The 57,671-nt window shown below is 55.7% G+C and carries 47 protein-coding genes and 6 tRNA genes (2 of these 53 cut by a window edge); 26 read left to right on the top strand and 27 right to left on the bottom strand.

Annotation, left to right across the window (positions count from 1 at the left end):
- The 3 genes from PGR91_RS01085 to PGR91_RS01075 form a co-directional block, all read right to left on the bottom strand.
- Positions 1-1,834, bottom strand: partial view of a peptidylprolyl isomerase gene (locus PGR91_RS01085; protein ID WP_118655386.1) — the 5' portion only. 227 nt of this gene lie to the left of the window's left edge; the window shows 1,834 of its 2,061 coding nt (coding positions 1-1,834); it begins with the start codon at positions 1,832-1,834; its stop codon lies beyond the left edge, outside the window.
- Between the two features lie 147 nt (positions 1,835-1,981).
- Positions 1,982-3,241: a hemolysin family protein gene (locus PGR91_RS01080; RefSeq protein WP_055203495.1), complete on the bottom strand. Its 1,260-nt coding sequence runs from the start codon at positions 3,239-3,241 to the stop codon at positions 1,982-1,984.
- 215 nt (positions 3,242-3,456) lie between these two features.
- Entirely contained in the window at positions 3,457-4,095 is a 639-nt protein-coding gene (locus PGR91_RS01075; protein ID WP_055202434.1) for an MBL fold metallo-hydrolase, read from the bottom strand.
- An 86-nt stretch (positions 4,096-4,181) separates the two neighbouring features.
- Here PGR91_RS01075 and PGR91_RS01070 point away from each other — a divergent pair, with 86 nt between their 5' ends.
- On the top strand, positions 4,182-4,550 hold the full coding sequence (locus tag PGR91_RS01070) for a DMT family protein (RefSeq protein ID WP_101571698.1): 369 nt from the start codon (positions 4,182-4,184) through the stop codon (positions 4,548-4,550).
- Between the two features lie 202 nt (positions 4,551-4,752).
- On the opposite strand, the gene PGR91_RS01065 is transcribed toward PGR91_RS01070, so the two are convergent.
- Genes PGR91_RS01065 through PGR91_RS01055 form a run of 3 tightly spaced genes read right to left on the bottom strand, consistent with a single transcriptional unit; the run spans position 4,753 to position 7,936 of the window.
- Positions 4,753-6,000: a glutamate-5-semialdehyde dehydrogenase gene (locus PGR91_RS01065; protein ID WP_118655384.1), complete on the bottom strand. Its 1,248-nt coding sequence runs from the start codon at positions 5,998-6,000 to the stop codon at positions 4,753-4,755.
- A gap of 33 nt (positions 6,001-6,033) precedes the next feature.
- The gene (proB, locus tag PGR91_RS01060) at positions 6,034-7,125 is read right to left on the bottom strand and encodes a glutamate 5-kinase (protein WP_118655382.1); all 1,092 of its coding nucleotides are present in this window, start codon (positions 7,123-7,125) and stop codon (positions 6,034-6,036) included.
- 19 nt (positions 7,126-7,144) lie between these two features.
- Positions 7,145-7,936: a pyrroline-5-carboxylate reductase family protein gene (locus PGR91_RS01055; protein WP_101571691.1), complete on the bottom strand. Its 792-nt coding sequence runs from the start codon at positions 7,934-7,936 to the stop codon at positions 7,145-7,147.
- Between the two features lie 573 nt (positions 7,937-8,509).
- Between PGR91_RS01055 and PGR91_RS01050 the strand changes: the two genes are divergently transcribed.
- The 4 genes from PGR91_RS01050 to PGR91_RS01035 all read left to right on the top strand — a co-directional run bounded on the left by PGR91_RS01050 (position 8,510) and on the right by PGR91_RS01035 (position 12,615).
- Positions 8,510-10,432 carry an NAD(+) synthase gene (locus PGR91_RS01050; protein WP_101571689.1) on the top strand — a complete coding sequence of 641 codons (1,923 nt, stop codon included), beginning with the start codon at positions 8,510-8,512 and terminating at the stop codon, positions 10,430-10,432.
- 160 nt (positions 10,433-10,592) lie between these two features.
- Positions 10,593-11,252: a hypothetical protein gene (locus PGR91_RS01045; RefSeq protein ID WP_101571687.1), complete on the top strand. Its 660-nt coding sequence runs from the start codon at positions 10,593-10,595 to the stop codon at positions 11,250-11,252.
- A 134-nt stretch (positions 11,253-11,386) separates the two neighbouring features.
- Positions 11,387-12,124, top strand: a complete 738-nt coding sequence (locus PGR91_RS01040) for a TylF/MycF/NovP-related O-methyltransferase (RefSeq protein WP_118655380.1) — start codon at positions 11,387-11,389, stop codon at positions 12,122-12,124.
- Positions 12,125-12,180: 56 nt separating this feature from the next.
- Positions 12,181-12,615 (top strand): energy transducer TonB, encoded by a 435-nt coding sequence (locus tag PGR91_RS01035; protein WP_118655378.1) that lies wholly within the window; start codon positions 12,181-12,183, stop codon positions 12,613-12,615.
- Between the two features lie 83 nt (positions 12,616-12,698).
- On the opposite strand, the gene leuS is transcribed toward PGR91_RS01035, so the two are convergent.
- Positions 12,699-15,461: a leucine--tRNA ligase gene (gene leuS / locus PGR91_RS01030; RefSeq protein ID WP_055205210.1), complete on the bottom strand. Its 2,763-nt coding sequence runs from the start codon at positions 15,459-15,461 to the stop codon at positions 12,699-12,701.
- A 6-nt stretch (positions 15,462-15,467) separates the two neighbouring features.
- On the bottom strand, positions 15,468-17,351 hold the full coding sequence (gene dxs / locus PGR91_RS01025; protein WP_055205209.1) for a 1-deoxy-D-xylulose-5-phosphate synthase: 1,884 nt from the start codon (positions 17,349-17,351) through the stop codon (positions 15,468-15,470).
- 178 nt (positions 17,352-17,529) lie between these two features.
- Here dxs and PGR91_RS01020 point away from each other — a divergent pair, with 178 nt between their 5' ends.
- From PGR91_RS01020 to PGR91_RS01005, 4 genes are all read left to right on the top strand, one after another.
- Positions 17,530-18,381 carry an OmpA/MotB family protein gene (locus PGR91_RS01020; RefSeq protein ID WP_228385751.1) on the top strand — a complete coding sequence of 284 codons (852 nt, stop codon included), beginning with the start codon at positions 17,530-17,532 and terminating at the stop codon, positions 18,379-18,381.
- A gap of 10 nt (positions 18,382-18,391) precedes the next feature.
- The gene (gene pyrH / locus PGR91_RS01015; RefSeq protein ID WP_270399104.1) at positions 18,392-19,105 is read left to right on the top strand and encodes a UMP kinase; all 714 of its coding nucleotides are present in this window, start codon (positions 18,392-18,394) and stop codon (positions 19,103-19,105) included.
- Positions 19,106-19,185: 80 nt separating this feature from the next.
- Positions 19,186-19,746, top strand: coding sequence for a ribosome recycling factor (gene frr, locus PGR91_RS01010; protein ID WP_153497806.1), 561 nt, complete (start codon positions 19,186-19,188; stop codon positions 19,744-19,746).
- Positions 19,747-19,854: 108 nt separating this feature from the next.
- On the top strand, positions 19,855-21,183 hold the full coding sequence (locus PGR91_RS01005; protein ID WP_101571679.1) for a trehalase family glycosidase: 1,329 nt from the start codon (positions 19,855-19,857) through the stop codon (positions 21,181-21,183).
- Positions 21,184-21,404: 221 nt separating this feature from the next.
- Here PGR91_RS01005 and PGR91_RS01000 read toward each other — a convergent pair whose 3' ends face one another.
- Complete coding sequence (locus PGR91_RS01000; RefSeq protein ID WP_101571677.1) at positions 21,405-22,085, bottom strand: recombinase family protein; 681 nt, start codon at positions 22,083-22,085, stop codon at positions 21,405-21,407.
- Between the two features lie 573 nt (positions 22,086-22,658).
- Between PGR91_RS01000 and PGR91_RS00995 the strand changes: the two genes are divergently transcribed.
- Positions 22,659-24,227 carry a hypothetical protein gene (locus PGR91_RS00995; RefSeq protein ID WP_270399103.1) on the top strand — a complete coding sequence of 523 codons (1,569 nt, stop codon included), beginning with the start codon at positions 22,659-22,661 and terminating at the stop codon, positions 24,225-24,227.
- 294 nt (positions 24,228-24,521) lie between these two features.
- Positions 24,522-24,986, top strand: coding sequence for a TspO/MBR family protein (locus PGR91_RS00990; protein ID WP_118655376.1), 465 nt, complete (start codon positions 24,522-24,524; stop codon positions 24,984-24,986).
- Positions 24,987-25,054: 68 nt separating this feature from the next.
- Here the strand turns inward: PGR91_RS00990 and PGR91_RS00985 are convergent, their stop codons facing one another.
- The 3 genes from PGR91_RS00985 to PGR91_RS00975 are packed head-to-tail and all read right to left on the bottom strand — an operon-like array spanning position 25,055 to position 27,045.
- A complete protein-coding gene (locus tag PGR91_RS00985; protein ID WP_101571673.1) occupies positions 25,055-26,038 on the bottom strand; it encodes a fimbrillin family protein in 984 nt (327 codons plus the stop codon).
- A gap of 12 nt (positions 26,039-26,050) precedes the next feature.
- Positions 26,051-26,833 (bottom strand): fimbrillin family protein, encoded by a 783-nt coding sequence (locus tag PGR91_RS00980; protein WP_182424189.1) that lies wholly within the window; start codon positions 26,831-26,833, stop codon positions 26,051-26,053.
- 14 nt (positions 26,834-26,847) lie between these two features.
- On the bottom strand, positions 26,848-27,045 hold the full coding sequence (locus PGR91_RS00975) for a hypothetical protein (protein ID WP_147387349.1): 198 nt from the start codon (positions 27,043-27,045) through the stop codon (positions 26,848-26,850).
- 157 nt (positions 27,046-27,202) lie between these two features.
- Between PGR91_RS00975 and PGR91_RS00970 the strand changes: the two genes are divergently transcribed.
- Positions 27,203-28,429 (top strand): isocitrate dehydrogenase (NADP(+)), encoded by a 1,227-nt coding sequence (locus PGR91_RS00970; RefSeq protein ID WP_055205202.1) that lies wholly within the window; start codon positions 27,203-27,205, stop codon positions 28,427-28,429.
- A gap of 106 nt (positions 28,430-28,535) precedes the next feature.
- Here PGR91_RS00970 and PGR91_RS00965 read toward each other — a convergent pair whose 3' ends face one another.
- The gene (locus tag PGR91_RS00965; RefSeq protein WP_101571667.1) at positions 28,536-28,976 is read right to left on the bottom strand and encodes a hypothetical protein; all 441 of its coding nucleotides are present in this window, start codon (positions 28,974-28,976) and stop codon (positions 28,536-28,538) included.
- Between the two features lie 256 nt (positions 28,977-29,232).
- Here PGR91_RS00965 and PGR91_RS00960 point away from each other — a divergent pair.
- Positions 29,233-29,308: transfer RNA gene (locus PGR91_RS00960), tRNA-His, on the top strand.
- Between the two features lie 222 nt (positions 29,309-29,530).
- On the opposite strand, the gene PGR91_RS00955 is transcribed toward PGR91_RS00960, so the two are convergent.
- Entirely contained in the window at positions 29,531-30,127 is a 597-nt protein-coding gene (locus PGR91_RS00955) for a hypothetical protein (RefSeq protein ID WP_118655370.1), read from the bottom strand.
- A 491-nt stretch (positions 30,128-30,618) separates the two neighbouring features.
- Between PGR91_RS00955 and PGR91_RS00950 the strand changes: the two genes are divergently transcribed.
- Positions 30,619-31,509 (top strand): HEPN domain-containing protein, encoded by an 891-nt coding sequence (locus PGR91_RS00950; RefSeq protein ID WP_118655368.1) that lies wholly within the window; start codon positions 30,619-30,621, stop codon positions 31,507-31,509.
- Between the two features lie 81 nt (positions 31,510-31,590).
- Here the strand turns inward: PGR91_RS00950 and PGR91_RS00945 are convergent, their stop codons facing one another.
- Complete coding sequence (locus PGR91_RS00945) at positions 31,591-32,775, bottom strand: MalY/PatB family protein (RefSeq protein WP_118655366.1); 1,185 nt, start codon at positions 32,773-32,775, stop codon at positions 31,591-31,593.
- Between the two features lie 136 nt (positions 32,776-32,911).
- On the opposite strand from PGR91_RS00945, the gene PGR91_RS00940 reads away from it, so the two are divergent.
- The 4 genes from PGR91_RS00940 (at position 32,912) to PGR91_RS00925 (ending at position 37,344) form a co-directional block, all read left to right on the top strand.
- Positions 32,912-34,390, top strand: a complete 1,479-nt coding sequence (locus PGR91_RS00940; protein WP_118655364.1) for a pseudouridine synthase — start codon at positions 32,912-32,914, stop codon at positions 34,388-34,390.
- A gap of 262 nt (positions 34,391-34,652) precedes the next feature.
- Positions 34,653-34,725, top strand: a tRNA-Lys gene (locus tag PGR91_RS00935).
- Between the two features lie 355 nt (positions 34,726-35,080).
- Entirely contained in the window at positions 35,081-35,662 is a 582-nt protein-coding gene (locus tag PGR91_RS00930; RefSeq protein ID WP_055203493.1) for a helix-turn-helix domain-containing protein, read from the top strand.
- A 20-nt stretch (positions 35,663-35,682) separates the two neighbouring features.
- Complete coding sequence (locus PGR91_RS00925) at positions 35,683-37,344, top strand: AMP-binding protein (protein ID WP_216645965.1); 1,662 nt, start codon at positions 35,683-35,685, stop codon at positions 37,342-37,344.
- Positions 37,345-37,470: 126 nt separating this feature from the next.
- Here the strand turns inward: PGR91_RS00925 and PGR91_RS00920 are convergent, their stop codons facing one another.
- The 11 genes from PGR91_RS00920 to PGR91_RS00870 form a co-directional block, all read right to left on the bottom strand.
- Positions 37,471-38,202, bottom strand: a complete 732-nt coding sequence (locus tag PGR91_RS00920) for a shikimate dehydrogenase family protein (RefSeq protein ID WP_118655362.1) — start codon at positions 38,200-38,202, stop codon at positions 37,471-37,473.
- A 1-nt stretch (position 38,203) separates the two neighbouring features.
- Complete coding sequence (locus tag PGR91_RS00915; protein WP_055202421.1) at positions 38,204-38,818, bottom strand: YqaA family protein; 615 nt, start codon at positions 38,816-38,818, stop codon at positions 38,204-38,206.
- A gap of 130 nt (positions 38,819-38,948) precedes the next feature.
- The gene (locus PGR91_RS00910) at positions 38,949-39,977 is read right to left on the bottom strand and encodes an MnmA/TRMU family protein (RefSeq protein WP_118655360.1); all 1,029 of its coding nucleotides are present in this window, start codon (positions 39,975-39,977) and stop codon (positions 38,949-38,951) included.
- A gap of 58 nt (positions 39,978-40,035) precedes the next feature.
- Positions 40,036-40,386, bottom strand: coding sequence for a DUF3276 family protein (locus PGR91_RS00905; RefSeq protein WP_055202417.1), 351 nt, complete (start codon positions 40,384-40,386; stop codon positions 40,036-40,038).
- A gap of 152 nt (positions 40,387-40,538) precedes the next feature.
- Positions 40,539-42,134 (bottom strand): S41 family peptidase, encoded by a 1,596-nt coding sequence (locus tag PGR91_RS00900; protein WP_259336690.1) that lies wholly within the window; start codon positions 42,132-42,134, stop codon positions 40,539-40,541.
- Between the two features lie 45 nt (positions 42,135-42,179).
- Positions 42,180-43,547, bottom strand: coding sequence for a histidine--tRNA ligase (hisS, locus tag PGR91_RS00895; RefSeq protein ID WP_101571546.1), 1,368 nt, complete (start codon positions 43,545-43,547; stop codon positions 42,180-42,182).
- A gap of 21 nt (positions 43,548-43,568) precedes the next feature.
- On the bottom strand, positions 43,569-44,465 hold the full coding sequence (locus PGR91_RS00890; protein WP_055202411.1) for a HEPN domain-containing protein: 897 nt from the start codon (positions 44,463-44,465) through the stop codon (positions 43,569-43,571).
- Between the two features lie 13 nt (positions 44,466-44,478).
- Positions 44,479-46,155, bottom strand: a complete 1,677-nt coding sequence (ettA, locus tag PGR91_RS00885; protein ID WP_055202410.1) for an energy-dependent translational throttle protein EttA — start codon at positions 46,153-46,155, stop codon at positions 44,479-44,481.
- Between the two features lie 92 nt (positions 46,156-46,247).
- On the bottom strand, positions 46,248-47,060 hold the full coding sequence (nagB, locus tag PGR91_RS00880; protein ID WP_118655356.1) for a glucosamine-6-phosphate deaminase: 813 nt from the start codon (positions 47,058-47,060) through the stop codon (positions 46,248-46,250).
- A gap of 106 nt (positions 47,061-47,166) precedes the next feature.
- Complete coding sequence (locus PGR91_RS00875; RefSeq protein WP_118655354.1) at positions 47,167-47,706, bottom strand: hypothetical protein; 540 nt, start codon at positions 47,704-47,706, stop codon at positions 47,167-47,169.
- A gap of 30 nt (positions 47,707-47,736) precedes the next feature.
- Positions 47,737-49,683, bottom strand: a complete 1,947-nt coding sequence (locus PGR91_RS00870; protein ID WP_101571542.1) for a PIG-L family deacetylase — start codon at positions 49,681-49,683, stop codon at positions 47,737-47,739.
- 239 nt (positions 49,684-49,922) lie between these two features.
- Here PGR91_RS00870 and PGR91_RS00865 point away from each other — a divergent pair, with 239 nt between their 5' ends.
- Positions 49,923-51,815 carry a biotin/lipoyl-containing protein gene (locus tag PGR91_RS00865; RefSeq protein WP_055202402.1) on the top strand — a complete coding sequence of 631 codons (1,893 nt, stop codon included), beginning with the start codon at positions 49,923-49,925 and terminating at the stop codon, positions 51,813-51,815.
- Between the two features lie 80 nt (positions 51,816-51,895).
- The gene (locus PGR91_RS00860; RefSeq protein WP_118655352.1) at positions 51,896-52,966 is read left to right on the top strand and encodes a hypothetical protein; all 1,071 of its coding nucleotides are present in this window, start codon (positions 51,896-51,898) and stop codon (positions 52,964-52,966) included.
- Positions 52,967-53,026: 60 nt separating this feature from the next.
- On the opposite strand, the gene PGR91_RS00855 is transcribed toward PGR91_RS00860, so the two are convergent.
- Positions 53,027-55,528 (bottom strand): beta-L-arabinofuranosidase domain-containing protein, encoded by a 2,502-nt coding sequence (locus PGR91_RS00855; RefSeq protein WP_118655350.1) that lies wholly within the window; start codon positions 55,526-55,528, stop codon positions 53,027-53,029.
- A 32-nt stretch (positions 55,529-55,560) separates the two neighbouring features.
- Between PGR91_RS00855 and PGR91_RS00850 the strand changes: the two genes are divergently transcribed.
- The 6 genes from PGR91_RS00850 to PGR91_RS00825 form a co-directional block, all read left to right on the top strand.
- Positions 55,561-55,917 carry a hypothetical protein gene (locus PGR91_RS00850; protein WP_145996512.1) on the top strand — a complete coding sequence of 119 codons (357 nt, stop codon included), beginning with the start codon at positions 55,561-55,563 and terminating at the stop codon, positions 55,915-55,917.
- Positions 55,918-55,930: 13 nt separating this feature from the next.
- Positions 55,931-56,004: transfer RNA gene (locus PGR91_RS00845), tRNA-Thr, on the top strand.
- Between the two features lie 117 nt (positions 56,005-56,121).
- A tRNA-Tyr gene (locus tag PGR91_RS00840) sits at positions 56,122-56,204 on the top strand.
- Positions 56,205-56,246: 42 nt separating this feature from the next.
- Positions 56,247-56,319 (top strand) — tRNA-Gly (locus tag PGR91_RS00835).
- Positions 56,320-56,381: 62 nt separating this feature from the next.
- Complete coding sequence (gene tuf / locus PGR91_RS00830) at positions 56,382-57,569, top strand: elongation factor Tu (protein ID WP_101571534.1); 1,188 nt, start codon at positions 56,382-56,384, stop codon at positions 57,567-57,569.
- Between the two features lie 46 nt (positions 57,570-57,615).
- Positions 57,616-57,671 (top strand) — tRNA-Trp (locus tag PGR91_RS00825); it runs 15 nt beyond the window's last position.

The following is a 57,671-nucleotide window of genomic DNA, read 5'->3' as shown; positions in this document are numbered from 1 at the left end:
TCAACTTCGGTTCTACGCCGACGCTTTCGATGTAGAACGAGTTGAAGTCGATGTTAGCCGCTTCTTTGACTTCCAGGTTCAGTTTGGATGCCACTTCGGCCAGCGAGCTTCCGGTCATCTCCTGAGCCAGGATTTCGCCTTTTTTCTGTTCGCGCAGGATCGAAACGATCTGCGGAGATACGGTTTCGAGCGGTGCGATTCCGTCTTCCGAAACGCCGGTGATGGCGGCGATTACGTAATTGCCGTCCACTTCCATGATGGCGGATACGTCGCCTTTGTTTCCGTTATAGGCCCAGCGGACGATTTCACGCGAATTGTTGATGCCGCTGACGTTGCGGTCGGTATTTTTGATCCGTACGACCCGTTTCGACAGCGAATTGTCCGTAGCCGCTTTTTCGAAGTTTTCGTACGATCCGGCCGCTTCGCTGATGAATTTGCTGGCGTTGGCGTAGATGGTTTGCTGGGTCGTTTCGCTCGGTTCGATTTTATAGGTGATCGTGGCCAACTGCACTTTTTTCTTCGGTTCGCTCTTGTAGGTTACCTGTCCGACATGGATACCGAACTGCGTCTGGACGGTGAAATAGTCGCCCTTGTGCGTTTCCAGGACGGCTTCGCTGAATTCCGGAACCATCTGTTCGGGCTGGAAGACGCCCAGGTCGCCGTCTTTCGCTTTCGCTCCGGGGTCCTGCGAATAGGTCGCCGAAAGTTCTGCGAAGGAGGCGCCGCCTTTCAGCGCGTTCAGAATGCTGTCCGCAGTGGCCTTCTGGTCGGCTCCGATCAGGATGTGACGCGCTCCGACCGAGTCCGGCAGCATTTTGGAATCGGCCACGCGGGCCATCGTGTACATGTCTCCTTCTTTGGTCGGGCCGTACATTCCGTTGCTGTTCGCTCCGAAGGCGAACGCGGCCAGTTCGGCGGGCAACTGATCTTCCGTGAAATACCGTTTTTCGGTCGGGTTCTGGGAGTTCAGCGTGGCGTATTGCAGCGGGGTTTCGCTGACGGCGAATTCCGCGGCGATCTCGTTGATGTGCTTTTCGGCATCGACGTAATCGCTGTCCGAAGGTAATACGTCGAACAATACGTATTCGATGTCGCGCGAGGCCGTCTGACGGAAAATATTCTTATGAGCGTCGTAATATTTTTTGACTTCGGCTTGCGAGATGTCGATCGTCGAATCGGCGACCTGCGAATAGTCCTTGACGATGTACGAAATGGCGCTGGTTATGTCGGAATTGGCGACGCCCTGTTCCACTTCGAGATCCGTAACGTACATTCCCTTGGCGACCAGCGTGATGTATTTGGACAGGTAACGCTGCTGAATCATCTGGTCTTTGATGAAGTTCCAAACCAGCGCCGCGGTGGGATCTTTGTCTATCTGGGTCACGAAATTGCGCACGATCGCCGGGTCGAAGGTTCCTGTGTTGGGATTCGTGAAAGTGGTGCGGATCACCGGCGAGATGAACGAACCGTCCACCATGTCGATCTGCTCGTTCTCGCTGACCTGAAGTCCCGATTGTTCGAAGCCGGGCTCCCAGGCGTACTGCATGATCAGCGCCTGCCATACTTGGTTTTTCACATTCTCCTGCTGCTCGGCCGAAAGGCTCTGCGATCCGTACATGGTCTCCAGGGCTTTCGTATAAACGTCGACCTTATCGGCGAATTCGGCGTAACCGATTTTCTCGCCGTTGATCGTGCCGACTTTCATTTTGCGATCGTTCATCAGCTTGGCTCCCGTGTTCCCGAAATCGCCCAACAGAAAAGAGAGCAGAGCGATTCCGATCACCACGGACACGATAATTCCGCCCCGGGTCCTTAATGTGTTTAATGTTGCCATATTAGAGATTTAGTTTTTGTTTACTGCGTTTGAAACATATAACAGGTTCCAAAGGTAATAAAATTCTTTTTTGTAATAACAAAACGGAGTTAAGATTCTCCATTTTTCTCCCCGCTGCGTCCGGTTCGGGCCCGTTTTGCGGTCTTTTCAGAGGATCGTGACGCGTACCAGTTCGATTTTAGAGGCGTTTACGCGCAGGATTTTGAGCCGTTTGTTGTCTGCCAGGATGGTTTCGCCGACTCCGGGTATGCCCTGGTACTTCGAAATTACATAGCCTGCCAGCGTGTCGTAGTCGTCGCTTTCGGGGAAGTCGAGCCGGTATTTTTCGTTGATGGCTTCGATCTCGAGCCGGCCCGAAAACAGGAACTCCGTGTCGCTCATCTTTTTCTCCACCAGATCCTGCGAGTCGTGTTCGTCTTCGATCTCTCCGAAGATCTCTTCGAGGATATCCTCGCTGGTCACCATGCCGGCCGTCCCTCCGAACTCGTCGATCACCACCGCCACCGAATGGTGTTTCTTGATAAAGGTGGCCAGCAGTTTCCGGGTCGGCATACTTTCCGGCACGTAATCCACCTTGTTAATGATTTCCAGGATGCTTCCGGGTTGCTGGAACAGGTTTTTGGTATGGATGAAACCGATGATGTTGTCGATACTCCCGTCGTAGACCAGCAATCGCGAAAACTGCGTTTCGACGAAACGTCTGGTCGCTTCTTCGACCGGACAGTTCTGTTCGACCGCTTCGATGTCGACGCGGGGAACCATGCAGTCGCGCACCAGCCGGTCGGAAAAGTCGAGCGCGTTTTGGAACAGGCGGATGTCTTTTTCGTTTTGCTGCTGTTCGGGGCTGTCCGAGACTTCGTCCAGCAGGTGGGCCAGATCCACTTTGTTGAACGTGTTGATCCGCTGTTCGCGGTTCAGCGACAACCCGAAGATTTTGAAGATACCCACCGCGATCAGAGTCGTCAGTTTAGCGACCGGATAGAACAGCAGGTAGAAAAAGTAGACCGGGACTGCAAAGTTTTTATAGTAGAAATTCGGGTTCAGGTGTACGACCGCCTTCGGGATGAATTCGGCCGTGAAGATGATGATCAGCGTCGATACCAGCGTTTCGATCACGTAGGACGCGCCGTTGCCGAGGATCAGTCCGCTCCGGACGAGCAACAGTTGGATCAATACGCTCATCTGCAATGAGTAGATGACCAATGCCAGGTTGTTGCCCACCAGAATCGTCGTGATGTACTGTCCCGGATATTTCGAGAACAGGCCGGCCACGTAGCCGAACGCCCGGCTTTGTTTCTTTTCGATTTCGAGTTTCAGTTTGTTCGACGACAGGAACGCGATCTCCATACCCGAAAAAAATGCGGATAGAGCCAGCGAAACGACGACGGTAATGATGACGGCAAGCATGCTGTTCGGTTGCGTTTTTCGGGAAGCGGGTAGACGATTCCGCTTTCCCGTCGCAAAGATATGAATTTTCCGGATTGATTCGTCCGGTCGGGTACGCTATTGAACGGCGGTCGGCTCCGGTTTTTACGTAAGAGCGGTTGCCGTCCGCGAAAACCGGAAAATAGGGTGGGCGTTCGGAACGGTCGGCCCCGTGCCGTTGCGGTTTACGAAACGTCTTAACGGATCCGAATGGCCGGCAACGCTTTTTGCAGCGTTTCCCGGTCGACCTCGAAATAGTGGTAGGGGTACAGGTAGGTCGGACGGATCAGCCGGGCCGTTTCGACGAACATCTGGTCGCTCATCGTGTAGGGCAGGTTTTTCGGCAGGAAGGCGATATCGACCGGACCCAGCTTTTCCATCTCCGGGATCAGTTCGGTGTCTCCAGCGATATAGATCCGCAGGTTCGCCACTTCGAGCAGATAGCCGTTTCCTTCGCCTTTAATATGGAACGGAACCCCCGGCGAACGCATGGCGATCCGGTTGTAGGCGGCTGTGGCGCGTATGCGGAATTCGTTCCAGGCGGTTTCTTCTCCGTTTTTCAGCGCTTGGCCGCGTCCGAGTTCGCGGATCGCCAACGGGCTGCCGATGATCTGCGTCGAGGGCTTCTCGATATCGGCGATCGCGAAGGAGTCCAGGTGGTCGCCGTGATGGTGGGTGATCAGGATCAGGTCGGCTTTCGGAAGCCCGCTGTAATCGGCTATGTCGCCGTAAGGATCGACGTGGATGATTTCGTCCCCGTAGCGAAACATTACCGAAGCGTGACCGATGTAGGTCACTTCGAGCGTTTTGTCGGTAGTCGGATATGTATCGGTCATAATCGTTCTTTTTGAAATTTTGTTTGACAAGCGTAAATTTACGAATAGTTTGTAATTTTGTCGCGCAAAAATTGATTTGATCCATAATGAAACCTTATCTTACAATCGGGATGCTCGTTATCTCCAATATTTTCATGACTTTCGCATGGTACGGACAGCTGCATCTGCGGGGGCAGCGTTGGTTCGACACGCTGCCCCAGTTGCTGGTGATCGTGTTCTGCTGGAGCATCGCGTTTTTCGAATACATTTTCCTGGTGCCGGCCAACCGGATCGGGTTTCAGGGGAACGGAGGGCCCTTCACGCTTTTCCAATTGAAAATTATTCAGGAGGTGGTTTCTCTCACCGTGTTCACCGTATTCGCCCTGACTTTTTTCAAAACCGAGACGTTCCGCTGGAACCATCTGATGGCTTTCGTGTGCATGGTGATGGCGGTCTATTTTATTTTTAAAAAGTAATTGCCGGAAAAGTTTTTTCTCGGAGAAAATTCGAAACCGGACGGAGCCGGGTACGGATCGGCGCTCGTATCCGGTGACAGTGAATCGTTTTGTCTTGAATCCGGTAACGAAGCGGCCCGAAATATTTCGGGCCGCTTCGTTTGTTTTTTATTTCCTCCGACCGTTCCGGCGGGAGGTCGGTGTCCGCTTCCGGACGGTACTGTCAGGCGCGGGTTTGTCCGTCTCCTTCGACGATGTATTTGTAAGAGGTCAGCTCCTGAAGCGCCATAGGGCCTCGGGCATGCAGCTTCTGCGTGCTGATCCCGATTTCGGCTCCGAGGCCGAACTGGGCGCCGTCCGTAAAGGCGGTCGATACGTTGGCGTATACGCAGGCGGCGTCGACCCGCTGTAAGAACAGTCGGATCGTCTCCGGGTTTTCCGATACGATGGCTTCGCTGTGCCGCGACGAGTAGCGCGCGATGTGTCGGATCGCCTCGTCGACCGAGTCGACCGTTTTCACCGACATGCGGTAGGAGAGGAACTCCGTCCCGAAGCTGTGTTCGTCGGCCGGTTGCAGCAGTTCCGCCGGATAGTGCCCGTTCAGGGCTTTCCATGCCTCTCCGTCGGCAAGGATAACGACGTTTTTGCCGGCCAGCGGCGCGCATAAGGCGGCCAGGTCGGCGAGCCTGTCCCGATGGAAAACGAGGCAGTCGAGCGCGTTGCATACGCTTACGCGGCGCGTTTTGGCGTTCAGTACGATGGCGGTTCCCTTTTTCAGGTCTCCGTCGCGGTCGAAATAGGTGTGGCAAATGCCCGCTCCCGTTTCGATGACCGGGACGTGCGCGTTCTGCCGGACGAAGTCGATCAGCCCTTTGCTGCCGCGCGGAATGATCAGGTCGACGTAACCCACGGCGTTTAGCAGTTCGGCGGTCGCCGCTCGGTCGGCCGGCATCAGCGTTACGCAGTTTTCGTCCAATCCCTGTTCGCGCAACACCTCCCGGATGACCCGAACGATCGCCTCGTTCGAATACCGGGCATCGCTGCCTCCTTTCAGGATGCAGGCGTTGCCGGATTTCAGGCACAGCGAGAAAACGTCGAATCCGACGTTCGGCCGCGCTTCGTAAATCACGCCGATCACGCCGAACGGTACGCTTACTTTCGTGATCTTCATTCCGTTCGGACGGACTGTTTCGCTCAGTATTTTTCCCAGCGGCGACGGCAGCGACGCGACATTGCGGATGTCGGCGGCGATGCCCGCGATGCGTTCGCGGTTCAGCAGCAGGCGGTCGTACATCGGGTCGGACGGCTCCATCCGCGCCAGGTCCTCCCGGTTGGCTTCGAGGATTTCGTCCGTGTGCTTTTCGGCGGCGTCGGCCAGTGCGGTCAGCGTCCGGTCGATTTTCGATGCGGAAACGCAGTTCAATTCCCGCGACGCTTCGAGCGCTTTTTCAAAACAGTCTTTCAGTTGCATGGCTTTCTGTATCGTTTGTTAATCGTTTTCCTGTCAGTCGAGGTATAGGTAGTCGTAATGGACGACCGGCCTTCCTCCTTTTTGTCCCATCGTTTGGCGCGCCCTGGCGCTGCTACAGGCGACGCGCCCGACCCCGATCGGTTCGCCGTTCGGGGCGACGATGCGGACGATGTCGTCCTTCTCGAACTCCCCTTCCACACGGTTTACGCCGATCGGCAGCAGGCTCGTCGCCGACGGGCCCGTCAGAGCCGTATAAGCGCATTCGTTGATGTGCAGCTCGCCTTTGGCGAATCCTTCCGAATGGGCGATCCATTTTTTGACCTGCGAGATCGTTCGCGGGGCCGGAACGAAGCGCGTCGAGACGACTTCGGATTGTTCGGCCAACAGTTGCGGCAGGATGTTGTCTCGTTTGCCGTTCGCCACGATTACCTCGATCCCTTCGTCGGCCACCTTCATCGCGATTCGGCATTTGGTCAGCATACCTCCGCGGCCGAACTGCGATTTCCCGGTGCAGATGTACTGCGCCAGGTCGTCGCGCTGCGAGCCGATCTCCCGCAGTACGCTCGATGCGGGGTCTGCCGGGTTGCCGTTGTAGATGCCGTCGATGTTGCTGAGGATAATCAGCGCCTCGACGTCCATCATCGCGGCGATCAGGCCCGACAGCTCGTCGTTGTCGGTGAACATCAGTTCCGTCAGCGAGATCGTGTCGTTCTCGTTGACGATCGGGATCACGCCGTTTTCGAGCATCACCGACATGCAGTGCTGCTGGTTCAGGTAGTGGCGCCGCGTCGAAAAGTTCTCTTTGGTCGTCAGCACCTGTCCGCAGGTGATGCCGTATTCGCGGAACAACTCGTAGTAGTGGTTGATCAGCTTCACCTGTCCGACGGCCGAAAAGAGCTGGCGGGCCGAAACGGAATCCAGTTTCCGTTGCGTCTTCAGCTCGTTGCGTCCCGATGCGACGGCCCCCGACGACACGAGAATCACCTCGACGCCTGCGCGGTGCAGCGCGGCGAGCTGGTCGGTCAGCGCCGACATCCGCGTCGTGTCGAGCGTCCCGTCCGGGCGGGTCAGCACGTTGCTGCCTACCTTTACGACAATCCGTTTGAATCTGTATGAGTTGTTCATAATCTTTGCTGTACGGTCGTTAACGGCTTTTGAGCAATCCGGCGCGGACGGCTTCGCTGAAACCGCCTTCGGCCATCGCGTCGAGTCCTTTCAGCGTCAGTCCGCCGGGCGTGGTCACCTTGTCGATCTCGGTTTGCGGCATCGTGCCGTTGGCTTGCAGCAGGGCGAGCGCGCCGCGCATCGTCTGCATGACGATCTCGCGCGACTGGGTTTCGTCGAAGCCCAGTTCGACGCCTCCTTTGATCGAGTCGCCGAGGTATTTCAGCGCGAAAGCGATTCCGCACGACGCCAGCGAAGTGCCGGCCGCCATCATCGCTTCCGATACCACTACGGTCTGTCCGAGTTCTTTGAACAGCGTGACCACGGCATTCAGCTGGCTTTCCGAAGCGCCGTCCGATGCGATGAACGTGACGCTCTCGCGCAGCGAGATCGCCGTATTCGGGATCAGCCGCAGCAACGCCGGGCGGACGTCTTTCCCGTTGTCGAGCATGGTTTTCAGTTTTTCGAAGCTGACGCCCGCCACGACCGATGCGAGGCATTGCCGGTCGAAGTTGAGTTTATCCCGGAACGTGGCGGATACCTCTTCGGCCAGCCACGGTTTGACGGCCAGGATGATCAGGTCGGCTCCTTCTACGGCCGCGGCGTTATCCTGAGACGTCCGGATCGCGGAGTTCAGGCCCTTGATTCGTTCGAGCGCGGCGGCTGAAGGATCCGCTACGGTCAGATCCGATGCTTTCATCAATGTGCTGGCCGCCAGTCCTCCGGCGATGGCGCCGCCGATGTTGCCCCCTCCGATAATCGTGATTTTCATGGTTTCGATGTTTTATTTTTTTATTGAAACGTATGCTATTAACTTACAAAATTACGAAAAATCTCTGGAAAAGACGAGCAGAAAGGGAGAAAGGTACGCGAAATAATTATAAATAAAGTGTTTGCGAAAATAAAAGAGGACAAGGGGAAAAACGGGGTAACGCAAAGGAAGGCGGATTTATGAAGTAGTACGGTTTTCAAATCGTTACCCGCTGAAAGATGCTTTCTCAGTAAAACAACCTCTATTTGTGACAGCGGTGCCATAGACGAGTTCCGTTACTGTTTTGATGGCGACGGCAAGTTTCCTGTCGCTATTGTCCTTGGTTCTGACGGCATAGATGATTCTTTCGACACAGAGGAAAATCAAGTAAATTTCTACGTCCAGACTTTGGAATCCATAGTCAAAAATGGCATTGATACTGAAAAAACAACATTTTTATTTTTAAGCTTCGGCAGCAAAGACACGCCCCGCCCTTCTCAAAAAAGACGCGGCGGGAAACGGAAAATCGACGTATGTCCGAAAACTCCCCGAATTTTTTCGTTAATTTTGTACCGGACAAATTGCTCGAATCGTATGGACTTCGGATTTTTGAAAATCGCAGCCGCCACACCGGGCGTGAAGGCGGGGGATTGCAGCCACAACATCGCCCGAATCGCCGGATTGATTCGGGAAGCCGACCGGCAAGGCGTCTCCGTCGCGGCATTTCCGGAGCTCTGCATCACCGGATACACCTGCGGCGACCTGTTCGGCCAGCCTTTCCTGATCGAACAAGCCGAACGGGCTCTCGCACGGCTGCTCGCCGACACGGCCTCCTGCCGGACGGTCTGTATCGCCGGTATGCCGCTGGCTGTCGACAACCGGCTCTACAATACGGCCGTCGTATTCGGCTCCGGCATCATTTTCGGAGTCGTGCCGAAGACTTACCTGCCGAATTACGACGAATTTTACGAAGCGCGCTGGTTCGCCTCCGGCGCGGAACCCCACCGCGAAACGGTCGAACTGTGCGGACAGCAAGTTCCGTTCTCGACCGACCTGCTTTTCGAAGACGGGAAAGTCTGTTTCGGTGTCGAAATCTGCGAAGATCTGTGGGTTCCGCACCCGCCGTCCTCCCGCCTCGCAGTGGCCGGGGCCACCCTGCTGGTCAATCTGTCGGCAAGCGACGAAATGGTCGGCAAGCACGCTTATCTCCGTTCGCTGATCGCCCAGCAGTCGGCCCGCACGCTGTCGGCTTACCTGTACAGCTCGGCCGGATTCGGCGAATCTTCGACCGACGTGGTTTTCGCCGGCAACGGCCTGATCGCCGAAAACGGAATCTTTCTGAACGAATCGGAACGCTTCTCGCTCGAAGAACAACTGACCGTAGCGGAAACGGACATCGAACGGCTGCTGACCCTGCGGCGCAAAACCAATACCTTTGCATCCTACGGCAGCGGCACGCTCTGCAAACGCATCCCGGTCGCCCTGCGCGCCGACCGCGAACAGTTTCCGGTCGAACGCGGTTTCAATCCGAGCCCGTTCATCCCGGACGATCCGCAGCAAATGCAGCAGCGCTGCGAAGAAATCTTCAGCATCCAGGTCGGCGGACTGGCGCAGCGCATCCGGCATACCGGCACGCATTCGGCCGTCGTCGGTATCTCCGGCGGGCTCGATTCGACGCTCGCCCTGCTGGTAGCCGTCCGCACGTTCGACAAGTTGGGACTCCCGCGCCGCAACATTCTCGGCGTCACGATGCCCGGTTTCGGAACGACCGACCGCACCCATACCAACGCCCTGCGACTGATGGAATCGCTCGGGGTCGGCATCCGCGAAATCAGCATCCGCGAAGCCTGCGCCGTCCATTTCCGCGACATCGGGATGGACGACGCCGACCGCAGCGTCGCCTACGAAAACGCCCAGGCCCGCGAACGCACGCAGATCCTAATGGATCTGGCCAACCGCACGGGCGGACTGGTGATCGGCACCGGCGACCTTTCCGAACTGGCGCTGGGCTGGGCTACTTACAACGGCGACCACATGTCGATGTACGGAGTCAATTGCGGGGTTCCGAAAACCCTCGTTCGCCACCTGGTGCGCTGGGTGGCCGCGCATCCCGACTACGAAGTCGCCCGGGGGTGGTTGCTCGACATCGTCGACACCCCTATCAGTCCGGAGCTGCTGCCTGCCGACGAAAAGGGCGAAATCGTACAAAAGACCGAAGACCTGGTCGGCCCTTACGAACTGCACGACTTTTTTCTGTACCATTTCGTCCGGTTCGGCTGCCGCCCGGCCAAACTCCATTTCATGGCCTGCCGGGCGTTCGCCGGAAAATACGACGCGAAAACCGTCAAAAAGTGGCTGACCGTATTCTTACGGCGTTTCTTCTCGCAACAGTTCAAACGATCGGCATTGCCCGACGGGCCGAAAGTGGGATCGGTCAGTCTGTCGCCCCGCGGGGACTGGCGTATGCCGAGCGACGCTTCGCCCGCCATGTGGATCCGCGAAGCGGAAAGCCTGTAAATAATGGACCAAAAAATAGCGAAAAATCATTTTTTTTATTTTCCTTTGTAACGAACGGCGCGTATAAAGCATCTTATAAAACATAACGGATCGCCATGCTCCGCAAGGAAAACGCGATCCGGGCCATGAAACCAATAACCGTAAAACGAAATACGCTATTATGAAAAAACTCATCTCGTTTTCAGCGTTGTGCCTGACGATTGTGCTGTCGGTTCAATCCGTATCGGCACAGGGAACGACTACCCTGATCATGAAGGACGGCACACAGCAAGAAGGCTACCTCCGCTCGCCGTTCTATTCGACGATCCAGTACGTTGATCTGAGCCAGAGTCCCACCGCCAAGCCCCGCCGCTATCCGATCGGAGAGATCGACCGCATCGTCATGGTCGGGCTTGACGGCGATACCGTCAATTATGTCCGGGAGATTCGCTACCGAATGTTCAAATCGAACTCTCCGGACACTAAAAAAGAGAAAGGCCGTTACCGGATGCCCGTCCTGTTTCGCGAAGATTACCGGGGCAAGGACGGCATCGCGCTGCTGACCGAATTCCGCGAAACGGAACAGACGACCGGCCTGCGCACCGCTCTGCAGAAAGAACGCTGGTGCTACGTAAAACTCAAAGACGAACCCGCCGCGCGGGTACTGTCGGTCAGCACCGCGGGAGAGAACCCCGAAAGCACGCAGAAAAACTTCGTCCGGTTCGCCAAACAGACTTTCGCCAACTATCCGGATCTGGTGCAACGAATCGAGAGCAACGAATTTTCGGTCAAGGACCCGCTCAAATTGGTAAAGGCCTACGAGGCGATCGTGACATACTGACAAGGCCTTCCTCCCTCCCGCTCCCAAACGGACGAAGAAAAGATAAGACGAAGGAATCCGTTCGGCGTTTGTAAAAATTGGCCATCTGTATAAAAACCTATCGGAAAGACGTTTCCGATAAATGCGATCATTTCATGAAACCATTGATTAAACTTACCGGCTTTGTCAAAAGTTGTCTGTTATTGTTGCCGATAACATTCCTATTTTATCCTTTCACAAAATTGATGTTATTTCTATCCTACCTAAACAAGCTGTTGGTATGGATATACGGGAATAAAAAGAAATTCGAATACCGCGAACCCGTCGCTTTCAACCGGAATTACAACAACAGATACAATCTATACAAATACATATCGGACAATTATTTAAAGGACAATTCCGAAATCGTTTATCTCGAGTTCGGAGTCGCCGGAGGCACCTCGTTCAAATGGTGGTTGAATGAGAATAAAAACGATTCTTCCCGTTTTTACGGATTCGATACTTTCGAAGGTCTTCCTGAGAATTGGGGCATGTTTTTTCGAAAAGGAGACATGCAGCATCAAGAATCACAGGTACAAGATAATCGCGTAAAGTTTGTCAAAGGATTGTTCCAGGATACTTTGGTTCCGTTTATCCAAGAAAATAGGGGTGACTTAAAATCCGCTGTCCGGAAGATCGTACATATGGACGCAGACCTTTATTCTTCCACGATTTTTGTCTTAACTCAGCTTTATCCGTATCTGCAACCGGGCGATATCATTCTATTCGACGAATTTAACGTGCCTTTGCACGAATTCAAAGCCTTTAATGAGTTTATAAAGGCATTTTATATCGAACTGAAACCTTTAGGCGCGGTCAACAATTACCTCCAGGTTGCTTTTGTGGTTAAATAAAAATGCATTCGTAATTCCCAAATCTTTTGAAACGCCCACAAATAAAACTACCCGTCATGAAAAGTCTAAACGTCGCCGTACTGTCCCTGCTGTTGTTCGCAGGCGCCGCAGCGAACGGCCGGCCGACTGCCGGCGATCCGGCCGCCCCGGTAAAAACGGAAACAGGCAAAGACTCCGTTACCGCAAAAGCCGACGTATTACCCTCTTTCCGCGGAGGACCGGAACGCCTTGCCGAATATCTCAGGGTCAACCTGCGTTACCCGAAAGAAGAGGTGGCCGCCGGAACGGAAGGCAGGGTTGTCGTCCGCATGATTATTTCCAAAACGGGCGAAGTCCGGGAGCCGGAGATCGTTCAGTCGTTGTCTCCCGCCTGCGATGCCGAAGTAATACGCATCGTCCGTGCAATGCCGCGCTGGAAACCGGGTAAATCCGGCGGCCAACCGGTAAACGTCTATTTCACGCTGCCCGTCACTTTCAGGCTGCCGAAATAATCCGGAAAAGCAAAGTAAAAACACGAGGGCGCTGTCCGTTGACAGCGCCCTCGTGTTTTTACATCTACCCCTTGGATCGGCAATCAGCAAACGACATTGACGATCTTACCGGGAACGACCACCACCTTTTTCGGGGTTTTCCCTTCCAGGTACTTCCCGGCGGCGGGATCGGCCAGCACGGCCGCTTCGACCTCTTTCGGAGACAACGACAGCGACAGTTCCTTTTTAAACCGCATCTTTCCGTTAAACGATACCGGATATTCGAAACTGTCTTCCACGAGGTATTTTTCGTCGTACTCCGGGAAACGAGCATCGAAAACGGAAGTTCCGTGCCCCAATTGTTCCCAGACCTCTTCGGCAAGGTGCGGAGCGAACGGCGCGATCAGCACGACCAGCGGTTCGAGCACCGCGCGTTTCGCGCACTTCTGGTTGCTCAGTTCGTTCAGGCAGATCATAAAAGCGCTGACCGACGTATTGAACGAGAAATTTTCGATGTCTTCGGTCACTTTCCGAATCGTTTTATGCAGCGTCTTCAGCTCCCCGGCCGTCGGTTTTTCGTCGGTCAGAATCAACTTCCCGTCGCGGTCGAAGAACAGCCGCCAGAACCGGCGCAGGAACTTATGCACGCCGTCGATGCCGTTCGTATCCCACGGCTTGCTTTGTTCGAGCGGGCCGAGGAACATCTCGTACATCCGCAGCGTATCGGCCCCGTAATCGCGGACGATGTGGTCGGGATTGACGACATTGTACATCGATTTCGACATCTTCTCGATGGCCCAACCGCAAACGTATTTCCCGTCTTCGAGCACGAATTCGGCGTCGGCGTACTCGGGCATCCATTTGCGGAACGCGTCCAGATCGAGCACGTCGTTGCGCACGATGTTGACGTCCACGTGGATCTCCTGCGTATCGTACCCGTCCTTCAGTCCTGCGGAGACATATTTATTGGTTCCCTTGATCCGGTAGACGAAGTTCGAACGCCCCTGGATCATCCCCTGATTGATCAGCTTTTTGAAAGGTTCCGGCTCGCAGACGCAGCCTATGTCGTACAAAAACATATTCCAGAAACGCGAATACATCAAGTGTCCGGTCGCATGCTCGATGCCGCCGACGTACAGGTCCACGTTGCGCCAGTACTCGTCCGCCTCTTTCGAGACGAGTTCCTTGTCGTTATGCGGGTCCATGTAGCGCAGGTAGTAGGCCGACGATCCGGCGAAACCGGGCATCGTGCTCAGTTCGTACGGATACCCTTCGTCCGTATGCCAATCCTTCGCCCGCGCCAGCGGCGGTTCGCCGTCGGCCGTCGGGCCGAAATCCCGCATCGGAGGCAACTGCAACGGCAGCCGGTCTTCCGACAGCGGACAGGCGACGTCGTCCTTATAATAGATGGGAAACGGCTCTCCCCAGTAACGCTGTCGGCTGAAAATCGCGTCGCGCAGCCGATAGTTGACCCTACGACTGCCGAATCCGCGCTTCTCTATCTCGTCGATCATCGCAGGAATCGCTTCCCTGACATCCATACCGGTCAGGAATTCGGAGTTGATCATTGTTCCGGACTTGGCGTCGTACGACCCGACCGACAGGTCGCCGCCCTCGACCACCGGAACGATCGGCAGACCGAAGTGCTTTGCAAAGGCGTAATCGCGGCTATCGTGCGCAGGCACGGCCATGATCGCGCCCGTCCCGTAACCGGACAGCACGTAATCGCTGACATAAATAGGAATCTCCTTGCCGTTGAACGGATTGATCGCGTAGCCGCCGGTGAACTGGCCGCTCACGCGCTTGGTGTCGGCCATACGTTCCCTTTCGGAACGTTTTTTAGCTTCTTCCAGATAATTTTCGACGGCGTCCTTGTATTCCGGCGCGGTCAGTTTGCCGACCAGCTCGTGTTCCGGAGCCAGCACCATGAACGTAACCCCGAAAATGGTATCCGCCCGCGTCGTAAAGATTTCGAGTTGCTCGTCAAGCCCTTTCAATCCGAAAAACACCTGTGCCCCTTCGCTGCGGCCGATCCAGTTGCGCTGGATCTCTTTCAGTGAATCGCTCCACTCGAGCCGGTCGAGCCCGTCGAGCATCCGCTGCGCATAAGCCGTCACGCGCAGCAACCACTGTTTCATCCGCTTTTGCTCCACCGGGAAACCGCCGCGCACCGACAGCCCGTCCTTCACCTCGTCGTTAGCCAGCACCGTACCGAGCCCCGGACACCAGTTCACCATCGTATCGGCGCGGAACGCCAGCCGGTAATTCTGCAAGACATTCTCTTTTTCGGCCTCGCTCATGACTTTCCACTGAGCTGCCGTAAACGACATCTCCCGGGTGCAGGCTGCGTTCAGCCCCTCGGTTCCCGCCCGCTCGAACGCTTCGACCAGCTTCGAAATCGGCAGCGCCTTGTTCTCGTCATAGCAGTAAAAACTGTCGAACATTTTGAGGAAGGCCCATTGCGTCCAGTGGTAATACCCCGGATCGCAGGTACGCACTTCTCGATCCCAATCGAAACTGAACCCGATCTTATCCAACTGTTCGCGGTAACGGTCGATGTTTTTCTCGGTCGTAACGGCCGGATGCTGCCCGGTCTGGATCGCATACTGTTCGGCCGGCAGTCCGAACGCGTCGTATCCCATCGGATGCAGCACGTTGAATCCTTTCAGCCGCTTGTAACGCGTATAAATGTCCGACGCGATATACCCCAGCGGGTGTCCGACATGCAGCCCCGCCCCCGACGGGTACGGAAACATATCCAGCACGTAGAACTTCGGCCGCGACGGATCGGCTTCGACCTTGTAGGTTTTACGTTCGATCCAGCGTTTCTGCCACTTCTGTTCGATTTCCGCGAAATTGTACTCCATAAGCCCTTATTTTTTGCTTTTCATAATTGTCCGGTAGATGCCTTCGAGGTCGAAACCGCAGATACGGCGCAACTGTTCCTGCGTGCCCTGCCCGATGAAACGGTCGGGAATCCCGAGCAATTCCGCCTGCGGTCTGTAACCGTACGCATTCATAAATTCCAGCACGGCCGATCCGACTCCCCCCGTAACGGTTCCGTCTTCGACGACGACGATCCGCCCGAAACGCCTGCCTACCTCGTGCAAACAGGTCGCATCCAGCGGTTTGGCGAAACGCAGATCGATGTGGGCGGCCGAAACGCCATCGGCCGAGGCCCGTTCCACCGCTTCGGCTACCGTATTCCCCACATGCCCCAACGACAGCACCGCCACATCCGTCCCGTCGCGCAGCCAGCGACCGCGTCCCACCGGGATCTCGCGGAAAGGCTGCCGCCAGTCGGATCTCACGCCCGCCCCCCGCGGATAGCGGATCACGAACGGGCCGCGCCCGAGCGAAGCCGTATACATCAAGTTCCGCAGTTCGACCTCGTCCATCGGCGCCGCGACGGTAATGTCCGGAATCGAACGCATATAGGCGATATCGAACGCTCCCTGGTGCGTGGCGCCGTCCTCGCCGACTAGTCCGGCGCGGTCGAGGCACATCACCACGTTTAACCCCTGCAGCGCCACGTCGTGAATCACGTTATCGTAAGCCCGCTGCATAAACGACGAATAGATGTTACAGAACGGCACCATGCCGGCCGCAGCCAGACCCGCCGAGAAAGTCACGGCATGTCCTTCGGCGATCCCGACGTCGAAACAGCGCTCCGGCATCTCGCGCATCAGGATATTCAACCCGCAGCCGGTCGGCATCGCGGGGGTGATCCCCACGATCCGGTCGTTCGTCCGGGCCAATTCGAGGATCGTCTCCCCGAACACCTTTTGATAAAGAGGCGGCTCGTCGCCGTTGCCGCCGTGGGTCGCACGTTCTCCGGTTTCCGGATTGAAAACTCCCGGCGCATGCCATATTTTCTGATCCCGTTCCGCTGGACTGTATCCTTTTCCTTTGACGGTCAGCACGTGCAGTAATTTGGGACCTTTTATCTCCTTCAGATCCTGCAGCACACGGGTCAGTTGCCCTACGTCGTGTCCGTCCACCGGCCCGAAATAGCGGAAGCGCAAACTCTCGAACAGGTTGCTCTGCTGCAGGAAGCCCTGTTTCAGCGCATTACCCACTTTTTGGATCAGCCGTCTCAGCCGCGGAGTCCGCTCCATATGCGCCCACGCGCGGTTTTTCACGGCATTGTACCGTTTCGAAGTCGAAATGCTCAGCAGGTATTCTTTCAACGCGCCTACGTTCGGGTCGATCGCCATCCGGTTGTCGTTCAAGATCACCAGCAGATCGGTATTGGCCGCCCCGGCGTTGTTCAATCCTTCGAAAGCCAGCCCCCCGGTCAACGCTCCGTCGCCGATCACAGCCACCGCATGCCGCCGCTCGCCGCGCAAGGCCGCCGCCGTCGCGATGCCCAACGCCGCCGAAATGGAGGTCGAGGCATGCCCTCCCCCGAACGCGTCGTAAGCGCTCTCCTCCATCTTCGGGAATCCGCTCAGCCCGTTCAGCTTGCGGTTCATCCGGAAACTGTCGCGGCGGCCGGTGATGATCTTGTGGGCATAGGCCTGATGGCCCACGTCCCAGATCAGCTTGTCGTACGGCGTATCGAACACGTAATGCAACGCGGCGGTCAGCTCGACGACGCCGAGACTCGATCCCAGATGGCCGGGATTCAGCGCGAGCTGCTCGATGATGAACCGACGCAGCTCGTCGCAGTAGCCGACCAGTTCCTGCTGCGAAAGTTTCCGCAGATCGGCCGGAGAATCGATCCGGTAGAGGTATTTGTAGGATGATTCGGTCATTGGGGACCCTAAAAAACAATTTAGACGCAAAGGTAATAAATTACCGGCAAATATCGGCCCGCGGATAGTTTTTGTACATTCTAAATTGTTTTGTATCTTCGTGGCAGATATGCCGGCGGCGGATCGTTCCCGGTTCCGCCACGGACGGCGAAGCCGGCCGCCCAAAAACTTTGGATCTATGAAAAAACTGATTGTCCTCGGTTTGGTTGCCCTGACTGCGTTTTCATGCGTCTCAACCAAAAAATTCAATTCGATGAAAGCCGAAGCGCTGCGCTTGGAAGGGGAACTGACCGCTTCGAAAAGCCGCCTCGAAGATATGGGGGCCTTGAACGACAAACTGACGGCCGAGAAAATGCAGTTGATTGCCGACACCACGCGCCTGTCGAACGACCTGAAGGAGTGTAAGAAACGTTATAAGCAACTGTTGGCCGACGGTTCCGCCGAATCGGCGCGGATGTTGCGCGAACTCGAGGACAAGGAGATGGCGCTGAACGACCGCGTCCGCCGCGTGGCCGAACTCGAAGGGATGCTTAAAAGCCGCGAGGAGGCGATCGACGCCATCCGCCGCAAAGTGACCGACGCGCTGACCGGCTTCGAAGGCAAGGGATTGTCGATCTCGATCCGCAACGGCAACGTATACGTCTCGATGGACGACAAACTGCTATTCCGTTCGGGCAGTTTCGAAATTGACCCGAACGGCGCGCGCGCCGTCCGCGACCTGGCCGAAGTGCTGGCGCAGAACGCCGATATCAACGTGATGGTCGAGGGACATACGGACGACGTGCCCTACCGTCCGAACGGCCAGTTGAAGGACAACCTCGACCTGAGCGCGAAACGCGCCACGACCGTCGTGCGGCTGCTGCTCGAAAACAAAGGGATCGACCCGAACCGCATCATCGCCGCCGGACGCGGCGAATCGCTGCCCGTCGATCCGGCCAAAACGTCCGAAGCGCGCGCCAAAAACCGTCGCACCGAAATCATCCTGACGCCGAAGCTCGACGAGCTGATGCAACTGATGGAAAAACAATAAAAACGAAAACATGTCGATTTATAAACGCGTCCTGTTAAAACTCAGCGGAGAATCGCTGATGGGAGCTCAGAAATACGGTCTTTCTACCGAGGTGTTGAACCAATATGCCGAACAGATCCGAACAGTAGCCGCCACGGGCGTGCAGGTCGGCATCGTAATCGGAGGAGGCAATATCTTCCGCGGGCTGAGCGGAGTAAGCCGCGGATTCGACCGCGTCAAGGGCGACCAGATGGGGATGCTGGCGACCGTTATCAACTCGCTGGCGTTACAGGGCGCGCTCGAAAGCGCCGGAGCGAGAGCCCGGGTACTGACGTCGATCCGGATGGAACCGGTCGGGGAACTCTATACGAAGGCCAAAGCGCTGGAACTGATGGAAGCCGGCTGGATCGTCATCATCGCCGGCGGCACGGGCAATCCGTACTTCACGACCGACACGGCTTCGGCGCTGCGCGGCGTAGAGATCGAAGCGGAGGTACTGCTGAAAGGCACGCGCGTGGACGGCGTCTATACGGCCGACCCGGAAAAAAATCCGACGGCGACCAAATTCGCGGAGATCACGTTCGACGAAGTGTACCGTCGGCGGCTGAAAGTGATGGATCTCACGGCATTCACGATGTGCAAGGAGAACGACCTGCCGATCGTGGTATTCGACATGGACACGCCGGGCAACCTGCAAAAAGTGATCGCCGGCGAACCGATCGGAACGGTCGTGAAAAACGACTGACGTCTCGACGGTCCCTGCCGGGAAATCCCAGCGGCGGCATGATAACGAAAACACGTTTTTGACTTAAAACATACACGGACATGATAGAATCGAAAGAACTTCTCGACGCGGCCCAGGTGAAAATGGACAAAGTCATCGCCCACCTGACCGAAGAACTCGCATCGGTCAGAGCCGGCAAGGCGAGCGTCAACGTACTCAACGGCATCCTGGTCGAATACTACGGCACGCCGACGGACATCTCGCAGGTAGCCAGCATTACGGTGCCCGACGCCCGCACCGTACTGGTGCAGCCGTGGGAAAAGAAAATGATCCCGGTGATCGAGAAAGCCATCCTGGTCGCCAACATCGGCCTGACGCCGTCGAACAACGGCGAGCACATCCGGCTGAACATTCCGCCGCTGACCGAGGAGCGCCGTAAAGAACTGGTAAAACAGATCAAGGCGGAAACCGAAACGGCCCGCGTAAGCCTGCGCGGCATCCGCCGCGACCTGGTCGACGCGTTCAAGAAAGCGCAAAAAGACGGTATGCCCGAGGACGCGGCGAAAGACGGCGAAGAGTCGGCCCAGAAACTGACCGACAAATACGCGAAGAAAGTGGACGACCTGTTCTCCGCTAAAGAGAAGGAGATCATGACGGTCTGACCGGCACTTCGTATCCGGAAAATCACAAAACCGCATTTTTGCATAAATGCGGTTTTTGCATTCGGCACAGAACCGACCGATTAAAAAAAAACAAACGTCTAAAGACACATGAAAAAAATAACGAAACTGTGGGGGCTGCTGTTGATCGCTCCGGCCCTGCTTTCATTCTCGCAGGGAGAAACGCCCTCCGCCGCCGACCGGGACGAAGTGCACCGCTTCATCCGGAACTCGTGGGACAAGACCGTCCGGTTCAACACCGAAGACGAAGGCACCCGCATCGGTCTCCCGTACCGCTACACCGTGCCGAGCATCAGCGGCGCATTCCAGGAGATGTACTACTGGGACACCTATTTCACCGGCGAGGGGCTGATCCTCGACGGGCATGTCGACCTGGCCCGGAGCAACGCCGAGAACATGCTCTACATGGTAGACCGTTTCGGTAAAATGTACAACGGCAACCTGACCGTATTCCAAAACCGTTCCCAGCCCCCGTTCCTGAGCATGATGATCGCCAGCGTCTACCGCAGCACCGGCGACAAGGAGTGGCTGCGCAAAGTGCTGCCGACGCTCGAAAAAGAGTACCGATTCTGGATGAGCGAACGGATCGCGCCGACCGGTCTGAACCGGTACGGGAACGAAGGCACCGACCGGGATAAGATGGATTTCGTCGACATGCTGAAAGTGCGCTTAGGCAGTCGTTTCAAGACGGACGGGCTCTCGCACCAAGAACTGCTGGACGTCGGCTCGCACTACATTGCCGAAGCCGAATCGGGTTGGGATTTCAATCCCCGGTTCCAGACGCGCTGCATGGACTTCTGCCCCGTCGATCTGAACGCGAACCTGTATCTGTACGAAAAGAATTTCGAATTTTTCGCGGATGAACTCGGCGACAAAGCCGCCGCAAAACGGTGGGCGCGCAAAGCGAAAGACCGTAAAAAACTAATCCGCAAGTACTGCCGAGACCCCCGAAACGGCATGTACTACGATTACGACTACGTGAACGGCAAGCGTTCCGACGTCGTTTCGGCGGCAGTGTTCAGCCTGCTGTATGCCGGAGCCGTCCCCATAAAGGACGCTCCGGGGATCGTCCGCGCGCTCGACGCGCTCGAATTCCCGCACGGTATCGCCGCCTGCGAGAACAAAGACTACCCGTACGCCTACCAATGGTCGTACCCGAACGGCTGGGCTCCGCTGCATTTCCTGGCGATCAAAGGCCTGGACAATTACGGTTTCCGCGAGGACGCCCGCCGCATCGCGTCGAAATACGCCGCTACGGTAATCCGTAATTTCCAGAAGACCCGCAACCTGTGGGAGAAGTACAACGTCGTGGAAGGCAACATCAACGTCAGCAACGAATACGAGATGCCGACCATGGTCGGCTGGACGGCAGGCACCTTCGTCTTTGCGACCGATTACCTCGACCGCACCGCCCGCTGAAGCCCTTATTCCGGCACGGAACTTGCTCTTTTCCCGGTTACGGCCCCGGGAGAGAATCGGATAGCTATCATTCTATCTTGGTATGTTTCGTGCATATGATTTTGTTATGTTTTTCTTATTCACTGGTGGTGCAGGTCGCAAAGCCTGTGATTCCCTTCCGGGGCTTTTTTTAACAAAAATAAAAACCTTTCGAACGTAAATTTCGAAAGGTTTTCATTTATTTACTCTTGTTTCGATTTTCTACGGGCCTCGTACCACTCCTGCCGGATTCCCCGTATTTTATTCCGATGCTCGATGATATCGTTTATTTGCGCATGGCGTTTCCGAAAAGCTTTGAACGTATCGACCGACACCTGGTATTTCCTGCAAACCGACACGATCGTCGCGCCGTTACGCAACATCTCGACGATTTCGGCGCAATTCTCGGACAGAATCCGGAACTTCGGGCAAAAACCTTTCCTTCGGCCGAGCTGCACGCCTTCGGCCTTGCGTAGGGCGAGCGCCTCCTTCGTACGCATCGAGATCAGGTTCCGTTCGATCTCCGCCACGAGACCGAAAGCGAAGCACAGGACTTTACTGTTGATCGTATCGTCAAAGGCATAACCGTCCTTGGTCGAATAAAGGGTAATCCCTTTATCCAAACAATGTCCCATGATCGTCATAATTTCCGTAAGCGTTCTGCTCAACCGCGAAATTTCGGTAACGATCAACGTATCGCCGTTTTTCAAACGCCGCAGAATACTTCCCAGCTTGCGGTCCTTTTGATCTTTCTTGCCGCTGACCACCTCCGTCACCCAACGATCGATTTCCATATTCCGGGTCTGGGCGAATCGAAGAATCTCATCTTGTTGATTTGACAGGTGTTGCTTCTCCGTACTGACTCTCAAATATCCAACCACCATAAGTTTTTATTCCAATAAATTTATTTCCACATACCCAACGGGGAAAGCCGGTTTAAATATAGCAAAAAACGGCGTATATACATTACAAAAAGATCGAAATACGGAGGAAAAGACGTTCATTTTTAACTGGTCGTTTTTAATTATCAGATAGATATTTATACTCGCATCGGTAGGTTTTCAACACGCTGATCTGTATTTTTTTATAAGAAATCTATTTTTTAATAAAAAAATTTGTATCTTAGTGGTTAAAGATCAACGTTTGAATCTGTTTGATTGCGATTAACAATCTAAAAACAAGGACATTAAAACATAAATACAAAAACTACTTGCATGTCACACGACTAAAAACAGTATCGGAAACTAATGAAAAGGAAGCGGACGCATGGCGAATAATTAACTTTCAAGGAGTAAAATTTGCCGTATTTTAAACAAAGAAACGATAAGCCGAAGCGATTAAGGGAAGAATGATGTGTCAAGGGTGGAGGATATCGGCATCTTTTATATTCTTTACGTACCGGAAACAAAGAAACTACACATACACTTGTCTAAATATTTCTTTTAACTTGTTTAATTATGAAAAAATTAGTCTTTTCGATTCAAGTATTCATCGTCACACTGCTGGCCGTACAGTTGACCAGTTGCGAGGGTTTCCCCGGACCGGAACCGATCTCGGAGCAATACGCCCGGCCCGAAGAGGTCATCGTACCGGGAGTTCCGGTAGTCAAAGGCGATGGAAAATCGATCTACCAACCCGCCTCTTCGAGCGATTTCCGTTATGCCGCAGCGATGATCGCCAATTCGAACGGCACGATGAGCGCCTGGTTCTCCACTCCGGGAGGAACGACCGGCTCGCTTCCCGCCGCTACCAGTCTGAACGGTTCCGGCGACGGAGGCGGTCCGTACCCCATGCACAGCAACGGCAACAGCGGGGCGATCAAATACACATTCAACCAATCGTTCTACGGATGGATCGTGGACTGTCCGGGATGGAGCACGAATACGGCCTGCTTCCACTGGGAGCTTTACCAATGGAATGACAACTACATTTCAACGGTAAGCGGAACCCCGATCGCCCAATACGACCACATGAACTACGCAGACAACAGCTCGCTGGAGATCAATACGAACAACAGCGGTTACGCCGACGAGACCGGGAACGTCAAATTCCCCGCCGGCACCTACCTGCTGTATATGGAACGCATCTCCGGAACCCCGGGTTGCTGGGGCGCCGGCATCGGGGAAAACATGACCGTATGGCACAATGGCACGGAGTTGAGCGGAACGCAGGCATTCTGGACAAAAGTCCAGTACGTTTCCCCGGCCGACGTAGGTTATTCGGCCCAGATCAGGTATTACACCGCATCGTCGGTAACGAACGATCTCACCTGGTCGGAAGACGATATCGTAGCCGTAGCGCCCACCGACAAAAAAGCCGACAGCTATTATGCAAAAGATCCCGCAGTGGTTAAAATCGGGGACTACTATTATATGGTCTACACGGGCTCGACGACCGTCGTGGAAACCACCGACAACGAACTGTTCGTTGCCCGCAGCGCGACCCCGGACGGGGAAAACTGGGAGAAATGGAACGGAACAGGTTGGGGAGGCGATCCCGCGGCGATCGTAAGCGCTAACCTGACGGCCGAAGAGACCTTCTTCGGCGTGGGAGAAGCCAGCCTGATCGTCAAAGACGGACAGATATACCTGTATTACACTTACAACGATCAGGCTATCGACGTCTACGACATCCACCTCGCCACGGCCAATGCCAGCGATTCAAACTGGCCCGCGGCACTCTCCGACAAAGGGAAAGTCATCGACCGCAATAAATTCGCGGCAAATTCCGTGAGCGGTTGCGATGTCAAATACGTCGAAGAGTTGAACTGTTTCCAGGCCATTCATGGAGTAAATGTCAACGAAGTGAACACCTACCTAGCCATATGGCAATCGACGGACGGCATCACCGGATGGGAACAGATCGGCATCGTCACCGACAATACCCGCGTCCGCCTGAAATATCCGCGGGTCGTAGGCAACGACCAGGGACATGTCACTTCCGCAGTACACCTGCTTACCTATCAGTACGGGATAAGCAGATCGAGCTGGAGAACTTGGATGAGTTCCTATCAATATGCCGAGTAAATCGGACAACCAACAGGGTAAGTGAAGTAAATTAATGGACAGTAGTTTTCGTTTTCTCTTCGGGTAAAAAATCCGGGATTCTCCCCCCAGTAATTCCGGGAATACCCTGTTTATCCGGAGAATTTAAAAGCCGCCCCGAGTGATTCCGGGCGGCTTTTTCATGAGTCGGGCGAACAGGCGTTTCGCAAAACCGGCCGTTGCCGGCAGCGGTTCGCCGTTCGCTCTTTTTTGTCCGGATGCCGCCACCGCCGTTGCACGATAATTGCAGCGCCTTCCGGTCTCAACCGGAGACTTATGAAAAAAAATCTCGCATTCGCCGTTCCGATACTGGTTTGCCTGCTGCTGGGCTATTTCGCCGGACTGATCCAGGCGGATTCCATCCGCGAATGGTATCCGACCCTGCGCAAACCGCCGCTGACGCCGCCGAATATCGTATTTCCCATCGCGTGGGGAATCCTTTACCTGTGCATGGGCATATCCGCCGGACTGATTTACCTTTCCAGCGCTCCGCAGAGAGACTTTCTGATCCGTCTTTTCTGCGTTCAACTGTTCTCGAATTTCATCTGGAGCTACCTGTTCTTCTACCTGCGAAATCCGCTGCTCGGTATGATCGATATTCTGACGCTCGACATATTCGTCATTTACTACCTGATCAAAAGTTATCCGGTCAGCAAAACCGCATCCGTCCTGTTCGCTCCTTATGCGCTGTGGGTACTGTTCGCCACCTACCTGAACGGCTACATCATGCTTACCAATTAGCAGTCCGCGCGCAAATATCCCGCGTCGTCGGGTCGGCGACGCGGGATATTTGCTTTTTATCGAACGACTTACAGGCCGGGATTGATCGCGGAACCGTTGACGTTCGTCCAGTCGGTAATCGTCGGATTGGAGATCGTAATGGCGGTACGGGCAATGCTGACCGCATAAGTGTATTTGGAGCCGGCCGCAAATGTCGTCGTCGTCAGCGACGCCGGCGGAACCGCAATGGCCGAAGTTCCTCCTTCGTTGAGATTGATCGCCAGAGTCGGCGCCTGGCTGTAAGTGCCGGGGAGCACCAGCACGTAAACCGAAGCAGACGTCGCGCTGAGCGTCACGGTCGCGCCCGGCGTCATCGTAGTCGTATTGGTCACGCCGCTGCCCGGCGTGATCGCACCGGTGGAAAGCGCGATGGTCGAATTGCCGTCGGTCGTATAGACCTTATCCGAACTTCCCGCAGCGACCGTAAAAGAGGTCAGCGTCGTGTTCGCCGCGATACTGCTGTTGATGGTGATATCGAACTCGAGCAGCGAGAGCGCATGGGTAAAAACAAGACCGACCGCTCCGGCCGAGCGAAGCACCCCGGAAGAAGCCAGGTTGTTCGAGATCAACAGGTCGAGCGCCGGGTTGACGGTTCCCGTCTGCACATTCAGCGCAGGCACCTTCACCGCCGAAGCCGAACTGTTGCCCGAGGCATAAGGCGAATAAGCGAGAAAAGTATGAGGAGTGGTGGCCGGAGCCCCCCAGTAAATCGGACTGTCGGCGCTCCAAGTCGCGCTCGCGCCGTTCCCGGTCGCGGAAAAGGAAACGTTCACGGCAGCGGGAACCGACTGCGTGCAAAACAGCCCGAGCTGGTCGCCGCTTTTCCACGCCGCCGTGCTGCCGGTAATCGTCGTTTTGGATTCGGGGATAACGTCGGAGACCGGCTTCGAGTCGGCGATTCCGGCCAGGATCGTAATTTGTTGCCCGTCGTCGGCCGTGGGCCGGCATTCGTCGTCGCGGTCGCAGGCGATCCACGCCGCGGCAACCGCCGTCAGGAATAACATCTTTTTCATAACCGATTAATTTTAATGGATAAAACTTTTATTCGATAAATTTATCACCGTGTCCCGCTCGATCGTTACGGGCAATTTCCCCGCAGCGCCGCACGGCTGCGGAACTTTCGTGATGATCCCGCCGATTTTGACATTGTAAACATATTTGGTTCCGGCCGAGAAGGTGTTGTTCGACAGGTTCGCGTAATCCGTATCCTGATTGCTGCCTATCAGCGGGGCAACGGTGAACTTGACAGCCGGCACGGGATTGAGGTATTGTCCCGGAAGCGCCAGCACATAGACCGTCACGGGAATGCTGCCGATCAGCCCGGTCGAAGGGATGCTTTTGGTCAGGGTCTGCGCGTAGACGGAGCTGTTGTTCGCCGCCGCCTGCACGGCGCCGGTTACGAGGTTGTAACCGATCTGGGCGACCGTATTCACGGTATTGACGATGCCGTAACCGGACGATCCGCTCGCCGTATTTCCGCCCCGCAGCGTCAGGCTCTTCAGCGTATAGGTATTGATGACTCCCATCGTAATGTTGAACTGCAACACCGAAAACGCATGTGAAAAAACGAACGCTACCGAGGAACCCGCCGGATAGGCCTGTTGCTTCGGCCCCGTCACGAGCATGTCGCAGGCAACGTCGACCGCCGTCGATACCTGCTGGTTCGCCAGCACCGGCATCGGCACTACGTTGGACTGATTCGACGCATTGTACGGATAGTAAGCATAGAAGGTGTGCGTGGCGGTACGGTTGTACCAGTACATCGGGGTCGTCGTACTCCACGCGCTGCCGTTATAAGAAAAAAGCACGTTACTGCGGCCTGTCAGGGTCTCCTGATGCCGATCCGGTCGCCGGAAACGAACGAAACGGCGCTGCCACTCGCGCTGGTTTTAGATGCCGGGGCCGCCGGGCGAACTCCCCCCGACACTTCGACAGCCAGCTCCGGCACCGGCGGATCTTCCTCCGTCCAACCGGTACATCCCGCCAGGAAAACAACCGAAAAAAGCAGTGCGCGCATCATCCGAGTGAATAACCATGTATTATGATTATAACATAAACGCTGCCAAACCTTACCGGACGACCGCCCCGCCCTCCGGCGGGCTTCGTTGCAAAAAACAATATTTTGAGCTAAATTTGCGGAAGCATACAGAGTACAATTCAATTCAACCGAATCCGGCATGAAATCAAAAATCAAAGTCAATCATCCCGTTGTGGAGCTCGATGGCGACGAAATGACCCGCGTCATCTGGAAATTCATCAAAGACAAGCTGATCCTTCCCTACCTCGATCTGGATATCAAATATTACGATCTAAGCATCCAAAACCGCGATGCCACCGACGACCGGGTTACCGTAGAAGCCGCCGAGGCGATCAAAAAATACAACGTCGGCATCAAGTGCGCCACCATTACGCCGGACGAAGCGCGCGTCCGGGAGTTCGGTTTGAAAAAGATGTGGAAGTCGCCGAACGGCACGATCCGCAACATCCTCGACGGAACGGTCTTCCGCGAACCGATCATCTGCCGCAACGTGCCGCGCCTGGTGCCCGGATGGACCCGTCCGATCTGCATCGGGCGTCACGCTTTCGGCGACCAATACCGCGCGACGGACGTCGTTACGAAAGGTCCCGGCAAACTGACCATGACCTTCACCGGCGAGAACGGAGAGAGCCGGTCGTGGGAAGTGTACGATTTCAAGGGCGACGGCGTGGCGCTGTGCATGTACAACACCGACGCGTCGATCCGCGGTTTCGCTCACGCCTGTTTCAACATGGCCCTCAGCAAGAAATGGCCGCTGTACCTGAGCACGAAAAATACGATTCTGAAAAAATACGACGGCCGTTTCAAAGACATTTTCGAAGAGATCTACCGCAACGACTACAAGCAGCGGATGGACGAGCTGGGACTGGTCTACGAACACCGGCTGATCGACGACATGGTCGCTTCGGCGCTGAAATGGAACGGCGGCTTCGTATGGGCCTGCAAGAACTACGACGGCGACGTGCAGTCGGACACCGTCGCGCAGGGCTTCGGCTCGCTGGGGCTGATGACCTCGGTGCTGGTCACTCCGGACGGCAAGACGATGGAAGCCGAAGCGGCGCACGGCACCGTGACCCGCCACTACCGGATGCACCAGCGGGGCGAGGAGACCTCGACCAACCCGATCGCGTCGATATTCGCCTGGACACGCGGCCTGGCGCACCGCGCCGCACTCGACGGCAACGAAGCCCTGGCGCATTTTTCCCGCGCGCTCGAAGAAGTTTGCGTCGAGACGGTCGAATCGGGCAAGATGACCAAAGACCTGGCGCTGCTGGTCAAGGGGTCGAAAGTTTCCCGCGAAGATTACCTCAACACCGAAGAGTTCCTCGCGGCGCTCGACGACAACCTGCGCAAGAAACTGGCGTAAAATGCGTTCCCCTTCCGTATTGCGGCGGCCCGGCTTCGGAAAAAGCCGGGCCGCCCGTTATATGATACTGCCAAAGTCCTTCGCCGGATTCTCCCCCGGAACGGATTCACAGCCGGTCTTTGTTCCGATAGCGGTAGCGCAGAAACAGAACGCCCGTTACGATCAGCGCGGCGGAGAGTCCCGTATAAAATACGGCGATAAACGTCTCCGGCAGCCAGCGGCACGTCCGAGCCAGGATACCGAACAGAATCATGAAGCACATCACGATCCACCCCTTCGCATCGAAAAACGAAAACGGGCAGTTCCGGTCGCCTTTCCGCTCGATCCGCTGCGTATGTTTGTAAAACAGACGTTTGAAAACCAGGTTGAAGAACAACAGGAACACGACGATCGCCTCCCCCGCCCGGAACAATCCGTAATGGGACTGACTCGCCCACGTGACCACTCCGATCCGCAGAATATTCGCCCCGGCCACGATCCAGACGATCCCGGCCGTCACGAGCAGCGCCCGCCTGTTGACCCCGAACTTACGGGCACGTTTTTCCATAAGCGTTCTTTGTCCGGCAAATTTATCAAATAATCCGCCAAAAACAGCGGGCCGCCGCTCGCAGGCCGCCGCCGGCCGGAGAACGGCAGCCCGGCAAACCGCCCCGTCCCGAAAAGATCGCCCTGCGGACAGCGGGAAAATACAAGCAGGAGGCGGGCGGCTCCCCGTTTTCGGGAAGAATCCGCCGCAAAAATTTTGCAATAATCGAAAAGTGTATTAAATTTGCACGCTGTCCGAAAGAAACGGGCAGTAAAACGGTGGACGTAGCTCAGTTGGTTAGAGCGTCGGATTGTGGTTCCGAAGGTCGTGGGTTCGAGACCCATCTTCCACCCTGTCGGATTTATCCGCAAAAGCGCCTTTAAAAAGGGCGCTTTTTTATTGTCCGGCCTGCCTTACCGCTTCCAACGCGGACGCTGCCCCCGTCCCGCAAAACGCGCCCCATCCAACCCGAACGATTTGTCCGGCAATCCTTTGCCGCCGCCCGATCCGCACGCCGGCCGCCGCGTCCAGCGGCAAACCGGAATTGAAACGTACGGATAATCGCGCCGCCCATATTAAACGAACTCTTCCTTTTTGAATACGAAACGCACAACGGGGCCCGTCCCCATGTCCGACCAGTCGAGAAACTCCAGTTCGACCGGGGTCAGCTTATCGACCAGCACCGGGCGGCCTTCGTGCAGCAGCCACCCGCGCGGTCGGTCGAACGCATAGGGAACCGTAGCGACTTTCAGATACGATTCGTAACGGTCCAGCAGACCGTCCGGGCCGAAATCCCACACGACGACGCCCGGTTCGAAAATCTCGCCCGGAAGCCACGCGCCCGGACGGCGGCCGTCGCTCCAATAGTGCTCGGTACGAAGCAATGCCCAGCGCCCCGACAGCGATACCTCCGCCCGCGGGTGCGCTTCCTCGCGCGTAGCCGGGTGAGGGCCCAGCCCCGTGCGGAGCCATTCGATGCTGTACGCCGGGAAAGCGTAGTGAATCCGCGCGGCCAGTTCGGGACAGATTCCCGTCGCAGGGTCTTTCGCGGCTTCGATCATGTGCGGCCGTTCCAGACCGATGCGGCGGGCCAGCTCGTTCACGCACAACGTTTCGTTTTTAAGTATCGTGACGATGCGATCCCACGAAGGGGATTGAATGATTTTTTTCATAAGGCGAATAGTTAAAAAAACGGATTGTTGCTGCGCCCGATGAAATCCGAAGCTATTCGGAAAAAGGCATAAAAAGAGGGCGCAGGACTACTCCTAACGGCGGTACAGGGAAGCACCTTAGTACAGAAGTGTTGGCCTACGCCCAAGTTAGCCCTATCCGTTTCCGGATAGGACATAACAAGGACTGGCAACTATTATACCTGTACTAAAAACCTCTAATTAAAGAGTTCCCTGTTTCCCGTTAGGCATAAAGAGTTGTTTACCCTTTATAATATCTCCTTCGGCTATGCCGAATCGTAATAGTTCCTTAAAGTCTGCATAATTCTTGCGTTTTAATTTTTAGCTGACGGCAGCGCCGCTGCCCCTCTTAAAAATTTCCGCGCACAGACCTTACGGATTCATACACAAAGATAACGACTCGCATGAAATTTCCAATACGATTTAGACCCCGTCCCCGACGGATCGCCGATTATTTTGCTAATTTTGCGATTATGAAAAAATCGCTCGCATACCTGCCGGAGAACAAACAACGCGACCTGCGCCAGTTGACGGAGATTATCCGTCGGGAAATAGTCGGGTGCGAAATGATTATTCTGTTCGGCAGTTACGCGCGAAATAAGTACGTCGATTACGACCAACGGACGGAATTCGGCGTGCGGACTTACTTTATGAGCGATTACGATATTCTGATCCTGACCGAAAAACGGATCGGCAATACGGAACACGCGCTGTATTCCCGGATCAGATACGAGTTTTTCCAGAACAAAGCCAAATTTTTCCATACCCGTCCGGAGTTCATCAATGAAAGTGTCGGCGAGTTTAACCGCCAGATAGAAAAAAGCCGCTATTTCTTTACCGAAATCAAAGAACAGGGTGTAATGCTTTACGATTCGGGGCGATATAAATTGGCCCGGCGGCACAAACTGGATTACAGCGAAATTCGGGATATGGCGCAGGAATATTTCGACGATAAGTTCAAGAAAGCAAATAGCTTCTTATATTTAGCTTCTTGCGCTCATAAAGTTGATGATTTTTGTATGGCTTCTTTCCAACTTCATCAGGCCGCAGAAAATTTTTTACGGACGATTCCGATGGTTTTTACTTTGTACGGTTACAAAGAGCACGATCTGGAATTTCTGACCGACAAGGCCAGAACGCATAGCTTGGACGTTTGCGGCGCTTTTCCGCGCAACACGTCCGAAGAGGAACGCTTGTTCAAACTGTTACAGGACGCCTATGTACAGGCCCGTTACAATAAAAATTTCGCTGTCACGAAAGACGACATAGACGCGCTGACCGTGCGCGTGGAACGTCTGCGCGATATTACCGAAAAAGTCTGCCGCGACCGCATCGCATTTTACGACAGCGCGAGCCGGAAATAAAAACGTCCCGATAAACGACAAAAGCGAGCCGGCCGATTTTTCGGCCGGCTCGCTTTCGATCAAACTTTCCGGAAGCCTCCGCTACTCGCAAAGCCCCGCCGCGCGCGCGGCTTCGTACAGTTGGTTCATCGCCCGTTCGACCACCGAACGCTGCGTGGCGATATTCATCCGCATCCACCCGCGTCCCTCTTCGCCGAACATCGCGCCTTCGTTGACGCCGATCCCGGCCCGCTCGACCATAAACCGGTAAATCTCCTCATGCGTCATCGGCCATGCGCGGAAATCGAGCCACATCAGGTACGTCCCTTCGGGCGGCACGCACTTTACGGACGGCATTTTCCGATGCAAAAAGTCCGTGACATACCGGATATTGCCTTCGAGATACTCCAGCAGGCGTTCGAGCCACTCGTCGCCGTGCGTATAAGCCGCCTCGAGCGCGACCGTGCCGAAGATATTTCCCTGATCGGCATGTAGTTTGTTAAACTCCTGTTGCAGGCGGCGGCGCAACGCGGCGTCCGGCGTGATCGCCACCGAGGTCGAAAGCCCGGCCAGGTTGAACGTCTTGCTCGGCGCGGTGAACGTCACCGTCCGGCGCGCGAACGCTTCGTCCAGCGCTGCGATATGAATATGCTTATGCGGTTTGTAAACAAGGTCGCCATGAATCTCGTCCGACAGGATCACCACGTCGTGCTTCACGCACAGTTCGCCGATGCGCGTAAGCTCCTCGGCCGTATAGACGCGTCCCGACGGATTGTGCGGGTTCGACATCAGGAAAACCTTCGCCCCGGCGAGCTTGCGGTCGAGGTCGTCGAAGTCGATCCCGAAACTGCCGTCGGCACGCTGCAACAGCGGGTTGTTGACGACCACCCGGTTGTTGAATCGCGTCTGCCGCGCGAACGGATGGTAGACCGGCGGCTGGATCACCACCCTGTCGCCCTCCTGCGTGAAAGCACGCAGCGCGAAAACGATTCCGGCGACCACGCCCGGAGCGAAGTCGATCCACTCCTTTTCCACTTTCCAACCGCTGTGACGCCCCACCCAGTCGATCACCGACCGGAAATAACCGTCCGAACGAAAGGTATATCCGTAAATCGGATGCCCGGCCCGGCGGACGATCGCTTCGGTAACGGCCTCGGGCACTGCAAAATCCATATCGGCGACCCACATCGGAATCACGTCCGCGCGCCCGAACACCTCGTCCCGCGCGTCGAACTTTTCGCAGTCGGTCGCCTCGCGGGAAATGATTTTATCGAAATTGTAATTCATACGCAACTAAATAGATCGCAAAGTTATCATATTTATAAAAAAATAGCTATACCTTTGAACCGTTTAATTGCCGGATGATTTCGATTTGCCCGAAATATCGGGGCGTTATACGTATTACTTTTTATTATTTCATTGCATGAAACCATTCGATCCGAAAAACAGGAAAGGCGCTTACGGGGATTCGCCCCGCCGCGACCGTTCCGGGGACTCCTTCAATCGGGAAGATTCGAGAAGTTCTTCGCACCGGGAAGACGCGCTGTCGTCGTTCTCGAAAGACAAACGCCCGCGCATCAGCCGTCCGACCAAGCCGCACGGGGCATCGTCGGACAATCCGTACGACCGCCGCGGCGACGAACAGCGCCGCTCGTTCAACCCCAATTTCACGAAAGACAACCGGCTGAAAAGCGGCTCCCGCGATCGGGACGACCGTCCCTACGGGAAACCGAAATACGGAGCCAACCGGGACGACCGCTACAACCGCGAAAATCGCGGCGACCGGTTCGACAAAGACGACCGTTACCGCAAAAACGACCGGTTCGAACGCGAAGACCGACCGCAGCGCGACGGCAACCGCTACAACAAGGATGACCGGTTCAACCGCAACGACCGACCCGACCGGTTCGACAAAGACGACCGCTACCGTAAAAACGACCGGCCCGAACGCGAAGACCGGCCGTGGCGCAAGGACGACCGGCCTTCGGGTCCGTACAAACCGCAACGGCGCGACGAATCGCAGCCGTACGGCGAGCGTCCGCGTTTCCAGAAAGACGGCGACCGCAAAGGCGGTTTCGGTAAAAAATGGGATAGAAGCGACAGCTCCCGTGGGGCGCGAACCCACGACTCCCGATTCAAAAAAGACCGGAAAGAAGATTATCCGCGCTACGACGCTCCCAAACCGCAGGGCGCTATCCGCCTGAACCGTTTCATCGCCAATTCGGGCATCTGCTCGCGCCGCGAAGCGGACGACCTGATCACGGCCGGCGTTGTGGCGGTCAACGGCAAGATCGTCACCGAACTCGGAACGAAAGTGAACCCGGAGGACGAAGTGCGCTTCAACGGCGAAATCGTCAAGGGGGAAAAGAAAGTATACATCCTGATGAACAAGCCGAAAGGCTTCGTAACGTCGGTCGAAGACCCGCATTCGGACAAAACGGTGATGGATCTGATCAAAGGAGCCTGCACCGAACGGGTGTATCCGGTCGGACGTCTCGACAAAAACAGCGTCGGGGTACTGCTGTTCACCAACGACGGCGACCTGACCCGCAAACTGACGCATCCGAGCTACAACAAGCAGAAAATCTACCAGGTGACGCTCGACAAACCTCTATCGGAAGAAGACATGACCAAAATCGCCGAGGGAATTACCCTCGAAGACGGGCCCATCTTCGCCGACGAGGTCAGCTATGTCAGCGAAAACCGGAAAGAGGTCGGAATCGAAATCCATTCGGGCAAAAACAGGATCGTTCGGCGTATTTTCGAATCGCTCGGCTATTCGGTGCAAAAGCTCGATCGAGTCTATTTCGCAGGCCTGACCAAAAAACGGCTCAAACGCGGCGGCTGGCGGTTCCTGAGCCCGCGGGAAGTCAGTATGCTAAAGAGCGGCGAATACGAATAAACGGAGCCGAAGATAAAGACCGGGGCCGGGATTGCAATCCCGGCCCCGTCTTATTTACCTTGTCCGGCGACGAAGAATCCGCAACCGCAATCATCGAAGCATACGGACAGCAACGCCCCGTCCCGCCGTTTGGGAGTCCGCTGCGCCTTCCTGTCGAAACCGCTTCACGATTCCTCTCCCGGAGAAATAGGATAAGGTTTTATCGCCAGAGTGTTGCATAAAAAGATTTTTCTGCTTATCTTTGCAAACGATTTTACAAGATGGTTCTCTAGCTCAGTTGGTAGAGCACGACACTCTTAATGTTGGGGTCGTGGGTTCGAGCCCCACGGGGACCACAGGAATAATTTTCAAACGCTTGACTTATAATAAGTCGAGTGTTTGTTTTTTTTGATAGGTACAACATAGGTAAAACATTGCATTTTGTGTTCTGTTAATCTGTAAATAAGTATTCTAAAGATTAATCTTCAATGAATGGAAGATTTCGAGCATTATTTACGAATCGAAAAAACTTGGGACAAATATGACTTACAGATGCATGGTTTATCTTAAAAAATATCCCATCGAAGACGTTTTGTCGCTCCTGAATCGGGCGCGTTTGTTTTGGGTTTCGTAATTTCCGGAAATAATTATTTGCGGATTTCGGGAATTCGGGGTTACTTCGAATCACAACAAAACGAAATTTTTCAAATTATGACAGAGAATATTGGTTATAAGCTGAAACGACTTCGCGAAGACAATCAGTTTTCCGTGGAAGATTTAGCGGTTCAATCTGGGGTTCAACAATCTCAAATTGAACAGATTGAGACCGGTAAGATGCTGCCGTCGCTGGCGACGCTGATCAAACTGTCGCGGACGTTGGGCATTCGTCTGGGCACTTTTCTCGACGGAATGGAATGCCCTGAGCCTACGTTGACTCACCGGGAACAGCAGACGCCTCAGTTGTCGGTACACCTGTCCAAGGGAAACGGCTCTGATATCGAGCACCTCAAATACCGTTCGCTGGCCGAAAACAAGACCGACCGCAACATGGAACCCTTTATCATTAACGTGGAATATACCGATCCCGACGAGATGTCAGCTTTGTCGCACCACGAAGGCGAGGAGTTCATTTACGTGTTGGACGGGAGCGTCGAAGTGCGTTACGGTAGTGATAAATACGTTGTGAACCAAGGGGAAAGCATCTATTTCGATTCGATCGTTCCTCACAATATTTCAGTGCAGGCGCCCGGTGAAAAAGCCAAAATCCTGGCGGTGGTTTACACGCCTTTTTAAAAGGTTGGATTTCGTAGAAAATGGAAAAACAAGAATTGATCGACTATACCGTCGGGGGCATTCTTGAGAAATACGTAGCGGAAGATCCGGATCATGAGTTCATGATTTATCCGGACCGCGGGTTGCGGTTTACTTACAAGGAGTTCGACGAACGGGTCAATATTTTTGCAAAAGGGTTGCTGTCGATCGGGGTGACCAAGGGCAGCAAAGTCGGCGTATGGGCGAAAAACGTGCCCGACTGGATGACGTTCATGTTTGCGACCGCCAAGATCGGGGCCGTACTGGTGACCGTCAATACGAACTACAAGAACGCCGAACTCGAATACATCATGAAAAACGCCGATATCCATACGATGTGTATGGTGAACGGCTACCGCGACAGCGACTATGTGCAGATCCTGTACGACCTGGTTCCGGAACTGAAGACCACGCAGCGCGGAAAGCTGCGCAGCGAGAAGTTTCCGGAGTTGAGGAACGTGGTTTACATCGGACAGGAGAAATTGCGCGGCATGTACAATACTTCCGAACTGATGAAGCTCGGGACGCTGGTCGGCGACGACGAGCTCGAACGGGCCAAGTCGCGGGTGGACTGTCACGACGAGATCAATATGCAGTATACGTCCGGGACGACCGGATTCCCGAAAGGGGTGATGCTGACCAGTCACAATATCTTGAACAACGGGCTGACGATCGGCGACCGGATGCATTTTACTGCGGCCGACCGACTGCTGATTTGCGTGCCGCTGTTCCATTGTTTCGGCTGCGTGCTGGGGGTCTGTTCGGTGATTACGCACGGTTCGACGATGGTGATGGTCGAGGATTTCGATCCGCTGAAAGTGCTGGCGTCGGTGCACCGCGAACGCTGTACGGCGCTGCACGGCGTGCCGACGATGTTCATCGCCGAGCTGCACCATCCGATGTTCGATATGTTCGACCTGAGTTCGCTGCGTACCGGGATCATGGCCGGCGCGCCCTGCCCGATCGAGACGATGAAGCAGGTGATGGACAAAATGTACTGCAAGGAGATCATCAGCGTATACGGCCTGACCGAAACCTCGCCCGGTATGACGGCTTCGGCGACGACCGATTCGATGGAGATTCGCGCGACGACCGTCGGGCGGGCTTTTCCGAACGTCGAGGTGAAGGTGCTCGATCCGCAAACCAACGAGGAATGTCCTCCGGGGACTCCCGGCGAGATGTGCTGCAAGGGGTACAACATCATGAAAGGGTATTACAAGAATCCGGAAGCTACCGCTGCGATCATCGACGAGAACGGTTTCCTGCATTCGGGCGACCTCGGCGTAATGGATGAAAACGGCTATTTCCGGATCACCGGGCGGATCAAGGAGATGATTATCCGCGGCGGCGAGAACATCTATCCGCGCGAGATCGAGAATTTCCTGTACAAGATGCCGCAGATCGAGGCGATCGAAGTGGCCGGTATCCCGAGTCCGAAATACGGGGAACAGGTGGGCGCTTTTATAAAGATCAAGGAAGGCTGTACGCTTACCGAAGAGGAGGTTAAACTCTACTGCCGCGGGCAGATCGCCCGGTATAAGATTCCGAAATACATCTTTTTCGTCGAAGGTTATCCGATGACGGCGAGCGGCAAGATCCAGAAATACCGCCTGAAGGATATCGGACTCGATTTGTTGAAAGAGAAGGGGATCGATGTGGTTTAGTCCGGAGACGGAAATTCCGCGTCAAAGGATTGATTTTATAAAAGGAAGGAATTTATCGGTAGTAAAAAACGAAAGAGGCTGTCGCACTGAGCGACAGCCTCTTTCGTTTTTGTATCGTGCGGACAATTATTCGTTCCAGATCTCCCATGCTTTTTCGGCCTGCCCGACCAGCATGTCGTAACCGTTGCGGGTTGCAGCCCCCTGCGCCGCGCCGCGCTTCAGAAATTCGGTGACTGCCGGGTTGTATACCAGGTCGAACAGGAAATGCCCGGCGCCGAGGGCTTCGTACGGCAGGACGGGACAGCCTTCCGCGTTCGGGAAAGTGCCCAGCGGCGTGGCATTGACGATCAGCCGGTGAGCGCGTACGATCTCTTCGGAGAGGTCGCCGTAGGTGTACGCTCCGTTTTTTCCGTCGCGCGATACCGCGTCGAAAGCGATGCCGAGTTGTTCGAGCACGTATTTCACGGCTTTCGAAGCGCCGCCCGTGCCGAGTACGAGCGCCTTTTCGGGGCGGACGTTGCCCAGCAGATTCAGCAGCGAACGGCGGAATCCGTAAGCGTCGGTATTGTAACCGGTCAGGCCTTCGGGCGTAATCTTTACGCAGTTCACCGCGCCGATCGCCCGTGCTTCGTCGCTCAGGCCGGACAGATACGGGACGATCGCTTGTTTATACGGGATCGTGACATTGAATCCGCGCAGGCCGGGCGTTTGCAATACGGTTTCGACGCCTTCGATCGTTTCGATCGGAAAATTCCGGTAGGCGCAGTCGGCGATTCCTGCGGCGGCGAATTTATCGGTAAAATAGCGTTGTGAAAACGAGTGTCCGAGCGGATACCCGATCAGTCCGTACAGTTTCATGTCAGAAAGCGTGTTTGATGGCGAAGAATCCGCCGATCAGCAGAACGGTGAATACCAGCGCCAGCCAGTTGAAATATTTGTCGATAAAACGTTTGATCGGCTCCCCGTATTTCCATATCAACCAGCTAATTAAGAAAAAACGCAGGCCCCGGCTGACGACCGATGCGACGAGGAAGACCGGAAAGTCGATCTTGAACACTCCGGCGGTGATCGTGATCAGTTTGTAGGGGATCGGCGAGAATCCGGCGGTGAATACGACCCAGAAGTTGTACTGGTTGTACATCGCGCAGATTTTGTCGTATTCCGTGTGGGTGAATCCGGGAATGATCCGGAAAAAGAAATCGGCGATGGCGGTGAATTCCCCGCCCGGGGTCTGCCACAGGTAGTGTCCGATGGCGTATCCGGCCATGGCGCCGAGTACCGAACCGATTGTGCAGATCAGCGCGTAGCGGAACGCTTTGGCGGCGCATCCGAGTCCCAGGGCGATCAGCAGGACGTCGGGAGGAATCGGAAAAAAGCTGGATTCGGCGAATGCGAGGACGAACAGTGCGGCCGCTCCCCAGCGGCTGTCGGCCCAGCCGAGCACCCAGTTGTAGGTTTTTTTCAGAATATTCATGCCGTGAACGTGGCGCACCGCGCGCGGTGCGGGTTTAACGGTGCAAGTTTACCAAAAATTTTTCAGACCGGGGCTTCGCAGCGCGTAAAAAGTGACCGGAACGATCGGGTTTATGTTTTTACGGAGCATTTTACCGCCGGCAGTCGGCGAGGATGCCTCCTCCGACGACCAGATCGCCGTCGTAGAAAACGACGGGCTGTCCTTTGGCCGGGGCCCAGGCCGGTTCGCGGAGTTCGACGAGCAACGACTGCCCGTCGATTCGGACGCGCGCGTAACCCTCCGGGTTGCGGCCCACGCCCCGTATTTTGACCCGTACGGTTTGCGAGTCGGTCAACCGCTGCGGATCGGCGGCGCAGAACTCCCGGACGGTCAACCGGCGGTAAAAAAGGTCGGCGTCGCATCCTGCGGTCACCCGGTTCCGCGCGGCGTCGATCCCGGTGACGACGACCGGTTCGCCGGAGTCGGTGCGCAGTCCGCGTTTTTGTCCGATCGTGTAGAACGCGCAGCCGTCGTGGCGTCCGATCGTCTTTCCCCGTGCATCGACGATTTCGCCGGGAACGATTCCGGGAACCTGCGTTTTCAGGAATTCGGGGTAGGAGAGTCCTTGCAGGAAACAGACGCCCATGCTCTCCCGCGACCGGAGGGCGGACGGGAGCGATGCGGTCACCGCTTTTTTGATTCGTTCGCCCATCGGCGTCAGGGCTATCCGCAGGTATTCCTGCGACAAGCCCCACAGGTAATAGGACTGATCTTTGGCCGGGTCGGCGGCCGTGCGCACGAAGTATTTTCCGTTTTCGTAGCGAACACGGAAGTAGTGTCCGGTGGCGATATGGTCGTAATGTTCGCGCCGGGCGATGTCGTACAGCGTTTTCCATTTGACCCGGGGATTGCAGCGAGTGCAGGGCGCGGGCGTTTCGCCGCGCAGGTAGCTGCCGGTAAAATAGCGGACGATCTCTTCGCGGAAAACTTCGCGGACATTTTCGATCCGGAACGGAAGGTTCAGCCGTCCGGCCGCCTGCCGGATGCGCGTTTCGAGACCCTCTTCCCCGACGGTATCCAGCGTAAGCAGCGTGACGGCATGGCCCTGTTCGGCGAGGTACCGCGCCGCCGCCGTGCTGTCGATGCCGCCGCTGAAGCCCAACAATACGTTTTTTCTCATACGGAATGAAAAAAGCGTCCGGATCTTTTTCGGACGCCTTTGTTTTCGTTGTCGTGCGTTACAGTTTGTCGAATTCGTCGTCCAGCGACGCGGGGATGCTGCTGATCGCCGAGCCGTCCGGATTGAAACACTCCGGCTTGTGCTCCCGGATGTACCCGACCACTTCGTCGAGTCCTTCCGCGAATTTGCAGAAGTCCTCCTTGTAAAGGTGGATCTTGTGTTTTTCGAACGAGAATTTTCCGTCCTTTTCGGTTTTTTTCCGGCTTTCGGTGACTGTCACGTAATAATCGTCGTTCCGCGTCGCCTTCACGTCGAAGAAATAGGTGCGCCGTCCGGCCCTGACTATTTTTGAGTAGATCTCTTCCGCTCCGTCGCTTTCGCTTTCCTTTTTGTAGTCAAAATGATTCATGCCTTTCGTTTTTGTTAGCAGTTATAGGTTGTTAAAATTAAAAAGAAAAAGAGATATAAGCAAATATTCGGGGCAAAATAAGCGTATACGGCTCCGCCGGCTGCAAAAACCGATTTGCGGCCGGCGGAGCGGATGGATCGTTTCGTGTCGGATCAGTAGGCGATGCCGGAACCGTAACGCTCCCAGTCGCGCAGCACTTCGAGCGCTTTGGCGAAGACCGGGTCGTCCTCGCCGTTGACGACGAGGTAGTATTCGTTGACTCCCCACATTTTTTGCGCGATCAACGCTTTCAGTTGGGTTTTCAGCGCTTTTTTCGAACGTTCGAACTCTGCGGCGTCGAAGGCGATCCCCTTTTTCGTGGCCTTGGCCGTCAGGGCGTCGAGCACGTCGTCGGAGACGGTGAAGTCGCTGACGAACTTTTCGGGAGCCGCGTAACGCGACGACAGCGCCGGACGGTTCTCGTCCAGGTATTCGATGACGAATTCGTTGATGACGCCCTGACGCACCAGGCTGCCCCAGTATTTCGTATAGTCCGACGTATCGAGCGGTACGACGATGTCGGGCGTGATTCCGCCGCCGCCGTAGACGGTGCGGCCGCTACGCAGGGTTTTGAACCGCTGCGTGGTGTCGCCGCCGACCGAATCGGAAGCTCCCGGTTCGAACCGTTTGTTGAAATCTTCATAATAGGCGTCCAAATTGCCGTTTTCATACGGGCGCTGGATCATGCGTCCGGTCGGCGTGTGGTAGCGCGCTACGGTCAGCCGCACCGCCGAGCCGTCCTGTAACGGGAACTGCCGTTGGACGAGTCCCTTGCCGAACGTGCGCCGGCCGATCAGCAGGCCGCGGTCCCAGTCCTGAATCGCTCCGGATACGATCTCGCTGGCCGAAGCCGAAGTCTCGTTGATCAGCACGATCACCTTCCCTTTCGTGAACGGGCCGTCTTCTTTCGCGACGATTCGGTCGGGCGGCACGCGCATCCCTTCGGTCGATACGATCACCGAACCTTCGGGTAGGAAAAAGTTGCTCAGTTGTACGGCTCCGCCCATCAGCCCGCCGCCGTTGCTGCGCAGGTCGAGGATCAGGGCGTCCATCGGCCCCAGTTTCTGCACGGCGTCCGTGAACTCCTTGTAAGTATTGTTCGCGAAACGGTTGATCCGAATGTAACCGGTCTTCGGATCGACCTTGTAGGCGGCGTCCACCGTATTGATCGGAATGTTGTCGCGCACGATCGTGAAGTCGAGCGGTTCGCCGCCGCCGTGGCGGACGATCCGCGTCTCTACCCGGCTGCCTTTCGGCCCGCGCAGCAGTTTCGGCACGTCGATCTGTTTGACGCCGACCGAGCTTTTGCCGTCCACCGCGACGATCCGGTCGTTGGGGAGCAGGCCCACCTGTTCGGCGGGACCGCCCGAAATGACGTTGACCACGATGATCGTATCGCGCAGTACGTTGAATTCGATGCCGATGCCGCTGAAACTGCCGTCGAAGCTCTCCTTGACTTCGACCATCTCCTCGGGAGATACGTAAGTCGAATGCGGGTCGAGTTGCAGCAGCACTTCGCGGATCGCGCTTTCGACCAGCTCATTGTTGTGTACCGTATCGACGTAGGCGCCGTTCAGGTAACGGTAGAACTGCTGGAATTTCTGCAAGTTGCCGGCCGGATCGTCTTTCGCGTCGTTCTGGGCCGAAACAAGCGCCGGCGCCGCGAACAGCAGCGTCGCCAGCAGGATATGGATTTTCATTCTTATCATTGCAGTATCTTTAATGTCCTTGTGATAACGCGCCTCGCCGGCGCATTATTGCAGGCGCGCGGCCAGTTCCGCCAGCGGAACGGCCTGCTGTTCGCCGGTCGCCATGTTTTTGACGGTGGCGTTTCCGGCGGCCAGTTCGTCGCTGCCGATGATCACCACCAGCGGGATCGCGCGCCGGTTGGCGTATTCCATCTGCTTTTTCATCTTCGCGGCGTCGGGGTACATTTCGCATGGGATGCCTGCGGCCCGCAGTTGTTTCATCGCGCGCAAGGCGGCCGGTTGTTCGGTTTCCCCGAAATTCAGAAACAAAACCCGCGTGGTGACGCCCGCTTCTTCGGGGTAGAGGCAGAGTCCGCACATCACGTCGTAGATCCGGTCGGCTCCGAACGAGATGCCTACTCCCGACATGCCCGGCATACCGAAAATTCCGGTCAGGTCGTCGTAGCGTCCGCCGCCGCAGATACTGCCGATCGCGAAATCCTTCGCCTTTACTTCGAAGATCGCGCCGGTGTAGTAGTTCAGCCCGCGCGCCAGCGACAGGTCCAGTTCGATATCCAATTCCGTGCCAAGCGCTTCGACGTATCCGAAGATCGTTTCCATCTCGTCGATGCCGGCGATTCCTGTTTCGCTGCCGCCGATCACCGCGCGCAACTGTCGCAGCTTCTCGCGGTTCGTACCGTTGAGCGACAGGATCGGTTGCAGCGCGGCCACGGCCTGCTCGGAGATACCTTTCGAAAGCAGCTCTTCGTTGACCGCTTCGATTCCTATCTTTTCGAGTTTGTCGATCGCCACGGTGATGTCGGTCATCTTGTCGGCGTGACCGATGGTCTCGGCGATGCCGTACAGGATCTTGCGGTTGTTCATCTTCAGCGCGATCCGGATGCCGAGTTTTTTGAACACGGCCGCCACGATTTCGATCAGCTCGACTTCGTTGAGCAGGCTGCGGCTGCCGATGATATCGACGTCGCACTGGAAAAACTCGCGGTAGCGTCCCTTCTGCGGCCGGTCGGCGCGCCATACCGGCTGGATCTGGTAGCGCCGGAACGGGAACGAGATTTCGTTCTGGTGTTGTACGACGTAGCGGGCGAACGGTACGGTGAGGTCGTAACGCAATCCTTTTTCGCACATTTTCACCGACAGCGCGTTGCGGTTGGCGTCGGCATCCTGCAACGTTTCGGGTGCGACTCCGCTCAGGAAGTCCCCCGAATTCAGGATTTTAAAGAGCAGCTTGTCGCCCTCGTCGCCGTATTTTCCGAGCAGCGTCGAGAGGTTTTCCATCGCCGGCGTTTCGAGCGGCAGGAATCCGTAGGTGCGGAAGACGCTTTTTATCGTGTCGAAAATGTAGGTGCGTTTAATCATCTCGTCCGGGCCGAAATCGCGTGTGCCCTTCGGAATGGATGGTTTTTGTGCCATGACGGTGTGTTTTCTAAAATTTTATTTCGTTGGCGAACTGTCGATCAAAGCGTCCAGTTCGGCGATCTTTTTATCGTAAGCGTTGCGGGTGATCTGGCGCAGCAGTTCGACGTGCGGCCGGATGCGGTCGATGTCCGCCGGGGCGATCGTGTATTTCGGATCGTAGCGTGCGGCGATATAGGCGTCGTTCAATATTTTGAACAAGCGTTTGCTCTCTTCTGTGTCGGTCGGAAAAAATGCAAGGATTTCCGGCGTATGCACTTTACAGGATTTTACCAGTTTTTCGAGGTCGTGTATCCTCGGTTTTTTAAGGGTGTGGATCAGTCTGATCGTGTGGAGGAAAGATTCACATGCTTGATGGAAATTGAAAATGGAAAATTTATGATCTTTGTTGGAGTGCGCTAGGGCAGCGTATTTATAGAATGTTTCTCCGCGACCGTTCCATTCCTCAAAATATTCCTGTACCTGTCCTTTAAACTCTTGTGCATTCAGTTCGCACGGCGTATCGAGCGTAAACTTCCCGTTGTCGTACAGCATGATCCCCTCTTCGGCGATGTCCGTCCAGAAATACCGACCTTCTGCGAGATATTTATTAAAAGTTTGGATATGTTCCAGTATAAAACTGACCGGGGTATCCGAACGGGTGTTTCTTGCGAAAACATCTTCTACACGATCCAACTTCCGTGCGGCCCCGTAAGGTTCCACTCCGTGCTCGACTAGCACCAGGATATCGTAGTCGCTTTGGAAAGTCGTATGAACCCCGTAGTCGAACCGTTCGTCGAGTTCGACCCAGTTGCCGCGCGCATAGCTGCCGAACAAGATAACCATTTGGGCCGGTACGGCCCTGCGGATGTACTTTGTGAGGATTTCGAGTTCCTCCGCTTTGCGCTGCGGTAGGTGTCCGAGTGAGGTTTTCATACGCTGTCGGTGTTTAGTCGGCGACCAGTTTGCGGTATTTCACCCGGTGCGGGGTGTCGTCGCCGAGGCGTTTGCGCTTGTTCTCTTCGTATTCGCTGTAACCGCCTTCGAAAAACACGACCTGCGAGTCGCCTTCGAACGCGAGGATGTGCGTGGCGATGCGGTCGAGGAACCAGCGGTCGTGCGAGATCACTACGGCGCATCCTGCAAAGTTATTCAACCCTTCTTCGAGGGCGCGCAGCGTGTTCACGTCGATGTCGTTGGTCGGCTCGTCGAGCAGCAGCACGTTGCCCTCCTCCTTCAGCGCGAGGGCCAGGTGCAGCCGGTTGCGTTCGCCGCCCGACAGCACGCCGCACTTTTTCTCCTGGTCGGCGCCGCTGAAGTTGAAGCGCGATACGTAGGCGCGGGCGTTGACGCTGCGGCCACCGAGCTGGATCAGCTCGCTGTCCTGCGAGATGACCTGGTAAACCGTCTTTTCCGGGTCGATCGACGCGTGTTGCTGGTCGACGTAGGCCAGCTTGACCGTCTCGCCGACGCGGAACGAGCCGTGCAGCGGCTTTTCGATCCCCATAATCAGCCGGAACAGCGTGGTCTTGCCGACCCCGTTCGGGCCGATCACGCCGACGATTCCGGCGGGCGGCAACGAGAAGCTCAAATGTTCGTACAGCAGCCGGTCGCCGTAGCCCATCGACACGTCCTGCGCTTCGATCACCACGTCGCCGAGGCGCGGGCCGTTCGGGATGTAGATTTCGAGTTTTTCCTCCTTTTGTTTCGTATCTTCGTTCAGCATCTTGTCGTAGGCCGACAGACGGGCTTTGCTCTTCGCGTGGCGGGCGGACGGGGCCATGCGAACCCATTCCAGCTCGCGCTCCAGCGTTTTGCGCCGTTTGCTCTCCTGCTTCTCTTCCTGCGCGAGACGGTTCGATTTCTGTTCGAGCCAACTGCTGTAATTGCCTTTCCAGGGAATGCCTTCGCCGCGGTCGAGTTCGAGGATCCAGCCGGCCACGTTGTCGAGGAAATAGCGGTCGTGCGTAACGGCGATGACCGTTCCCTTGTACTGTTGCAGGTGCTGTTCGAGCCAGTCGATGCTCTCGGCGTCGAGGTGGTTCGTCGGCTCGTCGAGCAGCAGTACGTCCGGTTGCTGCAACAGCAGCCGGCACAGCGCCACGCGGCGGCGTTCGCCGCCCGACAGGTGTTTGACGGATTGGTCGGCGTCCGGACACCGCAACGCGTCCATCGCGCGTTCGAGCGTGGCGTCCAGTTCCCAGCCGTTCTTGTGGTCGATCAGTTCGGTCAGCTCGCCCTGCCGTTCGATCAGCTTCGCCATCTGGTCGTCGTCCATCGGCTCCATGAACTTCGCATTGACCTCTTCGTACTCTTTCAGCAGCGCGACCACGTCGGCGCACCCTTCCTCGACCACTTCGCGGACGGTTTTCGTATCGTCCAACTGCGGTTCCTGTTCGAGGTAGCCGACCGTATAGCCCGGAGAGAAGACCACTTCGCCCTGGAAATTCTTGTCCAGCCCGGCGATGATCTTCATCAGCGTCGATTTCCCGGAGCCGTTCAGCCCGATGATCCCGATTTTAGCCCCGTAGAAAAACGACAGGTAGATGCCGTTCAGCACTTTTTTCTGGTTCGTGAAAGTCTTGCTGACTCCGACCATCGAGAATATGATTTTTTCGTCTGCCATGTCTGTGTGTTAGTGCGGTTAATTTGCGCAAATATAATAAAAAAGCCCCCGTTTCCGAGGGCTTTTCGAGAATATGCCGTAAAACGGGGAACCTATGCGAACAGTTTCGCCGGATCGAGGTTCGCCGACTCGATGTCTTTGAAGTATTTGTAAGTACCTACTTTCAGTTCGTCGGTCGCGTCCTCGTCGCAGACGATGATTCCTTTGGGATGTACTTGCAACGCGCTGATCGTCCACTGGTGGCTGTAACTGCCTTCGATGCCGGCGGCCAGCGCGCGCGCTTTGTTGTGTCCCATCGTCAGGATCATCACCTCGCGGGCGTCCATCACGGTGCCCACGCCCACGGTCAACGCCGTTTTGGGAACCAAGTCGACGTTGCCGCCGAAAAAGCGCGAGTTCGCGATGATCGTATCCTTGGTCAGCGATTTGACGCGCGTCCGCGAGTTCAGCGACGAAAAAGGTTCGTTGAACGCGAGGTGTCCGTCGGGGCCGATGCCGCCCATGAACAAATCGATGCCGCCTGCGGCCCGGATACGGGCTTCGTAGTCGGCGCACTCCTTGCATAGGTCGGGCGCATTGCCGTTCAGGATGTTGACGTTTTCGGGTTTGATGTCGATGTGGCTGAAGAAGTTGTTCCACATGAACGAATGGTAGCTTTCCGGATGGTCTTTCGGAATGCCTACGTACTCGTCCATGTTGAACGTTACGACGTTGGCGAACGAAACTTTGCCCGCTTTGCAGTATTCGATCAACTTTTTATAGGTGCCCAACGGGGTGGAACCCGTCGGAAGACCCAGTACGAAAGGCCGTTTCTCCTTTTTGTTGTGTTCGTTGATGCGTTTGGCAATGTAGGCGGCTCCCCAGGCCGATACCTGTCCGCCGTTGGGTTCGATGATGACTCTCATAATTAAAAATATTTTATTTGTTCTCGGTTGTGAACGTTCTGGACCACTATGGGCAGCCGTAACCGGCCATAAACGGGGTCTCAACCCGGACATTCTGTAAATAACGTTATTGGACGTCGCCCTTTCCCGCCTTGAAAGTCACTTGGTTGGCAGTGTCTTCCACGATGTAGATGTCTTCGTATCCGGGAGCGATCGCGATGCTTTTTTGATAAAACGCCATCCCGTACGCGACGTCGTTGATGTAATACTTATTTTTCTCGTCTTCGGTAAACGAAGGCAATAATTCTGCTTTTTTCGTGTTGAATGAAGTTTGTAGAGCGACCAGAGCGGCCTTAATCGACGCGCTTTGCTCCTCGTATTTCTGCTTGGCCTGTGCATCGCACTGTGCGTAAGCTTCTTCCTCGGTGTCGCCCGTTGCGTTGATCGTGAATTTGACTCCGAATTGTTTATTGATATTTGCGATACCTTCTTCGAGCAGCGTATTTAGCTGATTCAGATTGTTCGTTTCACTTCCGAGATAACCATCCTGTCCGAGACCGATACGGGTCTGGTATTCGCGGCTTACTTTAGCCTGGTTGTCTTCGTCGTCTTTGCAACCGCAGAACAGCAGGGCCGCGCAACTCATCAGGATTAGGATTTTTTTCATGGTTTCAATAAATTAAAGGATTTGTGTTTTTTATAGTTTGAAAAGGTCCAGTCTGACAAATACTTCGATCGCTTGATATTCGGCCATTCCCAGCTTGTCGTACATCCGGGCGGTATTCTGCGTACGTTCTTCGGCGCGCTGCCAAAATTCGCGCTTGTCTTCGCCGGGGAACGGCATCACGTCCTTCTGCGACAGGTGGCGGTAGATGGCGTGGCGTTTCTGCACCACCTCGTCCGGGCTGAGCGGCACGGCCATGTCGACCATGTCCAGATCCCACTCCTGCCATGCGCCCCGGTAGAGCCAGAACCGGCAATCTTTCACCCAGGGTTCGTTCTGTATCTGGTACATCGCCTCGATGACCGCTTCGATGCAGGTGCGGTGCGTTCCGTGCGGGTCGGACAGGTCGCCGGCGGCATAGATTTGGTCGGGCTTGAGTTCCTGCAATAATTTTACGACGCGCGAAATGTCGTTCTCGGTCAGCAGTCCCTTTTTGACGCCTCCCGTTTCGTAGAACGGCAGGTTCAGGAAGTGGACATTTGTCCGGTCGTTCAGCCCCATGTGCCGGCAGGCCGCCTTCGCTTCGGCGCGGCGGATCGAGCCTTTCAGCTTGCGGAGTTCCAACGGTTCGGGTTCGCCTTTGCGCTTACCGGCGATGATCGCTTTCACTTCGTCGTATTTGTCTTCGAAACCGCATTCGCGGGCGGTGTCGATCGTTTGCAGCACCACGTCGTCGTGCACGGCGATGTTGCCGGACGTTTCGTAAGCTACGTGGACGTCGTGTCCCTGGGTGATCAGCCGGCGGAACGTGCCGCCCATCGAGATCACGTCGTCGTCCGGATGCGGGCTGAAAATCAGCACGCGTTTGGGGAACGGCTGCGCGCGTTCGGGACGCGTCGAATCGTCGGCGTTCGGCTTGCCGCCGGGCCATCCGGTGATCGTGTGTTGCAGGTCGTTGAATACCTGGATATTGATCTCGTCGTAGGCCATGCCGGAGATTTCGAGCAACTGGCCGAGACGGTTATCCACATAGTCCTGATAGGTCAGTTTCAGGATCGGTTTGTCGACCTGCTCGCACAGCCACAGCACGGCCGTGCGGATAAAACGTTTCGGCCACAGGCAGCGTCCGACCAGCCACGGCGTGCGGATACGGGTCAGTTGCGAGGCGGCGCCTTCGTCGACCACGACTTCCATGTTCTGGTGCTCCTGCAGGCAGGTGGCCGGAACCAACAGTTGGCGTTCGCCTTCGACCAGCTCCTTGACGACGTACGCTTTTTCTTCGCCCCACGCGATCAGGATGATGCGTTTGGCGTCGAGGATCGTTCGCAGTCCCATCGTGATCGCCTTGTGCGGTACGTAGTTGATGCCGTAGAAGATCGATGCGGCGGCCTTGCGGCTTTCGTTGCCGAGGGCGACCAGCCGCGTCCGCGTATTGGTGTAGGTGCCCGGTTCGTTGAACCCGATCTGCCCCTGTACGCCGGTACCGAGCACCATCAGGTCGATGCCGTCGTACTGCTCGATCAGCGCTTCGTAGTCGCGGCAGAACGTTTCGACTTTGTCCTGCGGCAGCGTCCCGTCCGGGATATGGATGTTCTCGGGTTTGATGTCGATGTGATCAAGCAGACTCTCGTGCATCGAGTAATTGCGGCTCTGCAACTCCTTCGGCGAGATCGGGAAGAATTCGTCGAGGCTGAATATGACTACGTTGTGAAAACTGAGCCCCTCTTTTTTATGCAGTTCGACCAGCGCGCGGAACAGGCCCACCGGCGATTTCCCGGTCGTCATGCCCAGTACGCACATCTCTCCGGCCGACTGTTTCTCGCGGATGCAGCCGGCGATCTCCCGAGCCACGTACATGGCTCCGCTCGCTTCGTTCTCGTAAATGTTCGTGTAGATTTTTTCGAATTTTCGGATGATGTCGGCAGGATCTGCCCCCGGCTCCAGCCCTCCCTCTTTCGGCAATTTGTAATTTCTTTCCATAGCCTCCTGATTTTATGATTCTGAACGTATTTTGTCAGCGCGTAATCGACCGCTAAAAGTAATCATTAACCGGGGATTTGCCAAATTAATCTCCGGGTAAGATAAAAAAACGATTTTTTTATGTTTTATCGCAAAAACTTCGTATCTTTGTTAATATTATAACAGAGGGGCGGTAAACGATTGCCGTCCAGCTCAGTGGGAAACTAACTTTATAAATCATCGCACTAATCAAAACAACTATGGCTCAAAAACTTTTGATAAGGGATTTGACCCTCCGGGACGGACAGCAATCCGCTTTTGCCACCCGGATGAAGCAGGAGCAGATCGACCGCGTCCTGCCTTTCTATAAAGACGCTAATTTTTACGCCATGGAGGTGTGGGGCGGCGCCGTGCCCGACTCCGTAATGCGCTACCTGAACGAAAACCCGTGGGACCGCCTCGAAAAGATCAAGGCCGTCGTGGGCGACGTTTCGAAACTGACCGCGCTGTCCCGCGGACGCAACTTGTTCGGATACGCTCCGTATACCGATGAGATCATCGAGGGATTCAGCCGCAATGCGATCGAGTCGGGACTGGGCATCATGCGTATTTTCGACGCGTTGAACGACGTGAACAACGTGAAGTCTACGATCAAGTATATCAAGAAGTACGGCGGTATCGCCGACTGCGCCGTGTGCTACACGATCGACCCGCATTTCTCGACGATGGAACGTATCAAGGCCGCGCTGAAAGGGAAGAAACTTCCGAAAGCGGTTTTCACCGACGAGTATTTCTTGAACAAGGCGCAGCAGATGGCCGCTCTGGGCGCCGATATGATCACGATCAAGGACATGAGCGGACTGATCCCGCCCAAACGCGTTTCGGATCTGATCAAGCTGTTCAAGAAAAACCTGTCGATTCCGATCGACTTCCATACGCACTGTACGCCCGGTTACGGGCTGGCTTCCGTCGTGGCTGCGATCGAGGCCGGCGTCGACGTCGTCGATACGAATATCTGGAACTTCGCCGGCGGACCGGCGGCTCCGGCGATCGAACTGATCTACATCTTCTGCAAGAAAATGGGCGTGGAGCTCGATATCAACATGGAGGCCGTCGCCAAGATCAACAAGGAACTCTATACGATCCGCAAGGAACTCGATGCGGTGGATGCGGTGAAGATTTTCCCGAATGCGTTCAACCCGCTGACCGACAAGCTGCCTGAGAACATCGACAAGGAGTTCGACCGGGCGATTGCCGCAGCCAAAAACGGAAACGAGGCCGAACTGCTCGACGCCTGTCATGCGATCGAAAAGTATTTCAACTTCCCGAAACCGAACGAACTGGTGCAGAAGGCCGAGATTCCGGGCGGTATGTATACGAACATGGTGGCCCAGCTCAAGCAGCTCAAGTCCGAATCGATCCTCGAGAGCGCGATGCAGTTGATCCCGCGCGTGCGTCTGGACGCCGGTCTGCCGCCTTTGGTGACGCCGACCAGCCAGATCGTGGGCGCCCAGGCCGTCAATTGCGCGCTGGACGTTAAAAACGGTAAGCCGATGTATTCGAACGTGTCGAACCAGTTCGTGAACCTGGTCAAGGGCGAGTACGGCGAAACGCCGGTTCCGGTCGATCCCGAATTCCGCCTGAAGATCGCCGGGGTGCGCGAGGAAACCCCGTACGACACGTCGAAATATCAGATGCAACCGAATCCGGTGCTCGAAGACGCCGGCGGAGTCAAGTTGGCCGAGAATGAAAAAGAGGTGCTGTTGCTTGAGCTCTTCCCGCTGGTCGCCAAGAATTACCTGACGGGCGTGAAGAAAGCGCGTTATGCCGCCGCTCACGCCGCCGAAGCCGCGAAAGCCGCCCAGACGGCCGCTGCTGCGCCCGCCGCCGCGCCGGCTCCGGAAGCGAAGGCCGAAGCCAAGCCGGCCGTTGCGATTACCGGAAACGTGGTTACGTCGCCGATGCCGGGACGTATCCTCAGCGTGCTGGTGAAACCGGGCGATAAAGTGACAAAAGGGCAGGATGTGGTGATCCTCGAAGCGATGAAGATGGAGAACAGCATCACGTCGGATTACGCCGGAACCGTGAAGCAGGTGCTCGTGGCCGAAGGCGATACCGTCGCCGTCGACAGCCAACTGGTCGAGATCGAATAGCGATCGCTCGGAATAATTTAGGAATGTGCGGGTCGTATTCCCAATGAAGGGCGTACGGCCCGCTTTTTAAAATTCGGAAAATGAAAAGATTTTTGACAGGCTGTATGTTGGTCTGGGTTGTGGGCGTTTCCGCCCAGAAGGAATATCGGGCGCCCGAGAGCTACGTGGACGGGCGTTCGCAGGCCGTTCTGCGGATGACGATCGATGACGAAGGGATGGTGATGCCTTGCGGGACGGGGCCCGACAGTTGCGATACCTACGGCGCACGCGAAGCCGTAGTGGTCGAGCACGAGGGAGTCTACTACCTTCATTACGACGGCGCCGGCAAAGATGGGTGGCTGTCGTGCCTGGCTACCAGCCGCGACCTGCGCCATTGGGAGAAGCACGGATTGCAATTGACCCTCGGCGAAGCGGGACGCCCCGATTCCAAATCGGCTTCGTCGCCCTGGTTGGTGAACGACGGCGCGAAATGGCATATGTTCTACGTGGGCACCCAATTTTGTACCCCCGCTCCCGACTGCATCCCGGCCACTCCTTATGTGACCCTGACGGCCGAGGCCGATCATCCGGCCGGCCCTTGGCGCAAACGTTACGACATCATTCCTTTCACCAACGAGGCCGGCACTTATTACAGCGATACGGCCAGTCCGGGCGATGTGGTGGAGCAGGACGGCGAGTACAAGATGTTTTTCGGAGCCGCGGCTTTTGACAAGGAAGGTAAACTGGGCCGTACGGTCGGCATCGCCCGTACCCGCGACCTGGGGAGCGCGTGGACGGTCGATCCGCAGCCGATTTTCCCGCCCGCCGAGCAGTGCGAGAACACCTCGCTCTATTACGAACCCGATAACGGTACCTGGTTCCTGTTTACGAACCACATCGGGATACACCCCGACCGGGGCGAATACACGGACGCCGTTTGGGTGTATTGGACCAAAGACCTGAATCGGTGGGATCCGCAGGACAAGGCGATCGTGATCGACTGCCAGAATTCCAAAGAGGTGAAAGGCGCTATCGGGATGCCGTCGGTGATCCGGGTGGGCGACCGGCTGGCGATGCTCTACGACGGCGCGACCGGAGAAAATTACGGACACATGGGCCGCGGCATCAACCTGGCCTGGCTCGCGCTGCCGCTGGTTCCTCCTGCGAAATGATTAAGATATAATAAAGTGCTAAAACGGCGGCAGGAGATCCGGCCGCCGTTTTGTTGTTGCTCAATCCTTGAGCAGTCTCGGCAGGATTTGTCCGATAGATTCGATTCTCGGGCCCCGTCCTTCTATCTGGCAATCTTCCAAAAAAGGATAACAGGTGAACGATTCGTCCGAAATTTCAAAATAGGGAATCAGCCTCAAGCCGCTGTCTTCGATGGTAAAATGAAGCGGAGCGTCTTGCGACGGTTTGAATTTTTCAAATAGTTTTTCAGGCGGGAATGGTAGCGTAACACGCCCGTTTTGCACCGAATCTCCGACAACGGCCATCAGCAGCGGGCCGTATTCGATGGCGTAAGCATTTTTGCCTTTGAAATCGGGTTCGCTTCCTTTGTACAGGGTGAGGCGGAAAGCCATCGGTAACGAAAATTGTATCTTGTCCTTGTCCGACCATTTCCGGTCGAGCGTTACGTATGATCCCGGTTTTCCCCAGGCTACCCGTTCGCCGTTTACCAAGATGACTGCGTTGCAGTTACACCACCATGGAATGCGAAGCCGGATTTTGCACGGCGTTTTTTTGCGTGCCGAAACTTCGATCTGGATGTCGGTGGGATACGGATATTCGAGTCGTTCGTTTAATCTCGGATTTATCAGGGTGCTCCCGGCTCCGGGCCGGCTGTACGGGAATTCGGTTTGCATGGTTAGTTTCATCGGTGTCCCGTCCTGTTCCCAGGCGAACGAAGAGGCGGCGAATAGGTCGACGTATACGCCGTCGTCCGCCTGCGTGTAGATGAACTCGGGCAACGCTCCGAAAAGCCGCGTCCCCTGCCCTTCGCAGCAGGTGTTGACGTCCGTGCCGTCTTCTTTACGATCTATCAGGCGGGCGTGGTAGCGGATTTTGCCGTCGGCAGTCTGGTTGGCAATGGCTACGTTGTAGATCGATTTTTCGATTTCGGCCACGTATTTTTCCTCTTCGGGGTAGAGCAGGTGGAACCGCTGGTTCAGGAACGCCCAGAACGAATTGCCGCACAGCTCGCCCGTTCCGCTGCGCAGCAGATAGGATTTGGGCGGGTAGGGCGACAGTTCGCTGATACTGATACTGCCTCCGATATGTTCGTAATATTCGTTGAACAGTTCCCAGCCTCCGACGGCCGCATCGAGGTACTGCCGGTCGCCGGTCGCCATGTAGAGGTCGAGGAACGATTCCAGCGACAGGATCAGGTAGCAATGCGGACGGTCGTACGGATATTTCCAGATCGCGTCGACATCCTTGTCGATCAATTGTTGCATCCAGAAATTTTCCTGGTAGTAACGCTGCACGACTTGCAGGTCTTCGGGTTTTCCTACCGGCGTAAAATAAAGGCGGGTGCTGGCGATGATTCCCTGGCGTCCCTGTCCGCCGCGGCGGACCAGTTCCGGCAGATAGGGGCAGGCGTTGAACCAGTCGTAAAAACCGCGCAGCAACGGATAGGCTTTCGGATTTCCTGCGATTCCCGCTTCGATCAGTCCCTGAGTCACCCACGAACGGCAGTAAGCTCCGTTTTCGAAATGCAGGATATCGCGTTCGGGATAAGCCATGAGGTATCCGTTCGACTGTTTGCAGGCTTCGATGCCGTCGACGATCCGGTTCATCCGGTCGCGCAGTTCGCGGTTTTCGACCCAGCGCAGTTGGTTGCCCGCGCCCATCAGAAAGCGACCCGCTTTCGAACCGGGCAGAATGTCGACCCATTCGGTATGCAGGTCGCGCAATGCCCCGTCCGCCGGTACTCCGGCCCGCTCGCGGAACTCTTTCAACATATCGTCTACGGAAAACGACTGAAGCAGGTAATGGGCGTTGGCATAGAGCGTTCGGCGGAACAGTCCGTCGTTTACGGTGACGCCGCTGCGCGGAACCCGCGCCGTCGGTTCGACCGGCCGCCAGCTTGCCGCCGGAGTGACGTTTTCGGGACAATTCAGTACGGCGACTTCTCCCATCGGGCGTTGCGGTCTCAATAAGGGGTGTTTACCCAGAAAACCCCGGTCGGAGTCGGTGAGCAGCCGGTTTTCCGAAACGTCGGCGCCGCCCGACCATACCTCCATTTTCCAGAGTTCGAAATAGTATCCGTTGTCGCGTTCGGGTAGCCGGGTGACTCTCAGCTCGACGTACCGGCCGGAAACAGGGTGCGCCGGGCGGAAGACGTCGATCTGGTCGACTGCGGCGGCTTCGTAGTCGCTGCCGGTGTGGTCGGCGATCGTTACGGGCCTGTCGGAGCCGTCGTCGGAGCCGGACGTTTCGATCCGGAATCGTACCGGAAATCCCGGGCGCGCATAGTAGTCCCAACTGTCGAATACGACGGGGTACAGTTTGACCGAATCGATCGGATACGGCCGTCCCAGGTCGATCCGTATCCAGCAACTTTCGTCGGCGGAGGATTTGCGTGCGGATTCGTAAATCGCGTAATTGGCTTTCGCTGCGACCCGTTCGACCCCCAGCGGGCCTCCCCGCAGGTCGGCGACCTGCGCACGGGCGGAGAAAATAGGTAAGCTGCAGGAAAGCGATGCGGCGAAAAGCAGGAAAGTTTTTTTCATGTCGGGCGGGTTAGAACGGTGAAAATGGGATTGTGAACATAGCAAAGATAAAAAATATACCGGTATTTATTATCCGTCCGTGTTTACCGATCCGGAACGGATCTGCCGACCGACTGCCGTTTTGCGGCCGGGCGGACACCGAAATGAAAATTCGCGGCCGGCGCCGTCGCGGCGGGATTCGGAACCGACACGATTTTGAGCTTAAAAATAGCGTATTTGGTATAAAAAATTTCGTTATTCCAAAAATCCGTTGTACCTTTGACACCGATTTTGCGTTTTTGGGATTTGACGCAGGCCTTGAGTTGACCGTCGATTTGCCGGGGCGGATTAATTTTTTGGTGCGTAATATTTGTGCATTAAGAAATTATTCGTACTTTTGCCAACCCTAAAATGTGACAAACTGCCGATGTAGCTCAGTTGGCCAGAGCAGCTGATTTGTAATCAGCTGGTCGGGGGTTCGAATCCCTCCATCGGCTCCGGAAGGTGCGACGGACAGAGCGTGCGGATGCGGCGGACAATAGTGGGTGCGGCGCTATATTATTAGGGTGTAACGAGCGAGACTCGGGTTTCGAAAAGTTCTTCGAGAAAATTCTGGGCGGATACCAGAGTGGCCAAATGGGGCAGACTGTAAATCTGCTGTCTTTCGACTTCGGTGGTTCGAATCCATCTCCGCCCACAGTGAATCCGGTTCGCGCCGGAGAATCGACGAAATGATTTTGCGGAAGTAGCTCAGTCGGTAGAGCATTAGCCTTCCAAGCTAAGGGTCGCGGGTTCGAATCTCGTCTTCCGCTCGCAAAAAGTGTTGGAAACTTTAATTGAAGTAAAACAATTATTCCTAAAATAGATTACAGATATGGCAAAAGAAAAATTTGACAGATCCAAACCGCATGTGAACATCGGTACGATCGGACACGTTGACCATGGTAAAACTACCTTGACCGCTGCAATTACCACCGTACTTGCAAAAAAAGGCCTTTCCGAACTGCGCTCGTTCGACTCGATCGACAACGCTCCCGAGGAAAAGGAACGCGGTATCACCATCAACACGTCGCACGTCGAGTATCAGACGGCCAACCGTCACTACGCTCACGTAGACTGCCCGGGCCACGCCGACTATGTGAAGAACATGGTTACCGGTGCCGCTCAGATGGACGGCGCGATCCTCGTGGTTGCCGCTACCGACGGTCCGATGCCCCAGACCAACGAACACGTGCTGTTGGCCCGCCAGGTGAACGTGCCGAAAATCGTCGTATTCCTGAACAAGTGCGACATGGTGGACGATCCCGAAATGCTCGACCTCGTTGAGCTGGAAGTTCGCGACTTGCTGAGCAAATACGAATTCGACGGCGACAATACCCCGATTATCCGCGGTTCTGCGCTGGGCGGTCTGAACGGCGAAGCCAAATGGGAAGACAAGATCATGGAATTGATGGATGCCGTTGACTCGTACATTCCGATTCCTCCGCGTGAAAACGAAAAACCGTTCCTGATGCCTGTCGAGGACGTATTCTCGATCACCGGTCGCGGTACCGTGCTGACCGGTCGCGTTGAAACCGGTGTGATCCACGTGGGCGATCCGGTGGAAATCATCGGTCTGGCCGAAAAGTCGATGACTTCGACCTGTACGGGCGTGGAAATGTTCCGCAAGCTGCTGGATCAGGGCGAAGCCGGCGACAACGTCGGTCTGCTGATGCGCGGTATCGACAAGAAAGACGTAAAACGCGGTATGGTCGTTGCCAAACCGGGTTCGATCACCCCGCACACGGTGTTCAAAGCCGAGGTTTATATCCTGAAAAAGGAAGAAGGCGGTCGTCACACGCCGTTCCACCACAAATACCGTCCGCAGTTCTACCTGCGTACGCTGGACGTAACCGGTGAAGTGGAACTTCCGGAAGGCGTAGAAATGGTTATGCCGGGCGATAACGTAACGATCACCGTTACCCTGATCTACCCCGTAGCCCTGAACGTAGGTCTGCGTTTCGCAATCCGCGAAGGCGGCCGTACCGTAGGTGCCGGTCAGATCATCGAAATCATTAAGTAATTTCGAAATACTTTCAAGGCGGCGCGTTCGGCGCGCCGCCTTACAAACGAGTGTAGTTCAAGGGTAGAATAGCGGTCTCCAAAACCGTTGATGGGAGTTCGA

It is taken from the genome of Candidatus Alistipes pullistercoris, from assembly GCF_027665465.1.
Taxonomy (GTDB): domain Bacteria; phylum Bacteroidota; class Bacteroidia; order Bacteroidales; family Rikenellaceae; genus Alistipes_A; species Alistipes_A hominis.
Note: the sequence above shows the minus strand (reverse complement) of the source record. Positions and strands in the feature narration are given on the sequence as shown.

What these genes read in the sequence shown, in the direction of transcription:
- PGR91_RS01080 (WP_055203495.1), bottom strand. Translation starts at nt 3,241, where the DNA reads ATGCTTGCCGTCATCATTACCGTCGTCGTTTCGCTGGCTCTATCCGCA.
- PGR91_RS01075 (WP_055202434.1), bottom strand. Translation starts at nt 4,095, where the DNA reads ATGACCGATACATATCCGACTACCGACAAAACGCTCGAAGTGACCTAC.
- PGR91_RS01070 (WP_101571698.1), top strand. Translation starts at nt 4,182, where the DNA reads ATGAAACCTTATCTTACAATCGGGATGCTCGTTATCTCCAATATTTTC.
- PGR91_RS01065 (WP_118655384.1), bottom strand. Translation starts at nt 6,000, where the DNA reads ATGCAACTGAAAGACTGTTTTGAAAAAGCGCTCGAAGCGTCGCGGGAA.
- proB (WP_118655382.1), bottom strand. Translation starts at nt 7,125, where the DNA reads ATGAACAACTCATACAGATTCAAACGGATTGTCGTAAAGGTAGGCAGC.
- PGR91_RS01055 (WP_101571691.1), bottom strand. Translation starts at nt 7,936, where the DNA reads ATGAAAATCACGATTATCGGAGGGGGCAACATCGGCGGCGCCATCGCC.
- PGR91_RS01050 (WP_101571689.1), top strand. Translation starts at nt 8,510, where the DNA reads ATGGACTTCGGATTTTTGAAAATCGCAGCCGCCACACCGGGCGTGAAG.
- PGR91_RS01045 (WP_101571687.1), top strand. Translation starts at nt 10,593, where the DNA reads ATGAAAAAACTCATCTCGTTTTCAGCGTTGTGCCTGACGATTGTGCTG.
- PGR91_RS01040 (WP_118655380.1), top strand. Translation starts at nt 11,387, where the DNA reads ATGAAACCATTGATTAAACTTACCGGCTTTGTCAAAAGTTGTCTGTTA.
- PGR91_RS01035 (WP_118655378.1), top strand. Translation starts at nt 12,181, where the DNA reads ATGAAAAGTCTAAACGTCGCCGTACTGTCCCTGCTGTTGTTCGCAGGC.
- leuS (WP_055205210.1), bottom strand. Translation starts at nt 15,461, where the DNA reads ATGGAGTACAATTTCGCGGAAATCGAACAGAAGTGGCAGAAACGCTGG.
- dxs (WP_055205209.1), bottom strand. Translation starts at nt 17,351, where the DNA reads ATGACCGAATCATCCTACAAATACCTCTACCGGATCGATTCTCCGGCC.
- PGR91_RS01020 (WP_228385751.1), top strand. Translation starts at nt 17,530, where the DNA reads ATGAAAAAACTGATTGTCCTCGGTTTGGTTGCCCTGACTGCGTTTTCA.
- pyrH (WP_270399104.1), top strand. Translation starts at nt 18,392, where the DNA reads ATGTCGATTTATAAACGCGTCCTGTTAAAACTCAGCGGAGAATCGCTG.
- frr (WP_153497806.1), top strand. Translation starts at nt 19,186, where the DNA reads ATGATAGAATCGAAAGAACTTCTCGACGCGGCCCAGGTGAAAATGGAC.
- PGR91_RS01005 (WP_101571679.1), top strand. Translation starts at nt 19,855, where the DNA reads ATGAAAAAAATAACGAAACTGTGGGGGCTGCTGTTGATCGCTCCGGCC.
- PGR91_RS01000 (WP_101571677.1), bottom strand. Translation starts at nt 22,085, where the DNA reads ATGGTGGTTGGATATTTGAGAGTCAGTACGGAGAAGCAACACCTGTCA.
- PGR91_RS00995 (WP_270399103.1), top strand. Translation starts at nt 22,659, where the DNA reads ATGAAAAAATTAGTCTTTTCGATTCAAGTATTCATCGTCACACTGCTG.
- PGR91_RS00990 (WP_118655376.1), top strand. Translation starts at nt 24,522, where the DNA reads ATGAAAAAAAATCTCGCATTCGCCGTTCCGATACTGGTTTGCCTGCTG.
- PGR91_RS00985 (WP_101571673.1), bottom strand. Translation starts at nt 26,038, where the DNA reads ATGAAAAAGATGTTATTCCTGACGGCGGTTGCCGCGGCGTGGATCGCC.
- PGR91_RS00975 (WP_147387349.1), bottom strand. Translation starts at nt 27,045, where the DNA reads ATGATGCGCGCACTGCTTTTTTCGGTTGTTTTCCTGGCGGGATGTACC.
- PGR91_RS00970 (WP_055205202.1), top strand. Translation starts at nt 27,203, where the DNA reads ATGAAATCAAAAATCAAAGTCAATCATCCCGTTGTGGAGCTCGATGGC.
- PGR91_RS00965 (WP_101571667.1), bottom strand. Translation starts at nt 28,976, where the DNA reads ATGGAAAAACGTGCCCGTAAGTTCGGGGTCAACAGGCGGGCGCTGCTC.
- PGR91_RS00955 (WP_118655370.1), bottom strand. Translation starts at nt 30,127, where the DNA reads ATGAAAAAAATCATTCAATCCCCTTCGTGGGATCGCATCGTCACGATA.
- PGR91_RS00950 (WP_118655368.1), top strand. Translation starts at nt 30,619, where the DNA reads ATGAAAAAATCGCTCGCATACCTGCCGGAGAACAAACAACGCGACCTG.
- PGR91_RS00945 (WP_118655366.1), bottom strand. Translation starts at nt 32,775, where the DNA reads ATGAATTACAATTTCGATAAAATCATTTCCCGCGAGGCGACCGACTGC.
- PGR91_RS00940 (WP_118655364.1), top strand. Translation starts at nt 32,912, where the DNA reads ATGAAACCATTCGATCCGAAAAACAGGAAAGGCGCTTACGGGGATTCG.
- PGR91_RS00930 (WP_055203493.1), top strand. Translation starts at nt 35,081, where the DNA reads ATGACAGAGAATATTGGTTATAAGCTGAAACGACTTCGCGAAGACAAT.
- PGR91_RS00925 (WP_216645965.1), top strand. Translation starts at nt 35,683, where the DNA reads ATGGAAAAACAAGAATTGATCGACTATACCGTCGGGGGCATTCTTGAG.
- PGR91_RS00920 (WP_118655362.1), bottom strand. Translation starts at nt 38,202, where the DNA reads ATGAAACTGTACGGACTGATCGGGTATCCGCTCGGACACTCGTTTTCA.
- PGR91_RS00915 (WP_055202421.1), bottom strand. Translation starts at nt 38,818, where the DNA reads ATGAATATTCTGAAAAAAACCTACAACTGGGTGCTCGGCTGGGCCGAC.
- PGR91_RS00910 (WP_118655360.1), bottom strand. Translation starts at nt 39,977, where the DNA reads ATGAGAAAAAACGTATTGTTGGGCTTCAGCGGCGGCATCGACAGCACG.
- PGR91_RS00905 (WP_055202417.1), bottom strand. Translation starts at nt 40,386, where the DNA reads ATGAATCATTTTGACTACAAAAAGGAAAGCGAAAGCGACGGAGCGGAA.
- PGR91_RS00900 (WP_259336690.1), bottom strand. Translation starts at nt 42,134, where the DNA reads ATGATAAGAATGAAAATCCATATCCTGCTGGCGACGCTGCTGTTCGCG.
- hisS (WP_101571546.1), bottom strand. Translation starts at nt 43,547, where the DNA reads ATGGCACAAAAACCATCCATTCCGAAGGGCACACGCGATTTCGGCCCG.
- PGR91_RS00890 (WP_055202411.1), bottom strand. Translation starts at nt 44,465, where the DNA reads ATGAAAACCTCACTCGGACACCTACCGCAGCGCAAAGCGGAGGAACTC.
- ettA (WP_055202410.1), bottom strand. Translation starts at nt 46,155, where the DNA reads ATGGCAGACGAAAAAATCATATTCTCGATGGTCGGAGTCAGCAAGACT.
- nagB (WP_118655356.1), bottom strand. Translation starts at nt 47,060, where the DNA reads ATGAGAGTCATCATCGAACCCAACGGCGGACAGGTATCGGCCTGGGGA.
- PGR91_RS00875 (WP_118655354.1), bottom strand. Translation starts at nt 47,706, where the DNA reads ATGAAAAAAATCCTAATCCTGATGAGTTGCGCGGCCCTGCTGTTCTGC.
- PGR91_RS00870 (WP_101571542.1), bottom strand. Translation starts at nt 49,683, where the DNA reads ATGGAAAGAAATTACAAATTGCCGAAAGAGGGAGGGCTGGAGCCGGGG.
- PGR91_RS00865 (WP_055202402.1), top strand. Translation starts at nt 49,923, where the DNA reads ATGGCTCAAAAACTTTTGATAAGGGATTTGACCCTCCGGGACGGACAG.
- PGR91_RS00860 (WP_118655352.1), top strand. Translation starts at nt 51,896, where the DNA reads ATGAAAAGATTTTTGACAGGCTGTATGTTGGTCTGGGTTGTGGGCGTT.
- PGR91_RS00855 (WP_118655350.1), bottom strand. Translation starts at nt 55,528, where the DNA reads ATGAAAAAAACTTTCCTGCTTTTCGCCGCATCGCTTTCCTGCAGCTTA.
- tuf (WP_101571534.1), top strand. Translation starts at nt 56,382, where the DNA reads ATGGCAAAAGAAAAATTTGACAGATCCAAACCGCATGTGAACATCGGT.